Genomic DNA, 57,671 nt, shown 5'->3' with positions numbered 1-57,671 from the left:
ATGACATGTTATATCGCCATCCGTTCCCAGGCCCAGGTCTTGGTGTTCGAGTATTAGGTGAAGTGAAGAAAGAGTATTGTGATTTACTCCGTCGCGCAGATGCTATCTTTATTGAAGAGCTGCACAAAGCTGATTTGTATAATAAAGTTAGCCAAGCTTTCACTGTATTCTTACCAGTTCGTTCTGTCGGTGTAATGGGTGATGGCCGTAAATATGATTGGGTTGTTTCATTGCGTGCAGTAGAAACTGTTGATTTCATGACCGCTCATTGGGCGCATTTACCTTATGATTTCCTTGGTCGTGTCTCTAACCGCATCATCAATGAGGTTACAGGTATTTCAAGGGTAGTCTATGATATTAGTGGCAAGCCACCTGCGACAATTGAGTGGGAATAATCCTCCAATAAGAACTCACTGGCACTGATAGCAAGAGATAGTATAAGCCCATGTAAAAATGGGCTTTTTTATTGGTGCTAAATATGTTTATGACACCTTTATTAATCTATAGGGAAATGTAAGGTATTATTCATGAGTCATATAGCTGATAGTGTAGAATACGATTAATCATGTTGTCATGCATAAATAGGCAAATTCGCGATGAAGAAATACGAAGAACTTGTTCAAGATATCATTAGTAAAATTTGCCAAGGTATTATTACGGTAAAGCTATTACCTGAACGAGAGTTAGCCGAAAAATATGAAATTTCACGGTTTTCAGTTAGAAAAGCATTAGCCAAACTTGAAGCAATTGGCGTTATAAAATCAAAATTAGGTTCTGGTTATTTTGTTAATACGGCAATTATTAATAAACCGCTTATTTATAACTCGGTGACTGAAAATAAATTTGGGGAGATATCCTATAAAAAAATCAAACTCAATAAACGTTTACCGACTCCCCATGAAATACAAGTATTCTCAATTAATAATGATGAATATCTTTGGCATATAAAACGGTTACGTTTAATTCAAGGTAAAGTGACACAAATTGAAGAGACTAAGCTACCCGTTAAAATATTTACCCATATTTCGAATGAAGTCATTGAAAGTTCGTTGCAAAAACATGTTCTTTCATTGGGATTAGAAATTGATAGTTATTTAACAAGCTATCGAGCAATTAATTTATCAAAGGAAGATGCCGTATTACTTGACTGTAAGCGTTCTAGTGCCGCAATGAATATCACCAATAGAGGTTTTCTGAAAACAGGTGAGGTTTTTGTTGTGAGCGATATTATCGATATCAATTATCAATGTACTTATTACACTCAATTTAATACAGAAAGTCTTAACTACAGAGATAAAAATGGCCACTAATTATGTGGCCATTGCATAATTATGGTGTGTGGATTGTTCCGTCAGGAAGGCGGCTTTGGGTCCATTCATGAGGGCGATATTCAACAGGAAAATCCTTCGCTGCATTCACATCCATTTCAACACCTATCCCATTTAGTTCAGTCGCGTAGAGATAACCATTTTTTGGTTCTACAGCATTAGGAAATACGCGTAATGTGTTCGGTTTATAAGTCACATGCTCTTGAATAGCGGCATTATGCAAGTGTACGTTTAGATGAGTATTCACTGCTGCGCCAATAGGCGTCATATCCGGTGGACAATGCCAAGCAACGCGAACACCAAACGTTGCACACAAATGAGCGAGCTTTAAGGCTGGAGTGATACCGCCAATTTGCGAAACATGGCAACGAATAAAATCGACTCTACGGTTAATAATAAGTGCTTTCCACTCTTCTGGATTATTAAATAATTCACCTAAGGCTAGGGATACACTCGATTGACTACGAATATTATCTAGCCATTCGGTTTGGTTTGGTGGCAGGATATCTTCAATAAAATAAGGGCTATATTGCTCAACATTTTTGGCAAATTGTATGGCCTGATTTGGAAATAATCGTTCATGCACATCGTGTAAAATATGAAATGATTTTCCATATTTAGCCCGTAAATTCTTGAACATCTCTAGGGTATTGTCTATGTATTGGTCCTGATCAAAATATGAACCAGCTGTTGATGTTTCTGGGGTGTGCATATCAGTCGGTATACCACCATAAAACCCAAGTTGGCAGCGAATATGTTTATAACCTTGAGCGAGGTATTTATCGACTTGCTGATATAATCCTTCCATCGTATCACTGGTTGCGTGAGTATATACTTGAATAGCATCTCTCGATTTACCCCCCCATAACTGATGTAAAGGCATATTGGCTAATTTTGCTTTTATATCCCAAAGTGCCATATCAACACCTGAAATTGCATTATTGATGACAGGACCGTTACGCCAATAAGAATTAACCATCATCATTTGCCAGAGGTCTTCAATATTATTTGCATTTTTACCGATTAATAATGGTTTTAAATATTCATCTACTATTGTTTTTACGGCGAGGGGTCTCTGTTGAAAGGTTGCACAACCAAATCCAGTTAGTCCAGAATCAGTTTCAACGATCACTGTGATGAGATTATGTCTATCTGGTTTAGTAATTATGCATTTAATATCTGAAATTATATTTATGTTCACTTTTAACATCCTCTGGCTAACTGAATCTGCTTATGTAACAGCGAATAAATATAGATTTCAAGAGGCAAATTTAATTTAAAATTAACTGGTTCGATACGGTATAGGATTAGGCAATAAAAACGTACCAATTGATAAAAATAATCTAATTTTATTATTTCGTAGGGCTTAATGTGATGAAAATCACATATCTACTGATTGGATAATTATCGCTAATGGATAATATGAGCAAATGATAATAAATAAATAGGACAATATAATGTCATTGCCAGGTACCAATAAGCCAATTAAAGAAACATCAGCAGTAAATAAAGATGCTTTTAAGGCAACATTAGAGCAACTTATCGCGACATTAGGCGGTAACGCAAATATTGAAAATATTACCCATTGTATGACGCGTTTGCGTTTTAAATTAATCGATGAATCACTGATAAATAAAGAAAGGCTAGAAAGCATTCAAGGTGTAAAAGGTGTTGTGATTGCTCAAGGGCAAATCCAGGTGGTTATTGGTGTTGAAGTTGAAAAATGGTTTAATGCACTGACTGATGTCAGTTCAGCTACAGATGAAAAAATAGAACATAAGGGCGTACAAAAGAAAGGGCAATTATTTCAAAATGCCATGCAAGTTGTTGCTGGGATTTTTGGCCCCGTAGTTCCTGCGATAGCAGGATCTGGTATGTTAATGGGGCTGTTATCGGGACTGATTGCAACCAAGGTTATTTCTGAGACATCAGACACTGTATTTTTCTTTAGATCTATTTCTGTTGCCGTATTTTTCTTCTTACCTATGTTAGTTTCATTCTCTGCGGCTAAAGTCTTTAAAGTGAATGAATATATTGCATTAGCCGTTGCAGCAGCAATGATGGCTCCGAAATTAGTTGAAAAAGCGGGGCAGCTTTCTGCTGCGGGTAGTTCCCCTGAACTATCTGTATTCGGTTTTGTACCAATTGAATTATTGAATTATGGTGGTGCGATTGTTCCTGCTATTTTAGCCGTTTGGGTGCTTTCAAAAATTACACCATTAGTTGATAAATTAGTTCCTGCATCGGCCAAGCCTGTATTCACGCCGTTATTAGCTTTTACTGTAACATCTACAGTTGTGTTATCTGTTGTTGCACCCGCGGGTATGTGGCTTAGCAACGGCGCAGGTTGGGTAGTGAGCTCTCTACTTGATGTATCACCGACTTTAACTGGTTTTGTATTCGGGTTAACTCGCCCAATTACCATTGTATTTGGTATTCATCACAGTATGACGCCTATCAGCTTAAATAACTTTGCACTATATGGGAAAGATTTACTGATGCCTATCATGTGCTTAGGCAATTTAGCGATTGCTGGCGCGACGATGGCAGTGTGGTACAAACAGCGTAAAATTGCCTCAAAAGAGCAATCGTCAATTACCTTAGGCTCTGGTATCACCGCAATATTAGGGATTACAGAACCCGCATTATTCGGTGTATTGACTAAATATACTAAAGCACTATTCATGGCGAGTTTAGCGACGGGGATATTCGGAGCAATTTCGGTGACTCTTGATACTCATTTAACTAGCTACATTCTTTCGTCCGTCTTTAGTTTACCTGCCTATCTTGCTGGTGGGACTCAGAACTTTATTCAAGCAGTCCTTGGAGTCTGTGGTGTATTTGCGCTGTCTTTTATATTAACAACCATGTTCGTCCGAGTAGATAATAAATAGTTTAAGTGATAGGAAGATAGGGGCTTACTGAGGTAAAACTGGGTAAGCCTATTTGAATCATATCAAAATAATATTTGGTTTTTTATGCGTCAATTTTACGTATTTATTCAAAAAAAATTCAATTATCACTTGTCCAAATCATTCATCTTGTTATTATTCGAAGCCTATATGCATGCTATGTATATATTAACTCTCCAAAATTAAAAAATAATCGATTGGGGAAAGTTATCATTTATGGCTAAGGATAAATAAGTGTCATTTCGTCTGAAATATTTAGCATTATTACCACTACTGGTGGTGACAGCGTGCCAACAACCCGCGAATACCAATATTACTACAACGGCAAATGCACAGGTGCAGCCTGTCATTGTAAATAACGCGTGGATAGAAATTTCCCGTAGTGCGCTGGATTACAACGTCAAAAAGGTTCAGGCCTTGTTAGGCAATAAATCTTCAATGTGCGCAGTATTGAAAGGAGATGCCTATGGTCATGATTTATCTCTTGTTGCACCTGTTATGATTGAAAATAACGTGCAATGTATTGGTTTAACGAATAACCAAGAATTTGAACAAGTCAGAGCATTAGGATTTAAAGGGCGCTTGATGCGGGTACGTAATGCCACTGAACAAGAAATGGCACAAGCTAGCATTTATGATGTTGAAGAGTTAATTGGTAACTTGGATATGGCGCAGCGTCTCAATGCGATTGCACTGAAGCAAAATAAAATAATCCCTATTCATTTAGCGCTTAATTCAGCGGGTATGTCACGTAATGGGTTAGAAGTTAGCAACGCACAAGGGTTAAATGATGCAAAACTAATTTCTGAGTTACCTCAACTAAAGATTGTTGGAATAATGTCTCATTATCCAGAAGAAGATGAAACGCAGATTAGAAAAGATTTAGCTAAATTTAATCAGCAATCTAAACAAGTTTTAGCGGTAACGGGATTAAAACGTGAGGATGTTATTTTGCATGTCGCAAATACTTACGCCACAATTACTGTCCCTGAATCATGGCTTGATATGGTGCGTGTTGGCGGTATTTTTTATGGTGATACGGTGGCGACAAATGACTATAAACGTGTGATGACGTTCAAGTCGAATATTGCAGCTGTGAATCATTATCCAAAAGGGAATACGGTAGGTTATGACAGAACCTATACGTTAAAACGTGACTCAGTATTAGCGAATATCCCTGTTGGTTATGCTGATGGTTACCGACGCGTATTTAGTAATGCAGGACATGTACTGATTAATGGGCAAAAAGTACCTGTATTAGGAAAAACATCAATGAATACCGTTATGGTTGATATCACGGATTTAAAACAAGTTAAACCAGGTGATGAAGTGGTGTTTTTTGGTAAACAAGGTAAAGCTGAAATAACTGCCGAAGAAGTTGAAGATATTAGTGGTGCGCTATTTACTGAAATGTCGATCCTTTGGGGAGCAACTAATCCGCGAGTGCTGGTGGATTAATGATATTTCATGATTAAATTGTTTTTTAAACCCGCCTTATTGGCGGGTTTTTAATAGCAAATATGAGATAAGAAATTATATATTATTCTATAATATGTTGATTATGTGCTGTTTATACGAATAGCTATCGAATCCTATGAGCCGATGTGTTAGCGTGTTGAATCCTTTCATTATCAGGAAGGGTTAGACGCTAAATAGTAGAATTAGAAGGATATTATTTATGTATCAAGTTGATTTACATGCACATACCATTGCAAGTACTCATGCTTATAGTACCGTTAATGAGTATTTTGCAGAAGCGGCCAGCCGCGGTGTGAAATTATTTGCAATTACTGATCATGGACCAGAAATGCAAGATGCTCCCCATGAATGGCATTTTGGTAATATGCCAATTTTGCCACGGATTATGGGCGGTGTCGGATTGTTATATGGTATTGAAGCCAATATAAAAAATAAGCTGGGCGAAACTGATTGTAATGAAAAAATTGAGCGTCACCTTGATATTATATTAGCTGGATTTCATGAGCCTGTATTAGAGCCTAAAAGTTTAGCTGAGAATACTGAGGCAATGATTGCCACTATTCGCAGTGGAAAAGTACAAATTATTACGCATCCTGGGAATCCTAAATATCCAATTGATATTAAAGCAGTCGCGCAAGCCGCTAAAGAATGTAATGTTGCATTAGAGATGAATAATTCATCATTCCTGCATTCAAGAGCAGGTAGCCAGAAAAATTGCCTAGAAATTGCTAAAGCAGTTAAAGAAACGGGTGGCTGGGTCGCATTAGGCTCTGATTCACACCATGCAGGCTATTTAGGTCGTTTTGATCGAGTCGTTGAAATGCTTGATTCTATTGATTTTCCCCAATCACAAATATTAAATGTGTCGCCGCGCCGAGTATTAGATTTTCTTGAATCTCATGGACGTAAACATATTCCTGAATTTGCTGATTTTTAAGTTACTAGATTCGGATGATTGTTCATATTTATTAGATAGTCACATTGTTCTGTGCAATTAGCCGTTCATTTCTGCTGAGCGGCTTTTTTATTTACTTCAATGTGATTTTTATCGAGTTCGACATTAAAGTTCAATAGACATATGAATACAAGGTAGGTTAGCCTGAACTAATGCTGAAAAATAACTATCATAGCGAACAGAGATAAAGCCGTGTCGTTGATAAAATTTTTCTGCATTTAATGTAGAATCTAGGGTTAATTGTTTTATTCCTCGTTGTATCGCTTCAGTTTTAATGGCATTAAGGATCAATCCTGCGGCACCTTGTCCACTATATTCAGGTAGTGTGAATATGGCATCAACGCTATTTTCAGTTAAATTTAAAAAGCCTGTAGAAATTGCTTCGCCGTTTTTATTATCGACAACAAAAAATGGATTGTTTTTAACCATAGTTCGGTAACTTTCGGGCATTGTATTAGGTGTCCAAGCATCAATAATTTCACGAGTCAAACTTGTCTGGCAGCCTGCTCTGATTGCTTGGTTTCGAATAATCCAGAGACGTTCGGCCTCTTGAGGTATCGCTAATCGAGTATGCAATTTATTTCCTATTAAATTTTATTTAGTTTTCTAATTAGATACTAACAATATAGTGAAAAAAATAAAGTAGTAATGAAATATACGAATAACTAATTAAAAATAGATTTAAAGAGATATCAAATTAATTGCTGTTAATCGATGTTTTAAAATGAAAAAATTCATAGCTAATTTTTTATTTGTTAATTCATTGATATTAATAATATTTGTTGTATTTTTTTGACTTTTCTAAAGTAAATAAATAATCAACAAAATGAAAATATAGTTCACTCTAAATAACCTATAAAATGTTTAATAAACTTTAATCTTGTCCTATTGTGGAGCGTTCATGAATTATGGTTAATTAGTGTGGCAAGAACATCCTTGCTTCTAAAATCTTAAGGTACTTAAAATGAAAAAGTTATTAGCAATCGCAACCGTATTGTCTTTAGCTGTTTCTAGTGCTTCATTTGCAAATACAACTGTAAAAACTGAGCCTGCTTCTCCTGTTGCAACTGCACATCAAACCGCTAAAGCACATACTATGAAGGCGAAAGTAGAGAAAAAAGAAAGTAAAGGAAAGAGCGCAAAGGTTGCTAAAACAGCGATTTAATTTTATTTAGGTTATCATCCTGTATCGGTGCCATGGGCGAATAATTCCTATGGCGCTGCTTATTATGATCTATGGTATACTGCGAATTATTTATAAATCAGTGTAACTATATGAATTATCAATGTCCCCTTTGTTTTAAATCCCTTCAATTAATTAATAATAACTACCGTTGTGAAGCAAACCATCAGTTTGATCGGGCTAAAGAAGGTTATGTTAATTTACTTCCGGTACAACATAAAGGTTCGAAAGATCCTGGGGATAGCGCTCAGATGATGCTGTCTCGTCGGCAATTTTTAGATGCGGGACATTATCAATTAATGCGTGATAAAGTCGCTGAAAAATTAGCAGGTTATTTGCCGGAGCACAATCAGTCAGTGCTTGATATTGGTTGTGGAGAAGGCTACTACACTGATTATTTTTTACAGTCATTATTAACGCAGTTTAGTCAGGCTACCGTATTTGGTCTAGATGTCTCTAAAGTCGCAATCCGTTTTGCGGCCAAACGTTATAAATTAGTTAATTTTTGTGTCGCTTCTAGCCACCGATTACCCTTTCCAGAGTCGAGTATCGGTGCCATCGTGCGTATTTACGCACCATGTAAAGCCGAAGAATTAAGCCGAGTACTCATTCCGTTCGGAATATTAATCACAGTAACGCCAGCAGCAGAACATCTGCAAGAATTAAAAGCATTAATCTATGATGAAGTGAAATTGCACCCAGAGAAAAACGAAGATTTACCTAATTTTAATTTACTCGATGAGTGTCGTTTAAACTATAAAATGAATTTATCGGGTGGGGAAGCGTATGAATTGTTAGCGATGACGCCTTTTGCATGGCGGGCTTCTGAAGAGGTTAAGCAAACATTAAAACAATCTAAAGAGAGCTTATATACAGCAGATTTTCTTATTCGGGTTTATCAATATCAGGGTGAGTAAAGGTATTTATGTTGTATCCCTCTCATAATGGGAGGGATACAATTGAATTAGAACTATGCTCCGTACATGAACAATTCTAAATGTTCAAATAATATATTAAAGCCAATACCGATTAATACTAAACCGCCAATGATCTCAGCTTTTTTCCCAAGTATCGGACCAACGTAACGGCCAATCATCATCCCAATTGTTGCCATAATCATGGTCATTAAACCAATTGTCATCGCAGTGTGGACAATATCAACTTGTAAAAATGCTAAACCTAAACCTATTGCCATCGCGTCAAGGCTGGTGGCAATGGCCGATAATATAAGACTTGAAGAGCTATTACTTGAGGGTTTAGTGCAACATTCATCATCTTTCTTTTTATAGCTCTGCCAGATCATTCTGGCACCTAAAACAAATAATAGGCTAAAGGCAATCCAGTGATCCCAACGAATAACATATTGGCTTGCTAAAATACCAATTCCCCAGCCGATAATTGGTGTGATCGCTTCAATTAAGCCGAAGATAAAACCAGTTCGTATTATTTCTTTAAAATGGGGTTTGTGTAGCACGGAACCTTTACAAATAGCAACAGCAAAGGCATCCATCGATAGCGCAAGCGCTAAAATGAGGGTGGCGTAGAAGCTCATAACATAACCTCGGTTGGGTGTTTCCATATACACATAAATTACCCCCAACCAAAAGGCTTATTCATGTGTCTATGGTCTTGCCAACCTATAATTATAGTAATTATGGTGTCCGCACCACGTTTAAAATCAAACGAGCATGTTGATACGGACTTTCTGGAAAGAATATATTTCCAGAACAGGCTACTCCCCAATGACGTGGGATGAAAGATACCATAATTTATTATAAAGGCAACACTTTTCGTTGTTGACTATTAAATCGTATTGAGAATAATTTTCATTTGCGATATTAAGAAAATTAAGGCTAATTAAATATTTAATTAACCTTAGTTTTCTTAAGAATATATATTTGAATTATTTATGATTAATGAAAAAATCATAAATTCTTTGAAAATCATCTAGATGCATTGCTTGTATGTGGATTTTCTTTTGCTCTAATCCGATTATTAATATTCCATCTTCGGATAAATTCATTGTTTTAATTCTATCGTATAAAATAAAAGTATTAGCAAAATAAAAGCCTGTTTGTTTAAAAAATAACTTAGGTCTTCTTATAAATGCTAAGTAAATCGACATTAAAATAGTAATCATTAATAAGTAAGTGGTTAATAAACTACCGTGGCGGATAATATTTGTATAAATAACGATGCAAATTAATACAATAAAAATGATGGCATCAACCCGATGTTTTCGTTTTAGATTAATTTTTAGGAGGGTCTTCCCTTTGAGTAATGGCTGGATGAACTCATCATAAATTGCATACACAAGCATGATCAAAATGATAATAGCGAGGATTGAATCATTTAAGGTCATTGGAGTGCCTTTGGCTAAGTAAACATACTATAGAGCTTAAAATTAAAAAAGGGAGGCTGCAACCTCCCATTTAAATAATTACAGATAATTACGGTGCTAAAAAGTTTAGCCAAGCACCGAGAATACCTAGACCGAAGAAACCAATGATTATCCACAATGCATTGACTTTGCGGCGTAGAAGCCACATACATGCAAATGTGAGCAACAACGGCACTAAGCCTGGCATCAATTGGTCAAGGATCATCTGAACGGTGGTAATATTTTCCACGCCAGTGGTTGGGTTTTTAATCCGTGAAACTTCGAGCGGAATATTAACGTGTGTCCATTTGTTAACGAGCGCCCCCATAACAAACAGGCCGAGTATTGACGCTCCTTCTGTGAGTTTTTGTAGGAAGCCACCACCAATATCTTGAACAATATCAATCCCTTTTTTATAGCCATATGAAACGCCATAATAGAGAGTTAATAAGCGGATTAAGTTGAACAGGACAAAGAACAGAACTGGACCAAGTAAGCTACCAGTCATCGCAATACCTGCGCCTAAGGCTGCAAATACTGGGCGAACAGTTCCCCAGAAAATAGGGTCACCGACACCAGCTAATGGGCCCATGAGACCGACTTTGATACCATTGATAGCACCATCATCAATATCCGCACCATTGGCACGTTGTTCTTCCATCGCCATCGTGACGCCGAGGATAGGGGCTGCGACATACGGATGTGTATTAAAGAACTCGAGATGACGTTTGATTGCTTGCTTACGATCGTCGTTATTTTCAGGGTAAAGGCGACGAATAACAGGAACCATTGAGTAGCAAAAACCGAGTGCTTGCATACGCTCGAAGTTCCAAGAACCTTGTAATAGGTTAGAACGTAAGAATACACCTCGAATATCGCTTTGTGTCAGCTTTTTCGCTGCCGGTTTTGTGATATCTACCATTGTGTTTCTCCTAGTCTAATTCATTGTCAAGATTGTTATTACTGCTATTCCCTTGTGTCACAACAACTTGTGACTTGTTGTATTTTGGACTGAGTTGGATATAAAGAATCGCCATTACAGTACCAATTACCCCAAGGGCAACAAGGTTAAAGTCAGTAAACGCAGCGGTGACAAAGCCTAAGTAGAAGAATGGCATTAGGTAGCCTGCACGCATCATATTGATAACCATTGCATAACCTACAACCACAATCATACCACCAGCAATATTCAGACCATCAGTTACAACTTGAGGGATTGAATCTAACATCTGTTGAACTTCAGAAGTACCCACTGAAACCGCAACAATTAGCGCTGGGATTGCAATTCGCATTGCTTGAAGGAGTAACGCCGAAATATGGATGAAACCAATTGCTGATAAGTTACCATTGAGCGCAGCCCGGTCAGCGGCATGTTGGAATGCAACGGTGACGGTACGAACAATAATCGTCAGAACTTGGCCAGCAGCAGCTAATGGGATTGCTATTGCAATACCAGCACCGATACTTTGTCCACCAGCAATAACAAGGATAGTTGAAATAATCGATGCTAAAGCAGCGTCAGGTGCGACCGCAGCGCCGATATTCATCCAACCTAATGCTATCATTTCAAGCGTACCACCAATGATGATACCGGTTTTCATATCACCTAATACGATACCAATGAGCGTACAGGCAATAAGAGGGCGGTGGAACTGGAATTCATCGAGGATTGAACCCATACCTGCGATACAAGCAACGACGAAGACCAGTACTATTTGAACAACGGTAAGTTCCATTGTTTAATCTCCTGTAACCAAACAAGTTTATAAATCTGTTATTGAGTAATGGTGCAAAATCAATATAAATTGATGCCCAAAAAAGTATTATTTTTTAAGTTTATTAATCAAATCCATCATCCGAACTTTACTGTCTGAAGACACTTTACGGACTTCTAGCTCAATATTTTTATCGTTCAGATAATTAAATGCATCGATATCCTCTTGGTTAATTGAAACTGCATTTGTCACCATGGTTTTACCTTCGTGATATGCCATGCCGCCAATATTAACCGATTTAATATCAACGCCTTCTTCGACAAGCCGTTTTACATCAGTTGGGTTAGTAAACAGTAGCATTACACGTTCGCCTGAGTATTTAGGATTGTTATAAACACGAATACATTTAGCAACATCGACAACATGAGCAGTAACACCAGGAGGTGCGACTTGTTTTAGTAATGTGGAACGGACGTGGTCATTAGCAACTTCATCACTCACGACAATAATACGCTTAACGCCTGTCTCTTTAGTCCAACGTGTCGCGACTTGACCATGTATCAGACGGTCATCAACACGGGCTAATGCTATCACCATATGCTCTCCCGGGCCTGCAATAACCGGTTGTGCGACAGGTGCTTTAACTGGTGCAGAAACGACTGGCGCTTCAGTTTCTTTAAACTTGAATGGACGAATGCCACCACGGCCTGTTTCTAATGCAGTATTGATTAGTTCACTCATCGATGGATTATCATCACGACACATGAATGTTTCCACAAGCATGGGCACATTTACACCAGTGATAATCTCATAGTTTTCATGTTCATTGACAATACGGCTAGCGGCATTGAACGGACTTCCCCCCCATGTATCAACAAGAAATAACACCCCTGCGGTGGTATCTAATTCAGTTAATTTCTGATTGTACTTATCGAACAGGGTGTCAGCATTTTCACCAGGGACAAAATCAATAAACGAAACGTTATCTTGTTCGCCTATTAACATTTCCGTGGTTCGAAGTAACTGCTCAGCAGCGACTCCGTGGGTACCAATCATAATAGCTATACTCACTATTTTTTCCTCTCAACAGATAAAAACGGAATAAATATGTGGATAAAATTGAAGCTAAAAAAAGCGGCTCCTTTTTATCAATTTCCCCTGCTACATAATAGTAGCTGAATAATGACGATCTATGTTATCAGCTAATTATTATATAAATATATTATAAGTAACTAAATCGGCAACAGCATATCATTTTGCTTTATCCTAAAAACTTGTTTCGTGTCAGAAAAATAAGAATATACCTAAAATTACTTAATAATTAATGATATTGTATTTGAAATATGCAAATAGTTATTATTTTAACGCTAAAGTTGTGTTGTTTTTAGTTTGTTACGCTGTTATCGGTAACAAATACTAGTCAAAAATTGAATAAAAGAACCAAAATTTACACTTACTAAGCTAAATTAACTGATTTCGTACATAATCTATACGCACTAAAACTACGGTTTTTAGAATAAAATAATATTGAGTAATATTTTCAAGTTAATCAAAATGTTGTATTTAAGGTTAAAAATCAACCGATGACATGCGTGAAATTGATAAATATAGCTTGTGAATTAAACTATTTTTAAATGACGAGATGATTTGAGAATTCTTTTTTATCGAATCTAAAAAAGAGTTTTTAATGATTAGAATAAAAAACCTCCTCAACTATGTTTTTCTTGTATGAAAATAGTTGAGAAGGTTTATGTATTGGAAAATAAGTCTAGCTTAAGTTAATGTTGCTTTGATCATACCAGTAGCAAAAATCATTAAGAAACTTAGTCACATTGAACTTTGATTGCCAAACCACCGCGAGATGTTTCACGATATTTAGCATTCATGTCTTTGCCTGTTTCATACATAGTTTCAATAACTTTATCGAGTGAAACGCGGGGCTCACTGGTTCTGCGCAATGCCATACGCGAAGCGTTGACGGCTTTTACAGAGGCAATGGCATTACGTTCGATACAAGGAACTTGAACTTGTCCAGCTACTGGGTCGCAAGTTAATCCTAAATTATGCTCCATACCAATTTCAGCGGCAATACAGACTTGTTCTGGGCTACCGCCAAACAATTCTGTCAAGCCTGCTGCTGCCATAGAGCATGCAACACCAACTTCGCCTTGGCAGCCAACTTCAGCGCCAGAGATAGAGGCATTCATTTTATACAAAATACCAATCGCCCCTGATGCAAGGAAATAGCGTAGATATAATTCAGGGGTAACAGGCTCAATACAGTGATTATAATAAGCTAATACTGCTGGAACGATACCACAAGCACCATTAGTTGGGGCTGTGACAACACGACCACCAGCAGCGTTTTCTTCGTTAACGGCTAAAGCGAACATATTGATCAAGTCGATCACATTCATCGGATCATTTGAAAGATTGCTCGACGATGTAACGAGTCGGTTAAGCGCAGGGGCACGACGTGGAACTCTTAGAGGTCCAGGTAAAATACCTTCAGTATTTAAACCGCGTTCGATACAAGATTGCATGGTGTGCCACACATCGCCAAAATAGGCATATATCTCATCTTTAGCATGCAAATCCAGCTCATTTTTCATCATTAAGCTAGAAATCGATAAACCTGATTTTTTGCAGTTAAGTAATAACTCTTCCGCTGATTTAAAAGGATAAGATACGGGTTTGCTATCTGTAGTCGATTGACCGAAATGTTCTTCGTCAACGATAAAACCACCACCGATAGAATAGTAAGTTTTGGTGTAAATTTCTTTATCGCCAGCAAAAGCATGAATAGTCATGCCATTTTCATGTAATGAAAGATTATCTTGGCGAAAATTCATACCGCCTTCATGAGGAAAATCGACAGAGTGTGTGCCATTTGCCAGCAACAGTTTCTGAGTATTTTCTACATTAGCAATAAAGGCAGGGATAGATTCAATATCGACAGTGGCAGGTAAATTACCCGCTAGCCCCATAATAATTGCGATGTCAGTATGGTGCCCTTTTCCAGTAAGCGATAATGAGCCATACACATCAACAGAGATGCGAGTGACGGCTGATAATAGTTTTTTGCTTACTAAATCATCGACAAATTCTTTCCCAGCTTTCATTGGACCAACAGTATGAGAGCTTGAAGGGCCTATGCCCACTTTAAACATGTCGAAAACGCTTATCACGCAGGACTCCTTAAAAAAAAGATGAATATATAGTGATTTATTTTAAAAGGCGCTACTTTACTGTTATTTAGTAGTGTTAACCAGTAAGTTTAAAGTATTTTTTAAAATAAGGTAGTTTCGTTAGGTGAATTGGTCATTAATAGCACAAATTGTATTTTATTAAGTTTAAAAAGCGTTGAAACAAGAATTATTGTCTATGAAAAAATAATTTAGATAAAAATGCCACCCAGACGTTTATGCTAAATATTCCTGATTATTATGGTAAATATATCAGAACAGTAAAGCGAGGGTGTTTAGTTAAGTTGTAATGCTAATTGATGGATAATTGCGGCGGTGAGACCCCAAACGAGGTGTCCATTGTACCAATAGAAGAATATTCGGTTTGGACGACCAGCGCGTTTGATATCTATGTACTTATATCGTTGGATAGATAACGCATCAAATAAAGGAACTTCAAAGATAGAAGATACTTCGCTAGGGTTAGCTTGATAAGTGAGATTATCCGGTAATAAACCAATAACCGGAGTGACTTGATATCCACCATAACTTTGCATTGGCGCGAGTTGACCAAGAACTTGTACCTTTTCTGGTGGAATAGCAACCTCTTCATAGGCCTCTCGTAGGGCTGTTGCTATTATAGTGCTATCTTCTGGATCACTCATCCCACCAGGAAAGGCAACTTGTCCGGCATGTGAGCGTAGTAGAGGGGAGCGTTGCGTTAGTAGCAACGTTGGATTGACTTTGTTAATAATTGGCAATAAAACGGCAGCAGACTTACCCGTCTGTTTAATTGGTTGACGGGCAAGTGGTAATGTAAACTGAAAGCGATTAATAAAATCATTCAGTTCAGTCATCGAGGTTTAGTTCTCCCAGTAAAGGCAAAATAAGAGACAGTTTATCAAACGTTTCTTGATACTCTTTATCCGCTTGGCTATCTGCAACAATACCACCACCCGCCCAACAAAAAATGTGTTTTTTATAAGTCAATAATGTGCGGATAGTGATGTTGGTATCCATATTGCCACAGAAACTAATATAGCCTATAGCGCCACAATAGCCATGGCGGCGATGAGGTTCAAGCTCTTCTATGATTTGCATCGCTCGGATTTTAGGGGCGCCTGTAATCGAACCGCCCGGGAAACAAACGCGTAATAAATCCGTTGCTGTGTATTGGGGACTCAGTGTTGCGGTAATGGTACTGACTAAATGATGCACCGCAGGGAATGCTTCAACGACAAATAATTCAGGAACTTTGACTGTACCTGGAGTGGCAACACGGCCAATATCATTGCGTAGTAAGTCTACTATCATCAAGTTTTCAGCGCGATCTTTCGGCGAGTTAGCCAGTTTCTCAGCTTGAGCGATATCAGCCTCTGCATCATCTAATCGGGGTAATGTCCCTTTGATAGGGCGAGTTTGAATTTCACCGTTTTTTAATAAAATGAAACGCTCGGGTGAAATGCTGATGACAGCATTGTCGGGGAGTCGTATAAAAGAAGAAAAAGGTGCACGATTACTTTCTATTAAAGTTAAAAATGCATCCCATTCGTTACCTTTATATTTAGCTTTAAATCTTTGAGCTAAATTGATTTGGTAGCAATCACCATTACGTAAATATTCATGGATCTGCATAATATTATGATGATAAAGCGCTTTTGGCATATTCGATTGCCAATCTGTACTCAATTTGAAGGTGTTTTTACGCGGTGCTTTTTGCTTTTTTAACCAAGTTAATCGGGAGTCTGCATCATCATAACTAATTAATGTCACCGTTTTATTGTGGTGATCAATGATTACTGTCCATAAATAAATACCAACGGCCATATCAGGAAATTGTATATCAGTGCCTGCACTTTCTGGAATTTTTTCAATATAACGGCCTAAATCATAACTCCAAATTCCCATGGCACCGCCATTAAAAGGAAGTGTTGTATCAATTAATTTGGGTACTTTATATTTATCAATAAGTTGTTGAAGGACTTCAAACGGTGCATCATCAGGGATATAAGCGTTTTCGTTTCTTTCATTTACTGTTGTTTGTCCGCCACTTGTTATAATGGTAGCTATAGGGTCGGCAACAATAATATCGTATTGATTATGTGAATGTTGCGCATTACCTGAATGTAAGAGCATAGCCCAGGGCTGGTGCGCTAAGGGAGTAAATAAATCGATTGCCACATCAGGGCTGTAGGGTAATTGAATTTTATTGATGACCATTATGGTGAACTAAAATTAGGTTTCGTAAGTGGATAGTGTGAGATTAACATATAATCTTATCTTAATAAGGCAAGAACTGTTAAAATTTAATTAAAAATTTGCACAATTCACTTCTGTACAATTAATTTTAATCTTTAATTAATGAGGTTTTAACATGCTTTCAGGCATCCCAGTACTAAACCATGAAGAACAGCAAGAAGCCGTCGACAAAATTCATCAACTCATAGCCGATGGAATGAGTAGTGGTGAAGCCATCGCAATTATTGCACAGGAAATTAGAGAGAGCCATAAAGGAAGAGAACAAGTTCACGCTATCTTTGAAGAACAAGATGCAAACGAAGATAATAATGCGAACGAATATGAAAATACAGATGAAAACGACGATTCAGATGAAGATGACGGTGAATACGAAAATTAATACAAAATAAACATCCTATTAACATTTATGTGTAAATCTGATAAGTTTAAGATTAGTTAACGCATTCTGCTCATAAGAAATACTTTAAAGAATAAATTAAAGGTGTCTTAAAAATAGGGATATAAAAATATCACTAATCCATAAATGAGTAGTAAAACTAATTAAACTTTAGCCTATGTAGCATGGGTGTCGGAGAATAGTATGGAAGTTAATAGAAAAATAGCTGTTATTTTAGGTGGTTGTGCTCTGATTTTTAGTTCTGTTGCTATGAGTGTTAATAAGGACGAAGGTAAAGCGGCTGCGTTTGTCAGTTGTCAAAATCTAACCGAACCACAAATTGCGGCACAGGTAAAAAAAGATTTTATTAATAACCGGTTACCGCGTTGGGCTGATGAGAAAGCGATATTAGGTAAAAAAGCGATCGCGTGGGTTAATGATAATGACGTCACTAAAACTGACTCGGGTTACACAATACCGCTAACGGTAAGAGGTTCAAAATCAGATTTACAATATCGAGTTGTAGTTGATTGTGAGCAAGATACCATTACTTATAATACCCTTAATTAGAGTTTTACAATGCATTAATAAAAAGGAGAATCATTAGGTTCTCCTTTTTTATGCACATTTATAACGTTAATCTGTAAATATAATGTGTAATTCTAGCGATTTCTTGGCTCATAGGGAAGACGAGCAAAATGCTGAGATAATTGACGATAATAAACTAAACGTTCTCTAAAATACTCTCTAAGATGCTCTGGCTGTTCACGTTCAACGGCCTCAGGAATGATCGGTACATTATAGCGTTCTTTAAATGCGACTCCTGAAGCTAATAGATCGGTATTGATTTTGTCCATTTCATCTTTAGGTAGCAAAGCTAGGTTATGGCTCATGTCGGATCTCTGCAATTAAATATAATCTCAGGAGAGTTTAGCAATTAAATGAGAAAAAATCTCAATACATTTATTTTAAATAATAGATTAAATCGCCTATATTTAACCTATTATTACGTTGATTATATAGATTAAAAAATGATGAAAGATAATGAGATTGATTATTATTTTTCTTACTAAATGTTATTAATAATCAGTAATTTGTATTTTTTTGTTTTAATATTGTTTTGGGGTTTTAATTATTTTAATACTGTGCATAATAGCACCATGAGTTATTAACCAATAAGGTATAAATATGTTAACTACTGACATGATTAAAAAATTAAATGAGCAATTAAATCTTGAGTTTTATTCTGCAAATCTTTATTTGCAAATGAGTGCATGGTGTAGTGATAAAGGCTACGAAGGCGCAGCTGCATTTTTGAAAGCACACTCTCAAGAAGAAATGGAGCATATGCAACGCTTATTTGATTACCTTAGTGATACCGGTGCTTTGCCACGCCTAGGTCAAATTAATGAGCCGCCAGTTGATTTTAAATCAATTGGTGATGTATTTGCCCAAACTTATGAGCATGAAAAGCTTATTACGGCTGAGATCAACAAATTAGCGCATTTGGCGATGAGTACTCAAGATTACTCAACATTTAACTTCTTGCAGTGGTATGTTTCAGAACAGCACGAAGAAGAAAAATTGTTTAAATCTGTTCTTGATAAACTGGACATGGTGGGAGAATCAGGTAAATCACTATTCTTGCTGGATAAAGATCTCAAGAACATGTCAACAGCTGCGCATATCTAGTTACTATAGATAAAGTCGGTTAACACTCAATTAGTTTCCTATCATTGCTAGGGAACCTGAGTGATAAGATAAATTAACTCGGGGCACATAGTTATTTATGTGCCCCGAGTTGTTATATAAATCTGTAGTTAAGCCGCTTGAGGTATGAAGGATAAGCTTTTTTATTTTCATTTTGTGTTAAAACTCACATGCTAGGTCTTTAAATCTCTCTTTTAAGCGGTAAAACTGCTTTTTTTCCGTATAATGATTGGCAATAAATCTAAATTCACCTGCAAATTAAGGGGTTATAATGCCAATTAACCATATTAAATCTTCATGGCGTCAACTGAGTGCTATTGCTGTTCTATTCTTAGGCATGTCATTCCAACAAGCTTTTGCCCATGCTCATCTAAAAGATCAGCTACCGGCAGAAGGCGCCGCGGTAGAGCAAGTACCTGAATCCATTACTCTGAATTTCTCTGAAGGAATAGAAATTAACTTTACTAAGGTGGATATTGTTGGCCCTGAAAGTCAAAATATTAAAACCGGTAAAGCTACTCTTGATCCAGCTAATGATACGAAAGTGATTGTTCCTATTGAAGATAAGCTTGCGATCGGTAAATACGATGTCAACTGGAGTGTTGTTTCTGTGGATGGTCATAAAACTAAAGGAACATATAGTTTCACTGTGAAATAATATGTCACTGGAAGCTTTTTATACGCTCATTCGCTTTGTTCATTTTATAGCTGCAATGTTGATGTGTGGAATGTCAATTTTTGCGGCTATACTTAGTTATGGCCAGTTTAGTTACTTGTTAAGCCGCTATCTAAATAAAAGTATTATATTTAGTGCGGCACTTTCATCAATAACCGCATTTGCTTGGATGTTTGCACAAGCGGGATTAATGGGTGATGGATGGCAAGATACCCTCGATTGGAGCGTTTGGCAGGGTGTACTGGGTACAAATTTCGGCCAGGTTTGGCGCTGGGAATTATTGTGTTCAGTTATTTTATTTGGCGTAATATTTATTCGTCCAATGAAAATTCGATTACACCTCGTTCTTATGCTTTCTATTGTGATGTTAGGTTTGCATGCATTTATTGGTCATGCGGCAATGTACGATGGCCTAACTGGAACACTTCATCGATTTAATCAATTTATTCATCTTATTAGTGCTGCATATTGGTTTGGTGGCTTATGGCCATTTTTAATCTGTATACAATTTTTACGCCATAAAAAAGAATTGGTGGCAGGAATTGATAAACAAATCATATGCACTATGACGCGTTTTTCGCGAATAGGGCACATTGCGGTTGGGTTAGTACTGATCACTGGCGTAATTAGTTCAATGACGTTGTTACCTGATTGGCCTTTTGTTTATTCAGCTACTGAGTATCAATCATTACTATGGTTAAAAATAGTTTTAGTCAGCGTGATGGTGTTACTTGCTTTGGTCAATCGATATATCGTCGTACCAAGTATCAAACAGAAGGGACGTGTAAATTATTTGATTATTAATAGCTGGGTTGAATTATTGCTTGGTACAATGGCTATATTAGTCGTTTCTATATTTGCAACGTATCAGCCTGCTTAATTTGTTATTTAAATCGAGTATAACAGGCTGATAATAGCTGCTTTATCATTTTTACAAGGTCATTTTAATGAAATATAAATTAATTATTTGTTCGTTATTACTCAGCGGAATAATGATGGGTTCTGCTATTGCTGCACCGCTGACAACTGTGAGTAAAAAACAGTTTGGTGATGAATGGCCGTTTACACGAGAAGAAGTGATGTTGGAATGTCGCAGTAATGGTGCCATGGTTGTTATTAATCCAGCAACTTTGATGCAGTATCCTTTGAATGATATTGCAACATCCCTCATGGAGAAAAAAGAAATAAAAGCACAACCGATTGATATCTTATTGGCACCAAAGGATACAGATAAGACAACGGCAGAGCGAATTAAGCCATTGCAAATTGAAGCTCAAAAGCTGTGTGATAATAAATAGTAGTTATAAATCCATTTCAAATTATTTTAAATACAACTTAATTGGATTTTTTCTGTTATTTATTAATTGGTTATAAGGTTGAAAGGTTTGAGTAATTAAACATATAGGTATAACCTATTAAACAAATAGTTCAATCTTAGAAAATTAAGCAATAAATTGTGTTAATAATATGTAAAATAATGGCTAATTAAAGTGGTAAGAACGTGAGTTGAAGGCTAGTATTAAATTGTACTTTGTTACGTCTCAATGGCAATTTTAGCGCACGGCTCTGCCAGAGCCATTTCCCAAGGCCAGGTAATCGGAATCTACCAGGCCTCTTTTTTTGCCTATTAGTTTGCTGCTCATCATATCTTGCATAAAAATAACTCATCATTATGACATGGTGTCATTAAGCTAACTTCATTATCCAATGGTGGTTATCTTTATCGTAGTGATGGCGATAGAGTAGTACAGGCTTCTCATCGATAGTTGCGGGAATACTGGTATGTTCATCCCAACCATCTAATTGCATACAAAAATCCGTATCGGAATCACAAGGAATACTTATCGTGTCGCTTTTTTGACTCGACATGATGGCATCATTTATTTCATAGGATGATATTTTCAATGTCACTATGCTCATAGCTATACCTCTATCGTCAATTTTAAGGTTGAAAAACTCAGGCCAACAGAATTAAGCATAGTATAATTGGAAGTGATTTCCAAAATATTTTTTTACTTGAAAAGTAAGGGAGGTGCAATGCATTGCAAGCATGCACCTCGATAGGGATTATTTCTTAGGAATAGCGGTTCCCCAGTCTAACCAATCTGCAGGTGGCTCTAATTTTAGAATGAAATGTTGTTCACCTTTAGCTTTAGGTGCAAGTGGTATAGTAGGCGGTGTTGCTAAAGAAATACCACCACGGACAAATTGCTTGAATGTCCCACTTCTCACTACGCCGCCCGTTAGGCCGAAGGTCAGGTTATACCCTGAAGATAACCAGAATTGGGTATTGTCGCGGATCAAATATTGATACTCTTTGCCAATACGCGTTACCACATAAACACGATCGGAAAGCTCTCCCAAATATAAACTGGTGACAGTTCCTATTTCTAAGCCTCTAAATAAGATTGGAGTGCCAACTTGTACTGAACCTGCTTCACTAGCATCAAGATAGATAGTCAGACCATCCAAATAACGAGAGTCAGTAATATTGGCAGTCTGTAATTCAAATTGGTAACGATTTCTATTATCTCTACCCGGCTCAGCACTAATATAAGGCTGTAGCAGGGAGTCTAAATTATTAAATCCAGCAGGTGATAACTCAGGGGTTACTATCGCAAAGCGGCTGCCGAGTTTAGTAAACGCTTGCACATATTCGGGGTAGAGGATGGCCTTAGCTCTGACCTCATGATTATCAGCAGATAGTTTGAGCGATTCAATCTGACCAATATTGATCCCTAAGTAACGTATTGGCATACCTTCAGATAATTTTGATGCATCATATGTGGTTAATGTGACAGCACTTCCAATTGCTCTTGCCGCAGTTTCTGTCGAATAAAGTGTATGCTGGCGAACGGAGTCGAGTGAGCCCGTTTGTATATTATCAAAACTGATCGCTCCGCTTATTGCGCGGCTAAGAGGGGCTGCTTGAACGGTTAAACCATTTGCATTGAGCTGAACCTTTGCACCGCCTTCAGCCCAAAATACACTTTTATCTGTTAATAAATGCCGATATTGACTTGATATGTGAATTTTGACATCAAAGCTGCTATCGGTCGGTTTAATGGCAATAATTTTTCCGACCGCAAACTGACGATATAGTACGACAGAACCTGTTTGAATATCAGGAAGGCTCGATGCATTCAATGTTATTGTGGTTGGAGGTGCAGACCCGAGGATACCCGCTTTGGCATTGTCGTCACTGCGGTATAATGGGAACTCATCAGGAAGTGGTTCTTTCCCCTTGCCGGGAAGTAAATGAATACCACCTTCAATCCATTCTTGAGGTGCAGCGCCTTGGAATTGTATGCCATTAAGGCCTAATTGCATATCAATGCGGCTGTTAGCCACAAATTTGCTGTCATTTTTTACAAGATGACGATACTCATCAAAAATAGTGATATTAAAACTCACTTTTTCATCAGATAAGTGACGTTGTAACACTTCGCCTATCTTGATACCGCGATAAACAATGGGTTGCCCATCATTGACGCCATAGGTATCTTGAGCCCATAAAGAAAGGCGAAGGTTATCTTTCTCTTGTTGTTGGTGCTGTTTTACATCTTGTTTATTGGCTTGCAATACAAATTGTTGGCCTTCTTGTGCAGGTTTACTCCCTGATGGCGAATCAAATGAAACCGCGCCGTTAATTACAGCGGAAAGGCTTTCCATTTTTACATTTACACCGGAGTTTAAATTAATCTCACCCTCAACACCGGATACATTCCAAAATTGGCTATTTTCTCGAACTAAATTGGCATAGCGTTTCTCAATGACGGCGGCAATAGAAACGCCTTTATCATCCGGTAAAATAGAGTAATCAGAGATATAACCGACAGGGACTTTGCGGAAATAAATAGCCGAATTTTCATTGAGTGAACCAAGATCTTTAGCTGTCAAATAAATGAGCAATTCACCGTCATCAATATTGAGCTGAGGGGGACTATCTTGCGCAACAAATTGATATTGTTCATCTCCTGCATTGGGTAACATACCAATATAGTTCCCCCCCACTAAAGCATCCAATCCTGAAACGCCTGCAAGGGAGGCTTTCGGTGTGACCAACCAAAACTTCGTCCCTGATGTGAGTGCTGAACGCATATCTTTATTGACGCTTGCCGTCACGATAATGCTTTTCATGTCTTTACTGATAGTCACGGACTGGACAAGGCCAACTTCGACACCTTGGTATCGGATGGGTGTTCTATTTGCAACAACACCGGGAGCAGATGAGAACTCTATAGTGATTTCAGTTCCTTTCTCTACCCAATGCTGAAATAAAAGCCAACCCGCAATAAATACTGCAACAAGAGGGAGTAGCCAAAATGGTGAGATACTGACTCTTTTGCGTAAGATGACATCTTCTACGGGTTCAGAAGGGTCATTTTGTTGATTTTGATTTTCCATAAGAATCCCAAATAAGACGACTATCTAACCATTCAACGGCCAGTATGGTCAAAATAACAGCTGTACCAAAGTATAAGGCCGCAGGCCCCATAGTAAATGACATTAACTGGTCACGATTGACGAGTGTCATCATTAATGCAATCACGAATAGATCAAGCATGGACCAGCGGCCTATCCATGAAACAATTTTAAGCAGTTTCATGCGTAACACAGGATCAGTTTTACTGTTGAACTGAATTGAAAATAGTAGCAATATCATGATGATAATTTTAATAAATGGCACCAGAATACTGGCAATGAATACAATAATGGCAATAGGCCAATTTCCTGAGTCGATTAATGAAACAACGCCTGAGTAAATGGTATCTTCTATACGTTTTCCGTTAAGATAAAAAATTGATATAGGTAATAAGTTTGCAGGAACGAGTAATACTATTGCGGCAAGTAAAGCTGCCCACGTTTTTTGGAGGCTGAGTGGTTCTCTGTAATGTAAAGGGCGATGGCAACGTTGGCATTTCCCCTGTGAATTAGGAACCCCAGTATAATGGCAAGCAGTACAAGTCAACGTGTTTTCAGTTTTAGGTGCATCTTCTACTACATAAAAATATTGCCAAAGCCGATCAATATTCATGTGAATGATGATTAATAAACTGACAATTGACATTGTAATAAAAGCAATTAAGCCGTTATTGATATATACCGTGGCATAGTCTTGCATTTTTATGGACGCAATTCCAAGTGCAATAAGATATACGTCGAGCATCACCCACTCTTTTAGGTGGCGAAGAATTAATAAAATCGGACGTAGATTTAAATTTAAGCGTTGACCAATAAATAGATAAATAATGCAGGTCGGTAATAATAATGGTGCAACGATCGCACAAAAAGCCACAATACTAGCGGTAAAAGGGTCGCCTTGTTGATTTATTAACCTTATTCCTTCGATAACATTGGCGTTAATCTGTGCTCCCAGCAAATTAATCGATATCAATGGCTGCCAAAAAGCGATAGGAGCAAGCATTAATAGGGTGATTGCAAGTATCAATAAGCGATTTAATGACCACGAGCGGCCATCATCAAGTTGAGTTAAACATTGTGGACAAACAATGACTTGTCGTACACTAAAGTTAGGTAAATGTATTTTTTGGTTGCAGTAGCAACAGCGTTGCAAAATCATGTCAGTATGATTACTTTGATTCATATGCGCTTATTGTATGGGTTAACTATGATGTAATCTAGTGTAAAAAAATTTACGACAAAGTCACAAATTGGTAACCTTAACGCTACTCTTATTGATGATTTTTTTAATTACTTGATAAATACAAGAAATAACTATGGATAAAAAGAAGTATTATCTCGAACTTTCAGCTAATCTATCTAGCTTACTGGCAGGAGAATATGATTTAATTGCAAGTTTGGCGAATACCAGTGCGTTGCTATTTGAACGTCTAGATGGTGTGAACTGGGTTGGGTTTTATTTGAGTAATGAACAAGAGTTGGTGCTAGGGCCATTTCAAGGAAAGGTGGCTTGTGTCAGGATAGCGTTTGGCAAAGGTGTTTGCGGAACCGCTTTTAGTCACAATCTAGTTCAACGTGTGGCAGATGTTCATGCTTTCCCAGGTCACATAGCTTGTGATGCGGCAAGTAACGCTGAAATAGTCTTTCCTTTAGCGGTAAATGGGCGAATTATCGGTGTTTTAGATATTGATAGCCCAAATTTCGACCAGTTCGACCAAGAAGATGAGGATGGGTTGCAACACATTGTAAACCAGTTGTGTCAACACCTGGGAATGTGTTCTACGCCAAAATATTACTAAATATTGGTATGTTAAATTAATAGTAACGTGGCAATTGTCAGCAACACGATTATAATGTCGGCTTGTTCATGCCCGTGAGGTTGGCAAAATTGTTGTTATCAGGAAATTTCATGGAAAATCAACCTAAGTTGAAAAGTAGTAAAGAAGTAATCGCATTTTTAGCGCAGCGTTTTCCACGTTGTTTTATCGCTGAAGGCGAAGCTCGTCCGTTAAAAGTCGGAATTTTTCAAGATATCGTAGGATGTCTGACCGAAGAAGATGGTATTAGTAAAACGCAGCTACGTTCTGCGTTGCGCATGTATACCTCTAGCTGGCGTTATCTTTACGGTGTTAAAGAGGGAGCTAAACGTGTTGATTTGAATGGCGATGACTGTGGCGAATTAGACGCAGAGCACATTGCACATGCACGTCAGCAATTAACTGAAGCGAAAGCAAGAGTTCAAGCACAACGTGCTGAGCAAAAAGCGCAAAAACGTCCTGCCGCTAAAAAGCCGAGTGAAAAAACCGCTCGTAGCCCTGAAGCTGCAAAAGAAAATGCGCCTCGACGCCGTCCGTCAGACAATAAAGAACGCCCGCAAAACACGCCTGCAAAAACCCCACGTCGTAATAACGTTGCACCAGAACAAACATTGAAATCAGTAACTGATATCAATGCATTACAAATTGGCCAATCTTTAAAAGTTAAAGTTGGGTCGAGTGTAATGGATGCCTCTGTAATGGAAATTGCTAAAGACGGTGTTAGGGTTCAATTGCCAAGTGGACTGGCAATGATTGTGCGCGCGGAACATTTAAAGTTCTGATACGGAGGTCCATCAGGTCATGAACAAGCTTCTTAAAATAGCACTTGTTGTTAGTTTAGCGACTTTCGGCAGTGCAATTGCTAATACTCAAGCAGTGACGCCAGTCACTGCTTCCCAGTTACCTGTTTTAAAACAGAATGTACAACATGGCACAGTGAGTGAAAGAGTGAGTTCAAGATTCACTCGTTCCCATTATCGTCAGTTTGATTTAGATGAAGAGTTTTCTGGGAAAATATTTGACCGCTATCTGAATATGTTAGATTTCGGACATAATGTTTTACTTCAATCCGATGTAGACCAATATGCTAAAGATAAAGCAAAAGTTGGCCAGTGGCTTGAAGATGGCAAGTTAGATAAATTTTATGACCTGTATAACCTTTCGCAACAAAGGCGTTTTGAACGATTTAAATATGCCCTTGCTCGTCTCGATCAGCCAATGAATCTTGATGCACATGATTCAATAGAAGTTGATCGTTCGAAAGCGCCTTGGCCTAAAGATAATCAAGAACTTGATAAGCTTTGGGATCAAAAAGTACGATATGATTGGCTAAATCTAAAACTCGCTGGCAAAGATGACAAAGAGATAAAAGAAAAGCTGACTAAACGTTATAATTTTGCGTTAAGACGTTTGGCTCAGGCGCAAAGTGAAGATGTATTTCAACTCATTATTAATTCTTTTGCTCGTGAAATAGACCCTCACACCAGTTATCTTTCTCCGCGTAATACTGAGCAATTTAATTCTGAGATGAGCTTATCACTCGAAGGGATTGGCGCAGTATTACAGCAAGATGACGAAAACACAGTCATTAACTCCTTAGTTGCGGGCGGTCCTGCATCTAAAAGTAAAGAGCTGAAAGTAGGCGATAAAATTATTGGGGTCGGCCAAACTGGTAAGCCAATTGTTGATGTCGTTGGTTGGCGTCTTGATGATGTTGTCGCGCTAATTAAAGGCCCTAAAGGTAGTCAAGTACGGCTAGAGGTTGTTTCTGATACTAAAGGGGCTAAGCCACATATAGTCACTATAGTAAGGGAGCAGATCCGACTGGAAGATCGAGCTGTAAAACTGACAATTAAGCAACAAGGTAAAGATAAAGTTGCTGTATTAGACATTCCAGGTTTTTATGTTGGGTTAACTAATGATGTTAAAACTCAACTGCAAAATATGGCAAAAGATAATGTATCAGCCTTGATTATTGATCTTCGAGGTAATGGTGGTGGTGCATTAACAGAAGCGGTTTCTTTATCTGGTTTGTTTATTCCTAAAGGTCCAGTTGTCCAAGTTAGAGATAACAACGGACAAGTTCGCCAAGACATAGATGATGACGATGTTGTTTATTACAAAGGCCCATTAGTCGTGCTTGTTGATCGTTTTAGCGCATCTGCATCAGAAATTTTTGCAGCAGCAATGCAAGATTATGGCAGAGCGTTAATTGTAGGTGAGCCAACTTTTGGTAAAGGTACCGTTCAGCAACACAGAAGCTTGAGCCGTGTTTATGATCAAATGTTAAAACCAGAATGGCCGTCGTTAGGCTCAGTACAATATACCATTCAGAAGTTTTATCGTGTTAACGGGGGTAGTACACAACGTGAAGGTGTAACACCTGATGTTGTCATGCCAACAGGGCAAGATCCTGCGGAAACAGGTGAGAGCTTTGAGGATAACGCGCTTCCTTGGGATAGTATTCCGCCTGCAAACTATACTAAGGCCGGTAATGTTGCTGGGGATTTATCTGTCATAAAAACCAAGCATTTAGATCGTATTAGCAAAGACCCTGAATTTAATTATATTGATGAAGATATTGCACGTTATAAGGTGAATAAAGAGAGTAAGAATCTGATATCACTTAATTATGCGGAGCGAGAAAAAGAAGATAATGAAATTGAAGCGACTAAGCTAAAACGCATAAATGAACGTAATTCCAAAGCAGGTAAACCATTACTTAAGTCACTTGAGGACTTACCTAAGGATTACGAAGGTCCAGATCCGTATTTGGATGAAACGGTTAAAATGGCAATAGATCTGGCTAAGCAGAATACCAAGATGCTATCTAACCAAAAATAAATTTATTCGGCTATAGATTATTCAATAAGCCAGCGAAAGCTGGCTTTTTTGTGTGTATTACATTTACATTATTAGTTCACTGGCAATATTTAAAACTCTCAACTTCAATTAGTTATAGATTTCTTTACCTTTGCTTAATTTATCCTAAACTTTTAGGGTATGTTCCTTATTAATGAGGTAATGCCAATGAATAAATTATTTTTAGGATTGATTGCGGTTATCGTTATAGTGATTTCATCATTAGGTACCGCTAATGCAAGGAATTATCCTTGTTCAGGCAGTAAGGGTGGAATTGATCGTTGTGATGGCGGCCAATTTATTTGTAATGATGGCTCAACGAGCCGCTCTGAACAGGTCTGTACTGTAGACTTAAAAAATTCAATTAACAGTAAAGCGGGTGTAGCTGGCGCGAGTGTTTCAAAGCCATCAAGCAAGCCTTCTGTAACAGAATCAATTAAAACGACGAGTGAAAAAGCAAATAAGAAGACCAGTGAAAAAATTGGCAAAGCATCAGATGACACTGCTGATAAAATTAAAGACGTAAAAAGTACGACCACGAAGAAAGTAGATAAAGAGCCACTAAAAGCGACAAAGGAAAAAATACCTAAGGATATTGATAAAGAATCGACTAAAGCAACAAAAGAAAAAGCGACCAAAGATACTGATAAAGACACGACTAAAGTGGTAAAGGATAAAGCTGCTAAGGCGACTGGTACAGATACGACTAAAGCCACAAAAGAAAAAGTGACCAAAGCCGCTGATAAAGAAAAAACTAAAGTTGCAAAAGAGAAAACCGTAAAAGATACCAAAGAAAAAGCGCCAAAAAATACGACTAATTAACTTTAACCTATCGACATTTATCATTATTTTGAATAGATGCCATCTCATTTGACGTGAGATGGTATTTTATTGTCATCATTGCATACTAATAGAGATAGTAAGAATGAATTAAATTTGATAAATAAAAAGTTAAATATGTGTCTCTAGTCTCATGTTGTGTATAAGATTGCGGAAACTAGAGGGTTACTCATATGTATGCTGTTGATATCAAGCCTTGAATTTTAAAAGTTAATAATCTAGAAAATGAATGATAATTTTTGTACTTTTAAAAACAGTGAGTTATCAGTATCATTTTATATAATATTGCAAGAAAACAATCTTTTTTGAGGCATCTATTCATATTATATGTAAAGTTATGTCGTTTTTTGCTTTTTTCATGTTAATTGACTTGAAATAGTGTGAAAAAACCTTATTTATAAAGTAAATTCTACGTGATATCTGTTTTTACCAAGGAATACATAAAAATGATGAGAATTGTTTTATTCTTGCTCACAAACTTAGCGGTTATGTTTGTGTTTGGGATAATCTTAAGTTTAACGGGCATTCAAGGCAGTAGTGCTCAAGGTTTGTTGATCATGGCTGGGCTGTTTGGTTTTGGCGGTGCATTCATTTCTCTATTGATGTCTAAATGGATGGCACTTAAATCCGTTGGTGGTGAAGTTATTGAGTCACCTCGTAATGATGTAGAGAGATGGCTAATAAACACTGTAGGGCGTCAAGCACAACAGGTAGGTATTCAAATGCCTCAGGTTGCGATTTATCATGCGCCTGATATAAATGCATTTGCAACGGGAGCTCGCCGTGACGCATCTCTTGTTGCTGTTAGCACGGGCTTGTTAGAAAACATGAGCCGAGATGAGGCAGAAGCGGTTATTGCGCATGAGATTAGTCATATTGCTAATGGTGATATGGTGACAATGACGTTGCTTCAAGGTGTTGTGAATACCTTTGTTATCTTTATTTCTCGTATTATTGCACAGCTTGTTGCTGGATTTATGTCAAACAATAATAATGAAAATGAAAGTAGCAACGGCAATCCCATGGTTTATTTTGCAGTTTCAATGGTATTAGAAATTGTATTTGGGATACTTGCTAGCATTATTACGATGTGGTTCTCTCGTCACCGCGAGTTTCATGCCGATGCGGGTTCTGCTCAGTTAGTGGGTAGAGAAAAAATGATAGCTGCGCTTCAACGATTAAAAACTAGCTATGAGCCACAAGAAGAAGGGCGCTTAATGGCATTTTGTATTAATGGTCGCGGTAAAGCATTTAGTGAGTTATTTTTATCACATCCACCGTTAGACAAGCGTATTGAAGCGCTGCGCTCAGGACAGTATTTAAAATAGTATTTGCATAGATCAAATGACAAGTTAAATAATAATTTGAATGAAGTAAAAGCCACTCAAAATTTATTGAGTGGCTTTTTTATGTTCAAAGGTATTTAATTTTTGGTATAGAAGCTTTTATTCAAAGGTTATGGTCTAGAAATACTAACTTTTAGTACTGAATTATAAATATATATGAAATGTCTGTTTTAATTAGAAAATAGAGCTAAGTATATTTATCTAGTGATGAACGTGGAGTGCTAGCTAAATAGAGCGATATTGATCAGCTGACTTTAATTTTTTGATAAAAAAAGCCCCCTTCATAGGGTTCTGAAGGGGGAGCTAAATGAATAAAGAATGGTTTAATTCATGAACAAAGATAGGCTATTTAGATAAATGAAACTTAGTTATTTGTGCAGTATAAACCGCTTTTATACGGTTATATGCTATAAATAGCATTTATCGCTAAATGTTCTATTGGCGATAGCCTGCTTTAATCTGCTCTAGTGTATTTTTATATGTTTCTGCTTGTTTTTCATCTTCAATTAATGCGACTTCTCTTTGCATTTTAATTAAAATTTTACCTGCATCTGCTTGGCCAATCGCTTTAAGCATATGTGTGACTAAATTTTTTAAACAAGTGATCTCATCCGCAAGGGTATTAACATCAGGCTCGGTAGGGAAATGGGTTTTCATTTAGAGATTCCTTTAATAATAAACAGTAATTCGCAGATTGTAGCACAGAAAAAATCCCGATGTGTTCTAACATAAGTGGTATTAATGATAATGTGGTAGAAATGGCTGTGCATGAGGATAGTATCAACAAGATTGTCTTATTTTTGTTATTAAAAGCATAAGTGGGCAATTTAATCTGAATGTTCAGCTGTATTTATTGAAAAGTAATAAGATTGAATATTGATTGTCTTGTATTGACATTCTTAGTTAGAGCATCTTTAAAAAATGCCTCATAGTGTGATATGATTCACATAATTCTCTATAGCATACACAAGGCGAAAATAAACATGTAGCGACGGCAACACGTAAAATTGTGCCTCGATACATTTTAGTCATCGTTAAAGTTGCTTTTATCTTAATCTCCCTTTTTGTTGTTTTGCGCAATGGTATTGTATTTTTTGTGCAGATTAACGCATGGAAAAATAAGGCTTGGTATTAGACAATGACTCAGGTTTCTAGAAAAACAGCATGGATAAGAGTTGTGATATTAGCAGTAGCTGCTTTTGTCTTTAATACAACAGAATTTGTGCCTGTGGCATTGTTAAGTGATATTGCTGAAGGTTTTGATATGACAGTGGCCCATACGGGGCTGATGATCACGATTTATGCTTGGGTAGTGGCAATAATGTCATTACCGTTGATGCTATTAACCAGTAAGATTGAACGGCGTAAGTTGTTAGTATTCTTGTTTATTGTCTTTATTATTAGCCATATTATTTCGGGCTTTGCATGGAGTTTTGACGCGCTTATAGGCGCTCGAGTTGGTGTCGCATTATCACATGCTGTATTTTGGTCAATTACAGCATCGCTTGCTATCCGAGTTGCACCAGCAGGTAAAAAAGCGCAGGCGTTAGGATTATTGGCAACGGGCACAGCATTAGCAACAGTATTGGGTTTACCTATTGGTCGAGTAATTGGACAATTTTTAGGTTGGCGCATGACGTTCTTATCTATAGGTGCGATCGCTGCTGTCACAATGATTGCACTTATACGCTTTTTGCCTCACTTACCAAGTGAGCATTCGGGATCTTTAAAAAGTTTGCCTATCATATTCAAGCGCCCCGCACTGGTGGGTATATTCGTATTGACGGTTGTCGTTGTTACTGCACATTTTGCTGCATATAGCTATATTGAACCATTTGTACGAGATGTTGCTTTACAAAGTCAAAATTTTGCCACGATATTGCTGCTTATTTTCGGTGCCGCAGGTATTGTTGGCAGTGTTATTTTTAGTCGTTATAGTAGCAAATATGCATTAACTTTTTTACCTACTGCAATTGGTGTATTAACTGTCTGCTTACTATTATTGATGCCGCTAGGCGGAGATATAGGGTCCCTTATTCCTCTGTCGATATTTTGGGGAATAGCGATTATGTGTATTGGCTTAGGAATGCAGGTCAAAGTCATTGACTTATCGCCCGACGCGACCGATCTATCTATGGCAATTTATTCTGGCATTTTTAATCTTGGGATTGGTGGTGGGGCATTACTTGGTAATCAAGTTATCATCCATATGGGTATGACGTATATTGGCTATGTTGGTGCAGCATTTGGTATTATCTCATTGATTTGGTGTATTTATATTTTTAAACGCTATAAAGAATCATTTAAGGATAAATTACCTCAATCAAGCATTCACTAATTAATTTTATTGTCATGAAAGTATTATTTTATAGGCAGCATATTTTGACTATATAATTAAATAACACGCGTATATTGTCTATTCAATATGGTTGTAGCTAAGCATAGTGTAGCTAACTATGGCGATGATTAATATTTACAACCAAAAGCTCGATTTATCCACAATTATTGGTATGCTGCTTAATAGATAGTTAATATGTTGCCATTAATCTGTTTTCAAGAAGCAGTACCACTGATTAGAGGGAACAGAAGCTGATATTATTGGAGAATGTGATGAAGTGTAAAATCAGTGCTCTGTTAAAACCGGTTATTTCAATAAGTTTAATTAGTACTTTTTCTTTCATGCTTACTGCTTGCAGTAATTCTGAATCAAGTAAGATGACACGAGCGGAAAATTCGGATGCACAGTATGCCCAACAAGTTGTTAATTTAGGCTATGGGGCGCAAGAGGCTTGTGTCTCTGCTGGTGGATTACCTGCGATGACATTAGAATTGAATGGCAACCGAACAGCAGTTTGCCAATTTGCTAATGGAAAGCGTTGTGCGGCTGATATCATTCAAAGTGGTAGCTGTATTTAATAAGCAATTTCCCACGCATTATTTCATGTATATCGTGATGTATATTACTGCGAAAAATATTTTAATAAACTAACCCCCATATTTATTTAAAAATATAGGGGTTAGTTAAATAAATATCATTATTATTAACATTACGCCGTTAAGTGTTTAATTAATCACTAGTCCTCTTTTAAATTTAAACTATACTCTTTCTTAAATGTAAAAGCGCCATAACATACTGTTTTTACGGAAATATATTTATTTGGTTTATTTTGCCATTAAAGCGTTTATTGTTTTTTTATATTACGATAATAAGGTGTAGGATAATTATATTATTGTACGTAATAGATTATCTTATTTAGACTGGCAGTTTTTTATTCTAAATAAATAATTGATCTTCATTTGAAAAGTTATTAACCTTCATTGTAAGGTCATAATTAAAATTATAAAAAAGTATATTAACAATTATAACTATTTATTTTCAATTCAATGAAGAGTAATGAAAAATGAAAAAGAAAATTGAGGAGTATACTGGCCCAGCTGCAGGTTGGGGTGCCGTTAAAGGTGTTGCTCAAGCGTTGCGTGGCCAAATGGAAATAGGCCATGATGTGATTGCAATGTTTGATATGAATAAAGTCGATGGTTTTGATTGCCCCGGTTGCGCATGGCCAGATCCTAAGCATACTGCATCATTTGATATCTGTGAAAATGGCGCTAAAGCTATTGCGTGGGAAGCTACATCAAAACGTACTACACCTGAATTTTTTGCTAAGCATACAGTGACGGAATTACTCAGTTGGGATGATTTTCATTTGGAAGACGAAGGGCGCTTAACACATCCGATGAAATATAATCCGCAAATAGATAAATATGAGCCAATTGAGTGGGATGAGGCATTTAAGCAGATAGGTGAAAAACTGCAAAACTATTCAGACCCTAATACTGTTGAGTTTTATACTTCTGGCCGTACATCCAATGAAGCTGCTTTTTTGTATCAGTTATTGGCTCGTGAATATGGAACTAATAACTTTCCTGACTGTTCTAACATGTGTCACGAACCTACGAGTGTTGGGCTAGCTGCATCCATTGGAGTAGGTAAAGCAACGGTATTATTGGAAGATTTTGATAAAGCGGATTTAGTGATTTGTATTGGGCATAATCCGGGTACCAACCACCCTCGTATGTTGAGTTCATTGCGTGAGGTTTCTAAACGCGGCGCTAAAATAATTGCTATTAATCCGTTGCGAGAGCGAGGTCTTGAGCGTTTTGCATATCCACAAGATGTCGTTGAAATGCTTACATTAGAATCAACACCTTTGGCTGGGCATTATTATAAAGTACGAATTGGTGGTGATACTGCTTTGATTAAAGGCGTGATGAAAGTACTCATTGAGCGTCATCAAACTGCGCTTGAAACAGGTCAGCCACCTATTCTTGATACCGATTTTATTTCAACCCACACTCACGGTTATGATGCCTTAAAAAATGATGTGTTAACCACAGGGTGGAAAGATATTTTACGCGTTTCAGGACTATCCCGTGAAGCGATTGAGGAAATTGCCGACCTTTATAGTGAAGCAAAAAATACCATTATTTGTTATGGCATGGGAATAACTCAGCACCAGCATGGTACGCAAAATGTTCAGCAACTGGTTAATTTGTTGCTATTAAAAGGTAATATCGGTCGTGAAGGTGCTGGAATTTGCCCGTTGCGTGGTCATTCTAATGTGCAAGGGGATCGTACTGTTGGGATCACAGAAAAACCAAGTAAGCATTTTTTGGATAAGATAGCACAACGTTTTGGTTTTCAGCCTCCAAGTGAATTTGGTCATGCTGCAGTGGCAAGTATGCAAGCTATCTCTGTGGGTAGTGCTAACGCATTAATCTGTATGGGTGGAAATTTAGCAGTTGCTATGCCAGATAAAGAAGCTTGTTACGCAGGTATGAAAAAACTCGATTTAGCTGTACATACTGCAACTAAACTCAATCGTTCCCATTTACTGACAGCTAAAAATACTTTTTTATTGCCGGTGTTAGGACGTAGTGAAATTGATAGGCAGGCGAGTGGCGCACAGTGCATCACAGTGGAAGACTCTATGTCTATGGTGCACGCTTCTAAAGGATTATTAAAACCCGTCAGTCCGTATTTAAAATCGGAATGTGCAATTGTAGCGGGTATTGCTAAAGCTACAATACCCGCAACTAAAGTTGAATGGGATAACTTCATTGATAACTATGATCTTATCCGCGATGCGATGGAAGTCATTTTACCTGATTTTGATAATTACAATGCACGAATTAAAATTCCTGGCGGTTTTCATCTTACCAATGCAGCTTCAGAGCGTCGTTGGTTAACTCAATCAGGTAAAGCTAACTTTGTGCCTACAGAAGGTGTAATTGAAGATCCAAAATCTGCGGTTAATAGTGAGTTGATACTTGCGACACTACGTAGTCATGATCAATATAACACCACCATTTATGGAATGAATGATCGTTATCGCGGCGTATTTGGTCAGCGAGATGTCGTCTTTATCAGTGAAGGTGAAGCGAAAAAACAGAAATTGAAAGCGGGTGATAAGGTTAATATTATTGCATTAGATAGCAATCAAAAACCGACAAAACGTCGCTTAGATAATTTGACGGTTGTGATTTACGATATGGCAGATCGTTCAGTTGCGACTTATTTTCCAGAAGCAAACAATTTGATTACGTTAGATAATTTTGACCCACAATGTGGTATTCCGGCATACAAAAATATTCCTGTAAAATTGGAAATTGTTATGTAATTGCTGATTCGGATTTGAGACAGTTAATCTTCGCTGGCTGACTCATTAAAAATACCCCATATGTTTAATCATTAACTATGGGGTATTTTTTAAGACTATTTTTTGGATGGGAAAAATTGGCTTATTAAAACAATGATAGCAATAAGTAAATAAGCAGCAAAAATACCAATTAGCCATTGTGGCATATCCAAACCTAAAAATGCCCATTGTCTTACTGCACAGTCACCCGAAGCTTCAAATACAGCAGGGACCCATTCTTGTAATGGCAGCCAATCTGGGAAATTGACAAAGAAATCACAAGATGCGAAAGGTGATGGGTAGAGCTGTAGCATGGTATGTTCCCATGCAAGTTCTAAGCCTCGCCATGCAGCATAAATCCAAATGATGATGGCAATCCAGCGGATTACTATGTTTCTTGGCGCAATGGCTCCCATTAAGCCTGCGGCTATAACACCGAGCAAAGCGACACGTTCATAAATGCACATAACGCAAGGTTGTAGCTTCATTACGTGCTGAAAATACAGCGCAGCACATTCCAGCATAAACGCCGTAAAGGCCATTAATAGCCATGCGCCTCGTCCTTGTGAGCAGTAGTTAAAAAATCTGAACATACTTAGATTCCCTAAATTAGTGATGTGCCATTTTGCCTCTAACCGACTGATAAAAAAAGCGTCAAAAATCAAATTAAAGGTTTTTTGAGTAGGCTTTACCTAACATTACAAAATAAGCCGCATAAAATCGCGGCTTATAAAGATTGATATCGTTAAGTTAATGCGCATTATATCCGAAAACTAAGGTAGTGAAACCCAACCAATGCTTTCCATCCAGTGAGTTATAGGGATTAACCATAATTCGACACCAAGTAAGCCTACAATAGTCATTACGATAGTATAAGGCAATGCCATCCATACCATACGACCATATGACAAACGAATCAGTGGTGATAATGCGGAGGTTAACAGGAACAAGAAAGCAGCTTGACCATTTGGTGTTGCAACGGAAGGTAAGTTGGTTCCCGTGTTAATTGCCACCGCGAGTAATTCATATTGGTGTTGTGAAACAAGCCCTTCATTAGCGGCTTTTAATGCTTCCGTAATATATACCGTACCAACAAATACATTATCTGAAACTGCGGAGAGTAATCCGTTAAATAAATAAAATAGTGATAATTGAGAGGATTCGGAGGATTGCAGAACATACTGAATAAATGGTGTAAATAATTGTTGATCAATAATAACGGCGACAACACTGAAAAAAACAGTTAATAGTGCAGTAAAGGGAAGAGCTTCTTCAAATGCTTTACCTAATGCATGCTCTTCTGTGATCCCGCAAAAAGTGGTCGTTAAAATAATGACAGAAAGGCCGATAAGTCCTACTTCAGCAAGGTGAAATGCGAGAGCTAGAATAAGCCATACACCGATTAAGCCTTGAACAATTAACTGAGCCAACTCTTTTTTAGTACGCTTGGCACTCATTTTTTTATCATGTTCAGTTAATATCTGGCGCACTGTTGAGGGTAATTCTGTTCCGTAACCAAATAATTTGAATTTCTCGACAAGATAACAAACTAATAAACCACAAATAAAAACAGGAACAGTGACTGGCGCCATACGTAGATAGAAGGTAATGAAATCCCAATTAACATGTTTGGCAATAATGAGGTTTTGTGGTTCACCAACCATCGTCATTACACCCCCTAAGGCAGTACCAATGCCAGCATGCATCATTATGCTACGTAAAAAAGCACGGAACTGTTCAAGGGTTTGTTTTTTCTCTACGGTATCAATGAAATTATCATTTTGTAGATCGGTATTATTGTGATGACTGGATGCGTATTGATGATAAATAGAATAAAAACCAATAGAGACACTAATAACGACGGCTATCACAGTAAGTGCATCTAAAAAGGCAGATAAAAACGCACTTGCTAAGCAAAATGATAACGATAGAATTCGTTTAGAACGGACGTTTATTAGTAGTTTCGTGAAAACAAACAGCAATAGCTGTTTCATGAAATAGATACCTGCCACCATAAAAATTAGTAAAAGAACAACCTCTAGGTTATTACTAATTTCATGGGAAATTTGTGCGGGTGTTGTCATTCCCATGATAACGGCTTCAATGGCGAGTAGGCCACCAGGCTGTAGTGGGTAACACTTTAATGCCATTGCTAATGTGAATATAAACTCAATAACTAAAAGCCAACCAGCAACGAAAGGGCTAACATAATAAAAAATAATTGGGTTAATAATTAAAAATAAAATAATTGCTAACTTGTACCAATCCGGTGAATTGCCTAGAAAATTTTTCAAAAAGGCTCTTTTTAAACTAAAATCCATTATGATTTGTTATCCTCTTTTGGGGATGTTGTGTGATGTTGCCCTACATAGTACGCTTATTTAAGTCCTTTTGCTAATAGATAATATATGAATTATATGGAATTTTTATGATTAACCGCATTGTTTATTGTGAGTCTAACTATCTCATTTTGTGGCAATCTGATATGCTTTCGTCTAAATCCGTCTAAAAATGTTTGGAATAATAAAAATATGGTAATTCGAGCTCAAAGTCCGGCAGGCTTCGCGGAAGAATATATAATTGAAAGTATTTGGAACAATCGATTCGCACCGGGAACAATTCTACCCGCCGAGCGCGAGCTTTCTGAACTTATTGGCGTGACAAGAACAACACTTCGCGAAGTATTACAACGATTAGCGCGTGATGGCTGGTTAACCATTCAGCATGGTAAACCAACAAAAGTGAATAATTATTGGGAAACGTCAGGTTTAAATATTCTTGAAACTCTCGCAAGATTAGACCATGACCGAGTTCCGCAACTGGTTGATAATTTGCTAGCGGTAAGAACAAACATTGCGGCTATTTTTATTCGTACCGCTTTTCGTAATAATCCAGAAAAATCTCTTGAAGTTTTATCTGGAAAAGACAAAGTTGAAGATAATTCCGATGCTTTTAGTGATTTAGACTACAATATTTTCCGTGGCCTCGCTTTTGCATCCGGTAATCCAATTTATGGATTAATTATTAATGGCTTGAGAGGGCTGTATACCCGAGTGGGACGCTATTATTTCTCGAACCCAGAAGCTAGACGCCTTGCTTTGAATTTTTACCAGCAATTATCTAATTTATGTCGCGAACAAGCGTATGACCGTATTATGGAATGTGTCAGAAATTATGGTAAGGAAAGTGGACTAATTTGGCATAGTATGCAAGGTAATATGCCCTCAGATTTAGCACTTATTCGTTAGAAATATTGAGTAAAGAAAATCCTATAATTAACCAGTTCAATATTTGTAACTGGTTTTTTTATCTCCGCTGTATCTTCGCAATATCCTCATATAGTTATTCCAAATAGGTTGAGCTTACTTTTCATCTTCATGTTTTGCTGATAACACAGTAATAAAACGACTTAATGAGTGTTAAATTCCATTAAATTAAAAAATATAAGCACAATAAACCATAGGTATTCGACGTCTAGAATTTAACGATAAATAGTATATCAATATAAAATCTCGCTTGATAAGTATAAAAGTCTGTATCTTTCTATTCATATTATAAGAATTAATTTAATTAATACTATATGATATTGATATATTTACATAATTTTTTTCATGTGATTAATGTCGTTAGCAGAATATATGATTGAATCGAGGGAATCTGATTTTTAATGGAATATTCGACTTTATTGTTAAAAATGTTAATCAACTGTATTGGAAAATGAAAACTAGAATATTATTCTATTGAGTAAATTATAGTCATGCGTAAGGTGGGTATATGAAAGTTATGGTCTTAGGCGCAGGTGTTATCGGTGTTACAACCGCATGGTATTTAGCCAAGCAAGGGCATGAAGTGATCGTTGTTGATAGACAACTCGATGTTGCAGAAGAAACGAGCGCAGCGAATGCAGGACAAATTTCACCTGGCTATGCAACGCCTTGGGGGGCACCAGGTATTCCAATAAAAGCAATAAAATGGATGTTTGAAAAGCATGCACCTTTAGCCATTAAACCTGATGGATCATTATTCCAATTACGTTGGATGTGGCAGATGTTAAAAAATTGCGATATTCAACATTACTCCATGAATAAAAGTCGTATGGTGCGCATCGCGGAGTATAGCCGTGATTGTATCCGGCAATTAAGAACGGATACTGGTATTAATTATGAAGGTCGTCAAGCGGGCACTTTGCAGTTGTTTAGAACAGAAAAACAATTTGATAATGCGGCTAATGATATCGCTGTTCTAAAGCAAGAGGGCGTTGCTTACGAATTGTTAACAGCAAATGAGCTAATCAAAGTTGAGCCTGCTCTTGAATATGTGAAAGATAAGCTTACTGGCGGATTGCGATTGCCCAATGATGAGACTGGTGATTGTCAGCAATTTACTAAAAAGCTGGCTAAAATGGCTCAAGCCGCAGGTGTGATATTTAAATTTGGCGCTAAAGTTGAACAAATTTTAACGGATGGTAATAAAATCAGTGGTGTAAAAATTGATGGTGAAGTGGTTAAGGCTGATCAATATGTTGTCGCTATGGGGTCTTATTCAACCGCGATACTACAGCAATTAGTTAAAATACCCGTGTATCCATTAAAAGGTTATTCATTGACGATGCCTATTTTAGATACACAACGAGCTCCTGTATCGACAGTGCTTGATGAGACTTATAAAATAGCGGTGACTCGTTTTGATGACCGCATTCGCGTCGGTGGTATGGCTGAAGTTGTGGGATTTAATTTAGATGTCTTGAAAAAGCGTTGTGAAACATTAAAGATGGTTGTGCAAGATCTGTATCAAGGTGGCGGTGATATAAATCAAGCTCAATTCTGGGCGGGGTTGCGTCCGATGACGCCAGATGGTACGCCAATTGTGGGTGCAACTGTTTACAGTAATCTTTATCTTAATACTGGCCACGGTACATTGGGTTGGACCATGGCTTGCGGTTCTGCAAAACTACTTGCAGATTTGATTTCTGGCAATAAGCCGGATATCAAATTCGATGATTTGTCAGTATTTCGATATGTAGATGGCTTTAATACAAAATTGGTATCTAGTGGACATTTATCGCCAGTACGTTAAATGGGCGGCTAAAAAACAGTGAGGATGATTATCCTCGATAATAAAGGAATTAATATGCCACGCCCAATCAGTGCGGTTATTCATTTACAAAATTTAACGCATAACTTATCCGTCGTGCGCAAACACATTGGGCAAGCCAAAATTTGGTCAGTGATGAAGGCTGATGGTTATGGTCATGGTATAAAACAAATTTGGCGTGCTTTACAAGAAACGGATGGTTTTGCTGTTTTAGATCTTAATGAAGCTATTTTATTACGAGAGGAAGGCTGGAAAGGCCCAATATTATTGCTTGAAGGCTTTTTTCAAGCACAAGATTTACTTGTGATTGAGCAATATCAGCTTGCGACAAGTATTCATAGTCAATGGCAGCTAGCCGCGATAGCAAAAGCACCATTGAAAACGCCAATATCGGTGTATATTAAGCTAAACAGTGGAATGAACCGATTAGGTTTTTCCCAAGATGAATATATGAATGTCATTAGTCAGTTAAATGCGATGGCAAATGTGGGTGAAATTACGCTAATGAGCCACTTTGCAAATTCTGACATTAAAACGGGTATAAAGACTCCGTTGCAACAAATTAGGCAATTTGACCATTTGTCTTTACCAACTTGCATAGCTAATTCAGGTGCTGCACTTTGGCACAGTGGGACACATTATGATTGGGTTCGTACAGGAATAATACTTTATGGCGCTTCGCCTAGTGGTAAATGGGCTGATGTGGTTGATCTAAATCTTAAAGCTGCGATGACGTTAAAATCAGAAATCATTGCTATTCATCAGATCAAAGCCGGGCAATCTATTGGTTATGGTAGTAAGTTCACTGCAACAAAATCGATGCGTATTGCAACAGTGGCTTGTGGCTACGCAGATGGCTATCCACGACATGCGCCAACGGGTACGCCTGTCTGGTGCCATGGCGCTAAACATGCGCTGTTAGGTGCGGTGTCGATGGATATGCTAACGATTGATGTTACTGATTGTCCTGATGCGAATATTGGCTCATCTGTGGAGCTTTGGGGAGAAAATATCCCTATCGATGATGTTGCTCAGATGGCTGGAACGATTGGTTATCAATTAATGTGTGCACTAGCCAAAAGAGTTCCTGTGAGCTATTAATATATTTGTATATAATACAGGTAATCATTCAATATAGATAAGTTTACCAATTTAGCTTTAAATGTGATTTATTAGGCTAATATTGGGAAATGTTCTATATTGCGTTAACATATCCTCTAATTCATTTTCATTTACTCTTGGATTTTGTATGTCTAAAACAATTAAATTAACAACACTAGCTGTCGCATTAGGTATGTTATCAAGTGCTGCAGTTGCAGGAACGTGGTCAGTAGGTGCGTCAGTTTTGGCTCAATCTACTCCCTATAAAGGCATCAAATCACGAGACTATGTAACGCCAGTCCCTGTCATTAACTATGAAGGTGAGAATTTCTATTTTCATACTTTAGCAGCAGGTTACTACCTGTGGAATGATGGTGTTGACCAACTGTCACTGGATGCTTATTACTATCCTCAGTTTTTCAAGCCTAAAGATAATGACGATAACGCGATGCGTGAGTTAGATCGTCGCCGTGATACCGTAATGGGCGGTTTTACTTATAAACATAAAGCTGATTGGGGTACATTAAGATTTATTGGTTCTGGTGATATGTTGGGGATTAGTAATGGTTTACGTGCTGAAACGGCATATCTCTATAGTTTCCAAGCTGACAAATGGACATTGACACCAGGTATCGGTATTAAGTGGGACAGTGAAAACCAAAATAGATACGAATATGGTATCTCTTCAAAAGAGTCTCGCAATAGTGGATTAAAACGTTACCAGCCAGGCTCTAGCTGGACGCCATTCTTAGAATTATCAGGTAATTATCGCTTTGATGAAAACTGGACAGCATTCGCTGCGGGTCGTGTTGACCATATGTCTAGTGAAGTCAAAGATAGTCCGATGGTGAATAAATCAGTGTCGGCTATTGTATGGACGGGCTTCACTTATACTTTCTAAGTGATGAACCTCGGATAAGTGTTCTATTACAGACTTATCAAAGTTAATATAAAAAACCCCAAAGGTAGATACTTTTGGGGTTTTGTTTTTTCTATTATTTTATCTATATTTTTATGCACTAGGCTTGAGGTTTGTTATCTCGACAAACCATGACTAATGATAAACGAGCAGGGTGCTGGGCTTCACTTATCATCGGTTTATTAATTCGGGCTGTTTCGACGCAGACCATCTGCTTATAACCATTATTTGGCATATCTTTCATACTGCAAGATAATTCAGCCCATGGATTCCAGCAAACGACATCACTATGATGATAATGGTGGATTTCAATGGTACGAGCCCAACCATCATCGCGTAATAAACTGTATTCTTCAGGTTCGGTATAAACACGGTCAGTCAATTTATTAAATTTGAGCGGTTCTGAAATATAAACTTCTTTATCAGCAACGGTATCTAAATAGTGATCGCCAAGGCCATAAACTGTCGCTTTTTGAATGTCACTTATATTGAAATAGGAATGTAAAGCGGCAGTCGCTTCAAAATCACCATAACTTTCTAATTCAAGCTCACAAGTTTCACCTAATTTCATTCGTAAGATTAATGTGAATTCATGAGGCCACAATTTACGACTGTATTCTGTATCCGTTAACGTGAAAGTGAGAATTACGCCGTCTTCATGTTCGTTATGAGCAGTAAATTTCCAAGGCAAAATACGAGCGAAACCGTGGCTAGGGCTGTTTACAGGACCAAACCAAGGCCAACAGATAGGAATACCCCCACGGATTGCAGTTCCTTCTTTAAATGCGCTCTCTGCGCTGAGCCATAAACAGGGTTTTTGTCCTGCTGGTTGCCAATCAATTAACTGAGCCCCTTGAAGGCTTACAACGCCTCGAACTTTTGGGTGAGAAACCACAATAAGAGGAAGTTCATCCAATTGGCGTTGAGTAATGTATGCAGAGACCTGTTTAATGACTGGTAATGCAAATAATTTATCGTGCATGATATTCCGCCTGTTTTGATGGGACAGAGACAGCAGTTTATTAGGTGGTGAAAGTATTATAGCGCTTCAAATGAATAAAGAATGATAAGACAAGAGATTGAAAAAAAGAAGTGATATATAACCATTTGATGCGATACAAAAGAGCCGCCATAAGGCGGCTCCGTAAACACTAATAACGTAATAGCTCTTATTTAGAGATATGTGAAATTAGGTCTAATACTTTGTTTGAATAACCAGTTTCGTTGTCATACCAAGCAACTAGTTTTACAAAGTTGTCGCTCAGAGCGATACCAGCTTTAGCATCAAATACTGAAGTCAGTTTTTCGCCGTTGAAGTCAGTTGATACAACTTCATCTTCGGTATAACCCAGAACGCCTTTCAGTTCGCCTTCAGATGCATCTTTGATAGCTTTGCAAATTTGAGCGTAAGTAGCAGGCTTTTCAATACGAGCAGTCAAGTCAACAACAGAAACGTTAGGTGTTGGTACACGGAATGCCATACCAGTCAGTTTGCCGTTTAACTCAGGGATAACTTTACCAACAGCTTTTGCAGCACCAGTTGAAGATGGGATGATGTTTTGAGAAGCACCACGACCACCACGCCAGTCTTTATGTGAAGGACCATCAACTGTTTTTTGTGTTGCAGTTGTTGCGTGAACTGTTGTCATCAACGCTTCAACGATACCGAAGTTATCATTGATAACTTTAGCCAAAGGCGCCAAGCAGTTAGTTGTACAAGAAGCATTAGAAACGATTTCTTGACCTGCATAGTTCTTATGGTTAACACCCATAACGAACATTGGAGTGTCATCTTTAGAAGGGCCAGTCAGAACAACTTTTTTCGCGCCAGCTTGGATGTGTTTGCGAGCAGTTTCGTCAGTCAGGAATAGACCTGTAGCTTCTGCAACAACATCAACACCCACTTCTTGCCATTTCAGGTTCGCAGGATCTCTTTCTGCAGTAACACGGATTTTTTTACCGTTAACGACTAAGTGACCATCTTTAACTTCAACAGTACCGTTGAAACGGCCATGAGTTGAGTCATATTTCAACATGTACGCCATGTAGTCTGCATCAAGCAAATCGTTGATAGCAACGATTTCGATATCTGAACGCTCTTGTGCAGCACGGAAAACGATACGGCCAATACGACCAAAACCATTAATACCTACTTTGATAGTCATAGTATTTCCACCAGCTATTTATTCGTGAATTAAGTTACAGTTAAAGTTACCAAAACCTTGCCAGTCGTCAAGCGGAATCGTGTCAATTATTGAAAAAAATCAATTCTGATACCACTAACTGCTTATTTGTTAGCCACTTTAGAGGCAAATATCGCCGCACGTATTATCGGGGTTGTGAGGCATAATGAAACCATCCATCAGTGATATATGTGATGCTGCTCACAAATCAAATGGGAAAGTGTGCTGCTTATTAGTCTAGAATAGTTTTACAAAAAATGTTGTTAAATTTTTGTTGTTTTAGAATTAGTGTATGATTGTGTTAATACCATCTTTTAATTTAAATACATGGGTAATACATGTCAAATAAAATCAAACAACCTATTGATTTATCTGATTTAAATGAAATGCAGCTCTATGTTACGCAGCAGGCAGGAACAGAGCCTCCTTTTAGCGGTCAATTATTACATAACCGTAAAGATGGTGTGTATGAATGCTTGTGCTGCGGTACGCCACTTTTCCTTTCTGAGACTAAATTTGATGCCGGATGTGGTTGGCCAAGTTTCTATGAACCAATCAAGGAAGGGGCGATAAAATATATTGAAGATGTCTCTCATGGTATGCATCGAATTGAAGTTCGTTGCCAAAACTGTAATGCGCATTTAGGGCATGTTTTTCCTGATGGACCACAGCCAACAGGGCAACGTTACTGTATAAATTCAGCATCGTTAAGTTTTTTGGATGATGATAATGGTGAAAAAACCTTAGGTTAGTGTATTTCATGATGCTGAAGCTTGCTGAACACCATAAAGATAAAATAGCAATATCGATTCAGCAAAATAAATGGAAAAAGAATTATTTAAACACTCAGTTTTGTAAGATTTATTTAAGGAGCACTCTTGTGAGCGTAGAAATAGATGCAGAACATATTGAACAGTTGCTTGCGGTGATGACACCTGAAATATACCAGCGTTTGGTAACAGCGGTAGAGCTTGGTAAATGGCCAGATGGGGTAGTATTAACGCCTGATCAAAAAGAACATAGCTTACAAATGGTATTATTATGGCAATCTCGCAATAACCATAATCCAGATCACATGACTGTCGGGACTGATGGACAAATTACCATGAAAAGTAAACAAGAATTAAAATCCATTTTTCAAGGTGATATGTTAGCAACACTGAAACCACAAAATCGTGATTGATTTTAAACTAAAAATGGCGCTTAACGCTGAGAAATGCTTTGCTTCTTAAGATTAAGATAATAAAAAGTGACGTTGTCACTGAGCGTGAGTGATGCGCATTCTGATTTATTGAGATAGTAAATAAGCGCTAAATGCGCTGCGCATGAAAGCAAGGCGCAGTTTGAATTTAACTTAACGCATTGAGAGCAATTAATTTAGCACCTGATTTTTGCATTTCGAGTAAGGCATTCTGGCTATCTTGCGCTGATAAATTCACACCACGACAGCCATCGGTTAGCACATCAACCTGATAACCCAATGTTAGGGCATCAAGCACTGTAAATTTAACACAATAATCTGTCGCAATGCCCATTACGATTAAGTGTGTGATTTGCTGCTGTTGTAGCCATTGATGTAAACGGGTTTGAGTGACTTGGTCATTATCAAAAAAGGCACTATAGCTATCAACTTGATGGTTTTCACCTTTAGTAAAAATTTCGTCAATGGCTTGTATGTTTAACTCAGGATGAAAGTCTGAACCTATTTCGCCTTGCACACAATGAACCGGCCACCAAACTTGTGGAATACCATTTAAGTCACCAATATCGCCAATTTGAGTACCTGAATTATCGGCAAAACTTAAATGTGTCGCGGGGTGCCAATCTTGGCTTGCAATAATTTTGATATTATTTTTTAGGCAGATATCAATCGCCTTATTGGCGGTATCGATGACTTTTTCGCTCTCTTGAACAGCTAATGCGCCGCCTGAACAAAAATCATTCTGTAAATCGACTAATAATAAGGCTGATTTCATTACGCTCTCAGTTCCTATATTGATTTATAGTGCTATTCATCTGCATAGCTTAGCTCACCGCGTAAATTATTTTGCATTAATTCACGGATATGTGATGAGGTATAATCTTGGCTAAGTAAATAATGTAATTTACTTAATGCGGCCTCGAATGTCATGTCATAGCCGCTAATTACACCAGCTTCTGCAAGGGCATGACCAGTTGCGTAGCCTTCCATATTAACTCTGCCAGAAATACACTGGGTCAAATTCACCACGATAATACCGCGATTAGTGGCTTCACGTAAGATGCGTAATAGCTCAGGCTGTTGTGGTGCATTACCGATACCATATGAGCGCAAAATCAATGCTTTTACTGGCTGTTGTAATATGTTTCGGACGATATCTATCGATAAGCCTGGGTAAAGTGTAACAACGCCTATCGGTTGTGGGGTGATGCGGTGCGTTTTCAATTCACCGATACCAATAGGTGCCGGGCACGTATTGTATGAGCGAATATGAATACCTGCTTCCATTAGTGGTGTGCAGTTAGGAGAACTAAATGCATCGAAACCATCCGCATGCGCTTTTACGGTTCGGTTTCCACGATAAAGCTTATTATTAAAAAATAATCCGACTTCATTGACTGGATAATTCGCGGCTAAATATAGCGCATTTAATAGGTTAGTTTGACCGTCGGAGCGTAATGCTTCTAATGGTATTTGTGACCCTGTCACAATAATCGGCTTCTTTAAGTTTTCAAACATAAAAGACAGAGCAGAAGCCGTAAATGCCATAGTATCAGTACCGTGTAGGATCACGAAGCCATCATATTGGTGATAGTTATGACTAATATCATCAGCAATATATTGCCAATCTTCAGGGGTAATATCGGATGAATCGATTAGTGGCTGAAGTTCTCGGATCGTAAACTCAGGCATTTCACTGCGATGGAATTCAGGCATTTTAGCTAATTGGGCTTGTAAATGGCCAGAAACGGGGATGTAGCCTTGAGCTGAGTGGCTCATTCCGATGGTGCCGCCAGTGTAGACAACATAAATCGATTTCTTCTGCATCTTTTTACCTAATCTTTTACCTAAGTCATGTACAGATAAGTTCAAATAAATCATGAACTGGATGTCAGGGATTTTGACTTATTTAATTGGGATTATCTACGGATAAAATAATATTTTATAGATTGATATACAGATACGGTGCTGTAACTCTAGATAAATCCCCCTCATTTGATTGAGGGGGCAATATTTAGTTAATGTCAGCGCAGTTCAGGCAAAATGCATATCGATTTTGTGGATCATTCATTTTTAAAAAGAATTGTGCTTGTTGGCGGATATCAGTTGCAACGGCAGGAGGCAAGAACGCTTGCAACATATCGGGCATCACGGCCTGTACATTTGTGGTTAGCTCAAGGAGGAGTTGATCCATAAATGAAAGCTCAGGTGACATCCAATCGAGTTCAACGGAATCAAGTTTGGCAAGCTCAGCGGCTTTTGATACAGCATCATCAAAGTCTCCGAGTTCATCAACTAAACCATTTTTTAAGGCATCTTGACCAACCCATACACGACCTTGTGCAATTTTATCTATTTCCGCTGGTGTTTTATGACGAGATTTAGCCACTAAGCCAATAAATGTTTCATAGCCATTTTCGATAGTTAATTGCATCATGTCTGAAAACTGAGGAGTGATACCTTTTGTTAGTGAAAGGTCTGCGAGTGGTGAAGTTGATACACCATCAGTATAGACACCGATAGTTTCTAAGGTATTTTCGAATGTGTTGATCACACCAAAGATCCCAATAGAGCCGGTAAGTGTGCTTGGGCTAGCAATAATGTAATTGGCAGGGGTTGATACCCAATAGCCTCCAGATGCAGCCATTCCTCCCATAGACACAACTATAGGTTTACCTGCTGCGCGGACAGAGGCTAATTCACTGCGGATTAAATCTGAGGCACTGACACTTCCGCCAGGGCTATTTACACGTAAAATAATGGCTTTAATGTTGTCATCAAGTCGAGCATCACGAATTTGTGAAGCAATAGTATCGCCGCCTGCGATCCCAGCTGTTTGCGGTCCATCCATAATGGCACCTTGTACAACAATAACGGCAATATTACCCGTTTTATTTGTTGAGGTATCAGCTGTTTGAACCGAATAATCATAGATACTAATGCTGTTAAATTGCTTATCCTCTTTATTCCAACCAAAGTGTTTAGTCAAAATATTTTCAGATTCTTCATGGGTGTAAATTTTATCTACTAATTTTTGTTTTAGTGCATATTGTGCACTACTACCTTTATTGGCACGTAACTGATTCAGTATCTCATCGGCACCCGGAAAAATTTGTTTATCCGTTGTATTCCTGTTGGTTGCTAAGGCCGAAAGATAATTGTTCCATAATGCATTTAACCACTGTTGGTTTGCTTCACGTGCTTCAGGTGACATATTGTCACGCATCATAGGCTCAACGGCTGATTTATATGTGCCAACACGAAAAATATGACTGCTAACTTTTAAGGTTTCTAGTAGCGATTTATAATAAATACTGTTGGTAGAAAAGCCCAAGACACTCACAGAACCTTGAGGTGATAGATAAATATCATCAGCAAAACTGGCTAAATAATATTGAGGTTGGCTAAAATTATCACCGATGGCGTAAACAGGTTTACCCGAGGCTTTGAATTCTTTAATCGCTTTGCCAATATAAGCAAGAGATGGTTGATCTGCACCGACTAAGTTATCTAAACGCAGTACCATACCGGTGATCCGGTCATCATTCTCTGCGTTACGTATGGCATCAACAATATCAAATAGTGAATTTTCCTGCATACGACTATTTGATGTGCCAAGAAGCTCTCTGCTCATTCGCCCAAAAGGGTCGGGCGCTGAAACTTGATCAACAATAACACCTTGAAGATCGACATAAAGTGCACCAAAATAATTTTTTTCGGGTTTAGAATCAGATTGATATAATACAACTGAACCTATTACCACAAAGAACAACACAATAAAAATAGTGTTGAATACGAGTTCCCTAATAAAATTCAGTATTCGCCAGCTAAATTTAAAGACGGTGGCGATAATTTCCCATATTTGGCGCATAACTTCTCCAGAACGTAATCGATACAGTTTTGTATGTTTAATAATACAGTTGTACGTAAATCAAACACATTATTATTCATAACAAAACGGTTATGAGAGAGGTACAATGTGATGATTATATTTTTCAATACATACAAATGATACAATTCAATGAATTAATAAAGTAATTGGTACACACTTTTGCTGATACGAGCCACTTAGTCAATGATATCAGATGGATTAAGTTTCACGGACAGCAACAAATAACAAATATATAAAGTGAGTATGATTCCTCGTTTAAACGACTATCATATCAGTTTACGCTTAATCGGAGACGAAAATGGATGCTTTAACCCTTTTGTTGAATCGCCGTTCAGCTTCAAGGCTGACAACACCAGCCCCACAAGGTGAAGAATTAGAAAATATACTCGCGGCGGGGATGAGAGCCCCTGATCATGGTTCATTGCGACCGTGGCATTTTATAGTGATGCAAAATGAAGGGATCGCAAAATTTAGTCAACTCCTTGAAAAAGCTGCAATAGACGGGAAATTAGGTGCTGAAGTGGAAGAAAAAGCACGTAATGCACCTTTTCGTGCACCGCTAATTATAACAGTTATTGCTAAAGTTCAAGATCATCCTAAAGTACCGCAATGGGAACAAATAGTGGCAGCAAGCTGCGCGGTACAAGCTATGCAAATGGCTGCTGTTGCTCAAGGATTTGGTGGTATTTGGCGTTCTGGCTCATGGACTGAGCATACTGTTGTTCGCGAAGGTTTGGGTTGTGAAGAAAATGACCATATTGTGGGTTTTCTGTATTTAGGAACACCTGAACTAAAAGCACCAGTTAAAGTTCAACGTCCTGATATGACAGGTTTTGTAACGCATTTTTAAAGAGATTAAAATGACTGAAAAAATTAGATTAACGCAATACAGCCATGGTGCTGGTTGTGGATGTAAAATTGCGCCAAAAGTGCTTGAACAAATTCTACATACAGAGTAAGCCAAATTTCATGATCCACATTTGTTAGTGGGCAATGAAACAAAAGATGATGCTGCAGTTTATGATTTAGGTAATGGGATTGGTATCATCAGTACGACTGACTTTTTTATGCCGATTGTTGATTCACCTTTTGAATTTGGTCGTATTGCGGCAACAAATGCAATTAGTGATATTTTTGCAATGGGCGGTAAGCCGATTATGGCGATTGCCATTTTAGGTTGGCCAATTGCGAAGTTACCACCTGAAGTTGCCCGCGAAGTGATTGAGGGTGGTCGCGCAGCTTGTGCTGATGCAGGGATCTCATTGGCGGGTGGACATTCGATTGATGCACCAGAACCTATTTTTGGTTTAGCTGTGACTGGCGTGGTGAATACTGCTTATGTGAAGAAAAATAGTGCGGCTACAGCCGATTGCGAGCTATTTTTAACCAAACCACTCGGGATTGGTATTCTGACCACCGCTGAGAAAAAAGGCGTTTTATCACCTGAACATCAAAACCTTGCATCTGAAACAATGTGCCAATTAAACAAATTAGGTGCAGTGATTGCTCCGCTTGATGGTGTTACTGCGATGACTGACGTGACGGGATTTGGACTATTAGGTCATTTAAGTGAAATTTGTGAAGGCTCTGGTGTTCGTGCACAAATTTCATTTAGTAAAGTACCTAAACTTGCGGATGTAGAAAAATATATTGAAGCGGGTTGTGTGCCAGGCGGAACTCAACGTAATTTTGATAGTTATGGTCATCTTATTGCACCAATGACCGATTTACAGCGTAAATTACTTTGTGACCCACAAACTTCAGGTGGATTACTGATTGCAGTGAAACCTACAGAAATAGCTAAAATTAAAGACATTGCACAGCAGCAGGGTGTTTTGTTACAGTCTATCGGTAAATTATTACCCCATAGGGACAATGGACCTTTAATTGAAGTGATAGATTAATTCATGCGTTTGTTTATTGCGGAAAAGCCCAGCCTTGCTAGGGCAATTGCGGATGTATTACCAAAACCTCATAAACGGGGCGATGGTTTTATTCAATGTGGTGATGGTCAAACAGTGACATGGTGTATTGGCCATCTATTAGAGCAAGCTGAGCCGGACGCTTATGAGCCGCGCTACGCCCGTTGGAATTTACAAGATTTGCCAATTATCCCGGATAAATGGCTATTAAAACCGCGGCCCTCAGTAACCAAACAACTGAAAACAATTGAAGTGCTATTAAAGCAAGCAACTGTCATTATCCACGCAGGAGACCCTGATAGAGAAGGACAGTTGCTGGTAGATGAAGTTCTCGATTTTTTAAAGCTACCCGATGAAAAAAGAAAGACAGTTAAACGTTGTCTGATTAATGACCTTAATCCACAGGCCGTAGAAAGAGCAATAGAGCGATTAAGAGAAAACCGTGACTTTATCCCTTTGTGTGTATCAGCATTAGCTAGAGCACGTGCTGATTGGCTTTACGGTATTAATATGACTCGAGCCTATACATTATTAGGCCAACGAGGTGGCTATCAAGGTGTTCTGTCAGTTGGGCGTGTCCAAACTCCGATTTTGGGGCTGGTCGTTCGACGTGACGAAGAAATAGAAAATTTTATTTCCAAAGATTATTTTGAAGTTAAAGCGCATATAGTGACACCACTGGATGAACGCTTTGTGGCAACATGGCAGCCAAGTGAATCTTGTCTCGACTATCAAGATGAAGAAGGTCGCTTATTTCATCGTCCATTAGCTGAGCATGTTATTGCACGCATTGAAGGTAAACCTGCGATTGTCACGCAATATCAAGATAAACGTGAATCTGAAATCGCGCCGTTACCATTTTCTCTTTCTGCGTTGCAGATTGAAGCGGCTAAAAAATTTGGCTTAAGCGCTCAGGAAGTCCTCGATATTTGTCAGCGCCTATATGAAACCCATAAGCTTATTACCTATCCGCGTTCTGATAGTCGATATTTACCCGATGAGCATTTTGCTGGGCGTCATTCTGTGCTTAATGCCATTGCAGTGCATCAACCTGAGCTTACTGAGTTTGAATTACCTGAATTAGACAAAAAAAATCGTTGTTGGGACGACAAAAAGGTCGATGCCCACCATGCGATTATTCCTACGGCTAAAACATCTGCTACGAAGCTAACAGAATATGAAGCTAATATTTATCAGTTAGTCGCTCGTCAATATATTATTCAATTTATGTCTGATGCCGTTTATCGAAAATGCACAATCGATTTAGAAATCGAAAACGGTAAATTTAATGCTAAAGCACGGTTTCTTGCAGAGGCGGGTTGGCGAGTCGTACTTGGTGGTAAAGAGCGCGATGCAGAAAATGATGGGATGCCATTACCTGTTGTGAGTAAAGGTGATGAGCTATTGTGTGAGAAGGGGGAAGTGATTGAGAGACAAACTCAGCCACCTAGACCTTTTACTGATGCAACATTGCTGTCGGCTATGACTGGTATTGCTCGATTTGTTCAAGACAAAGCATTAAAAAAAGTATTGCGTGAAACGGATGGTTTGGGAACGGAAGCGACTCGAGCGGGTATTATTGATTTACTATTCAAAAGACAGTTTTTGTTTAAAAAAGGTCGAAATATTCACTCATCTCCTGCTGGTAGAGCGTTAATTCATGTGCTACCCGATATGGCGACATTGCCAGATATGACTGCTCAGTGGGAATCTCGACTAACTCAAATTAGTGAGAAACAAACCCGTTACGATGATTTTATGCAACCACTAAGCCAAACACTGATTCAACTGATACATCAGGCCCGTCAATATACAAATTTGCGTGCTTTTAGAGAGTTACCACCGGTTGCAGCAAGCAAAGGCACTAAAAAAGTCACTAAAGTCAAAAGTGATAAAAAAAGTAAAAAGAAAAGTGATTAAAATTGAATAATTAAATTTAAAAAGGAGCCAATGGCTCCTTTTTTGTATTTCTACAAGCATGAACTTATTTTGTTAAATTAAACTCAGCCCAAACTGGTGCATGATCAGACGGTTTTTCCATTCCTCGAATTTCATAATCAATACCGGTTTCAGTGCACTGTTCGGCAAGCTTTTTAGACGCTAGAAGTAAATCTATTCGTAAGCCACGGTTATCGTCAAAACCTTTAGAGCGGTAATCAAACCATGAATAACAATCTGATACATTAGGGTTTTTAGCGCGATAAGTATCGACTAATCCCCAATTCATGAGTCTATCAAGCCATTCCCGCTCTTCTGGCAGAAATGAACATTTCCCTGTTTTTAACCAGCGTTTACGATTGACTTCACCAATACCAATATCTAGGTCGGTATGGCTAATATTCAAATCACCCATAATAAGAAGTTGAGAGTCTTCAGTTTGTGTAGTGGTAATGTAGTCTTGTAAGTCGCGATAGAATTTTTCTTTTGCTGGAAATTTAGTCGGGTGGTCGCGACTTTCACCTTGAGGGAAGTAACCGTTAACAATTGTCAATAAGCCTTGGTTTGTTTCGATATCTGCCATGATGATACGACGCTGAGCATCTTCATCATCGGTAGGAAAGCCTTTCCTTACGGCAATAGGTTCATTTTTTAATAGTAATGCGACTCCATAATGGCCTTTTTGTCCGTGATGGTAAACATGGTAGCCAAGTTTACCGACTTCTTCATGAGGAAACATATCATCATGGACTTTAATCTCTTGTAGGCCTATCACTTCAGGTTGATGTTTTTCAATGATAGCAGCAAGTTGGTGGGGGCGAGCTCTTAGGCCATTAATGTTAAAGGAGATGAATTTCATGATCATTGTACCTATTATTTTTTAGTTATCACTTTAGCTGATTCTACCAGAGGATAAGAATAGTGTAACTATCAAATATATTTTTATAGAGTAATTTATAATTTATTAGACAAATTTAAATTTGATTAAATATAAAATGTTTATTCTTAATTAAAAAATAATTATTAATATTATGATTAATAATTATTTTTTTCATTTAAAGTCAATTGGTTATTTGTATTTTAATGTGATTTAATAGTGGAGTCATAAAAAATAATCAAATGAAACAATATTATATATTGCTTTGCTATGTTGGAAAATATAAAAATACTTTTAAGAAATATTGTTATTCATTTAATGAAAATTTAAATTTAATTTTTAATTAGATGTTTAAGATTATGGACTGACTTACAAATGATTGTTTTAAAAATAATCATGTTAGTTAATATTTTAATAAATAGTGGGGTCATAGATATGTTCTTTTCAAGAAAATTAGAGGCGTTTATGGCAGTTGTCGAAAATGGCTCGCTAAGCAAGGCGGCAAGGGTGATGAACCGCACGACGCCACCTATCGCTAAATCAATAAAAGATTTTGAAACTAGCCTAGGTAAGCGACTTTTTAAACGAGAAAAATTTGGAATGACATTAACTAAGGATGGCCAGGAGCTTTATAACGATCTTAGGGATTTATACTTACAAGAAAAAGAAATAACAAAAAAACATTTTTCTGGATATGTTGTCAATGAAGCTAATATTTATTATGACTGGGGTAAGGAAAATCATTTAATTAATCTTTATCAGGCTGCTCATCAAAATAATGTTCAAGTTAACATTCTAAGGTTTAATTATGATGAGGTGGATGAAATTATTGATTATGATGGTAACACCCTAATTTTAAGCTCAGAGCTCGTTATTAGCGAACGTTTTTCTTTACAGCGGAAAATAGAAAACTCACCACTAGGAATATATTGTAGAAAAGAACTGTATGAAAAATTTAATTCTAACGTGACTGAATTACTACAAAAAAGTACATGGTTATGTGACCCTGCTTTTTATAAAAGCGCCTTGATGGCAGATTTGCTTGCAAAAGTCGAAACGACAGATAGTAAATCAAGTATTAGGCAAATGGATAATATTGGGTGTTGTCAGAGTTTTATACAGGATGGTGATTTTATTGGGATTATTGATCATTACCCTGAAGATGAGCTAAATGATAAATCTTTAATTTACTTATCATTGAATCGCATGTTAGAGCTAAGTAACTGCTATATCTATAAATCTAAGGCACATTCAAGTGTTTTAAATCGTTTTATGGGAGTTGTTGACAGTTTAGGTAAAAAACAATCTTAGATGGTGGTGGGAGAAGGATTCGAACCTTCGAAGTCGATGACGGCAGATTTACAGTCTGCTCCCTTTGGCCGCTTGGGTATCCCACC

Annotated in this window: 53 protein-coding genes, 1 tRNA gene, 1 pseudogene and 1 riboswitch (1 of these 56 running past the window's edge); of the genes and pseudogenes, 31 read left to right on the top strand and 24 right to left on the bottom strand. The window is 37.8% G+C overall.

Annotated features, from left to right (window positions below; translation table 11 throughout):
- Both guaA and ACTH6U_RS09335 read left to right on the top strand, forming a co-directional pair.
- Positions 1–395, top strand: the 3' end of a protein-coding gene (gene guaA / locus ACTH6U_RS09340; RefSeq protein WP_441832066.1) for a glutamine-hydrolyzing GMP synthase. It extends 1,183 nt beyond the left edge of the window; only the last 395 of its 1,578 coding nucleotides appear in the window; its start codon lies beyond the left edge, outside the window; it ends in the stop codon at positions 393–395.
- A gap of 201 nt (positions 396–596) precedes the next feature.
- A complete protein-coding gene (locus tag ACTH6U_RS09335) occupies positions 597–1,310 on the top strand; it encodes a GntR family transcriptional regulator (protein WP_294105891.1) in 714 nt (237 codons plus the stop codon).
- Between the two features lie 19 nt (positions 1,311–1,329).
- Here the strand turns inward: ACTH6U_RS09335 and ACTH6U_RS09330 are convergent, their stop codons facing one another.
- A complete protein-coding gene (locus tag ACTH6U_RS09330; RefSeq protein WP_441832065.1) occupies positions 1,330–2,538 on the bottom strand; it encodes an enolase C-terminal domain-like protein in 1,209 nt (402 codons plus the stop codon).
- A 247-nt stretch (positions 2,539–2,785) separates the two neighbouring features.
- Here ACTH6U_RS09330 and ACTH6U_RS09325 point away from each other — a divergent pair, with 247 nt between their 5' ends.
- The 3 genes from ACTH6U_RS09325 (at position 2,786) to ACTH6U_RS09315 (ending at position 6,656) form a co-directional block, all read left to right on the top strand.
- On the top strand, positions 2,786–4,222 hold the full coding sequence (locus ACTH6U_RS09325) for a PTS transporter subunit EIIC (RefSeq protein WP_441832064.1): 1,437 nt from the start codon (positions 2,786–2,788) through the stop codon (positions 4,220–4,222).
- Between the two features lie 252 nt (positions 4,223–4,474).
- Positions 4,475–5,698, top strand: coding sequence for an alanine racemase (alr, locus tag ACTH6U_RS09320; RefSeq protein ID WP_441832063.1), 1,224 nt, complete (start codon positions 4,475–4,477; stop codon positions 5,696–5,698).
- 220 nt (positions 5,699–5,918) lie between these two features.
- Complete coding sequence (locus ACTH6U_RS09315; RefSeq protein WP_294105902.1) at positions 5,919–6,656, top strand: phosphatase; 738 nt, start codon at positions 5,919–5,921, stop codon at positions 6,654–6,656.
- 123 nt (positions 6,657–6,779) lie between these two features.
- Here the strand turns inward: ACTH6U_RS09315 and ACTH6U_RS09310 are convergent, their stop codons facing one another.
- Complete coding sequence (locus ACTH6U_RS09310; RefSeq protein ID WP_434719040.1) at positions 6,780–7,250, bottom strand: GNAT family N-acetyltransferase; 471 nt, start codon at positions 7,248–7,250, stop codon at positions 6,780–6,782.
- A 388-nt stretch (positions 7,251–7,638) separates the two neighbouring features.
- On the opposite strand from ACTH6U_RS09310, the gene ACTH6U_RS09305 reads away from it, so the two are divergent.
- Together ACTH6U_RS09305 and rlmA are read left to right on the top strand one after the other, a co-directional pair.
- Positions 7,639–7,839: an acid-shock protein gene (locus tag ACTH6U_RS09305; protein ID WP_294105904.1), complete on the top strand. Its 201-nt coding sequence runs from the start codon at positions 7,639–7,641 to the stop codon at positions 7,837–7,839.
- 110 nt (positions 7,840–7,949) lie between these two features.
- Entirely contained in the window at positions 7,950–8,774 is an 825-nt protein-coding gene (gene rlmA, locus ACTH6U_RS09300; protein WP_441832062.1) for a 23S rRNA (guanine(745)-N(1))-methyltransferase, read from the top strand.
- 53 nt (positions 8,775–8,827) lie between these two features.
- Here rlmA and mntP read toward each other — a convergent pair whose 3' ends face one another.
- The 8 genes from mntP to pabB form a co-directional block, all read right to left on the bottom strand.
- The gene (gene mntP, locus ACTH6U_RS09295) at positions 8,828–9,409 is read right to left on the bottom strand and encodes a manganese efflux pump MntP (RefSeq protein WP_434719630.1); all 582 of its coding nucleotides are present in this window, start codon (positions 9,407–9,409) and stop codon (positions 8,828–8,830) included.
- A gap of 82 nt (positions 9,410–9,491) precedes the next feature.
- A riboswitch (yybP-ykoY riboswitch) is annotated at positions 9,492–9,610 on the bottom strand.
- Positions 9,611–9,760: 150 nt separating this feature from the next.
- Complete coding sequence (locus ACTH6U_RS09290; RefSeq protein ID WP_294105911.1) at positions 9,761–10,219, bottom strand: DUF986 family protein; 459 nt, start codon at positions 10,217–10,219, stop codon at positions 9,761–9,763.
- Positions 10,220–10,307: 88 nt separating this feature from the next.
- The gene (locus ACTH6U_RS09285) at positions 10,308–11,159 is read right to left on the bottom strand and encodes a PTS mannose transporter subunit IID (RefSeq protein WP_294105914.1); all 852 of its coding nucleotides are present in this window, start codon (positions 11,157–11,159) and stop codon (positions 10,308–10,310) included.
- A gap of 10 nt (positions 11,160–11,169) precedes the next feature.
- Positions 11,170–11,973, bottom strand: coding sequence for a PTS mannose/fructose/sorbose transporter subunit IIC (locus tag ACTH6U_RS09280; protein ID WP_294105917.1), 804 nt, complete (start codon positions 11,971–11,973; stop codon positions 11,170–11,172).
- An 87-nt stretch (positions 11,974–12,060) separates the two neighbouring features.
- The gene (gene manX, locus ACTH6U_RS09275) at positions 12,061–13,023 is read right to left on the bottom strand and encodes a PTS mannose transporter subunit IIAB (protein WP_294105919.1); all 963 of its coding nucleotides are present in this window, start codon (positions 13,021–13,023) and stop codon (positions 12,061–12,063) included.
- Between the two features lie 752 nt (positions 13,024–13,775).
- Entirely contained in the window at positions 13,776–15,140 is a 1,365-nt protein-coding gene (locus ACTH6U_RS09270; protein ID WP_294105922.1) for an L-serine ammonia-lyase, read from the bottom strand.
- Between the two features lie 293 nt (positions 15,141–15,433).
- Positions 15,434–15,994 (bottom strand): CoA pyrophosphatase, encoded by a 561-nt coding sequence (locus ACTH6U_RS09265; protein WP_441832061.1) that lies wholly within the window; start codon positions 15,992–15,994, stop codon positions 15,434–15,436.
- A complete protein-coding gene (gene pabB / locus ACTH6U_RS09260) occupies positions 15,987–17,357 on the bottom strand; it encodes an aminodeoxychorismate synthase component 1 (protein ID WP_441832060.1) in 1,371 nt (456 codons plus the stop codon). Before pabB ends, ACTH6U_RS09265 begins: the two co-directional genes overlap by 8 nt.
- 154 nt (positions 17,358–17,511) lie before the next feature.
- Here pabB and ACTH6U_RS09255 point away from each other — a divergent pair, with 154 nt between their 5' ends.
- Together ACTH6U_RS09255 and yebF are read left to right on the top strand one after the other, a co-directional pair.
- On the top strand, positions 17,512–17,775 hold the full coding sequence (locus ACTH6U_RS09255; RefSeq protein WP_294105931.1) for a YoaH family protein: 264 nt from the start codon (positions 17,512–17,514) through the stop codon (positions 17,773–17,775).
- Positions 17,776–17,976: 201 nt separating this feature from the next.
- Positions 17,977–18,342: a protein YebF gene (gene yebF / locus ACTH6U_RS09250; RefSeq protein WP_294105933.1), complete on the top strand. Its 366-nt coding sequence runs from the start codon at positions 17,977–17,979 to the stop codon at positions 18,340–18,342.
- A 92-nt stretch (positions 18,343–18,434) separates the two neighbouring features.
- Here yebF and ACTH6U_RS09245 read toward each other — a convergent pair whose 3' ends face one another.
- The gene (locus tag ACTH6U_RS09245; protein ID WP_294105935.1) at positions 18,435–18,665 is read right to left on the bottom strand and encodes a DNA polymerase III subunit theta; all 231 of its coding nucleotides are present in this window, start codon (positions 18,663–18,665) and stop codon (positions 18,435–18,437) included.
- A gap of 295 nt (positions 18,666–18,960) precedes the next feature.
- Between ACTH6U_RS09245 and ftnA the strand changes: the two genes are divergently transcribed.
- From ftnA to ACTH6U_RS09225, 4 genes are all read left to right on the top strand, one after another.
- Positions 18,961–19,464: a non-heme ferritin gene (gene ftnA / locus ACTH6U_RS09240; RefSeq protein WP_294105937.1), complete on the top strand. Its 504-nt coding sequence runs from the start codon at positions 18,961–18,963 to the stop codon at positions 19,462–19,464.
- Positions 19,465–19,753: 289 nt separating this feature from the next.
- Positions 19,754–20,140, top strand: a complete 387-nt coding sequence (gene copC / locus ACTH6U_RS09235) for a copper homeostasis periplasmic binding protein CopC (protein WP_294105939.1) — start codon at positions 19,754–19,756, stop codon at positions 20,138–20,140.
- 1 nt (position 20,141) lies between these two features.
- On the top strand, positions 20,142–21,038 hold the full coding sequence (gene copD / locus ACTH6U_RS09230) for a copper homeostasis membrane protein CopD (protein WP_434719035.1): 897 nt from the start codon (positions 20,142–20,144) through the stop codon (positions 21,036–21,038).
- Between the two features lie 67 nt (positions 21,039–21,105).
- A complete protein-coding gene (locus tag ACTH6U_RS09225) occupies positions 21,106–21,456 on the top strand; it encodes a YebY family protein (protein ID WP_294105944.1) in 351 nt (116 codons plus the stop codon).
- A 388-nt stretch (positions 21,457–21,844) separates the two neighbouring features.
- On the opposite strand, the gene ACTH6U_RS09220 is transcribed toward ACTH6U_RS09225, so the two are convergent.
- From ACTH6U_RS09220 to yebS, 3 genes are all read right to left on the bottom strand, one after another.
- The gene (locus ACTH6U_RS09220) at positions 21,845–22,078 is read right to left on the bottom strand and encodes a DUF1480 family protein (RefSeq protein WP_294105946.1); all 234 of its coding nucleotides are present in this window, start codon (positions 22,076–22,078) and stop codon (positions 21,845–21,847) included.
- A gap of 147 nt (positions 22,079–22,225) precedes the next feature.
- Positions 22,226–24,565, bottom strand: a complete 2,340-nt coding sequence (locus ACTH6U_RS09215; protein ID WP_294349871.1) for a PqiB family protein — start codon at positions 24,563–24,565, stop codon at positions 22,226–22,228.
- Positions 24,540–25,766, bottom strand: a complete 1,227-nt coding sequence (gene yebS / locus ACTH6U_RS09210) for a membrane integrity lipid transport subunit YebS (protein ID WP_336429951.1) — start codon at positions 25,764–25,766, stop codon at positions 24,540–24,542. Before yebS ends, ACTH6U_RS09215 begins: the two co-directional genes overlap by 26 nt.
- Before the next feature lie 133 nt (positions 25,767–25,899).
- Between yebS and ACTH6U_RS09205 the strand changes: the two genes are divergently transcribed.
- The 5 genes from ACTH6U_RS09205 (at position 25,900) to htpX (ending at position 31,430) form a co-directional block, all read left to right on the top strand.
- Positions 25,900–26,382, top strand: coding sequence for a GAF domain-containing protein (locus ACTH6U_RS09205; protein ID WP_294105951.1), 483 nt, complete (start codon positions 25,900–25,902; stop codon positions 26,380–26,382).
- Between the two features lie 110 nt (positions 26,383–26,492).
- Complete coding sequence (gene proQ / locus ACTH6U_RS09200; protein WP_336429955.1) at positions 26,493–27,182, top strand: RNA chaperone ProQ; 690 nt, start codon at positions 26,493–26,495, stop codon at positions 27,180–27,182.
- A gap of 19 nt (positions 27,183–27,201) precedes the next feature.
- Positions 27,202–29,244: a carboxy terminal-processing peptidase gene (gene prc / locus ACTH6U_RS09195; RefSeq protein ID WP_294105956.1), complete on the top strand. Its 2,043-nt coding sequence runs from the start codon at positions 27,202–27,204 to the stop codon at positions 29,242–29,244.
- 186 nt (positions 29,245–29,430) lie between these two features.
- Positions 29,431–30,084 carry a cell envelope biogenesis protein TolA gene (locus tag ACTH6U_RS09190; protein WP_294105959.1) on the top strand — a complete coding sequence of 218 codons (654 nt, stop codon included), beginning with the start codon at positions 29,431–29,433 and terminating at the stop codon, positions 30,082–30,084.
- Positions 30,085–30,548: 464 nt separating this feature from the next.
- Entirely contained in the window at positions 30,549–31,430 is an 882-nt protein-coding gene (gene htpX, locus ACTH6U_RS09185; protein WP_294105962.1) for a protease HtpX, read from the top strand.
- A 453-nt stretch (positions 31,431–31,883) separates the two neighbouring features.
- Here htpX and ACTH6U_RS09180 read toward each other — a convergent pair whose 3' ends face one another.
- Positions 31,884–32,105, bottom strand: a complete 222-nt coding sequence (locus ACTH6U_RS09180; protein WP_294105965.1) for a DUF2594 family protein — start codon at positions 32,103–32,105, stop codon at positions 31,884–31,886.
- 481 nt (positions 32,106–32,586) lie between these two features.
- On the opposite strand from ACTH6U_RS09180, the gene ACTH6U_RS09175 reads away from it, so the two are divergent.
- From ACTH6U_RS09175 to ACTH6U_RS09165, 3 genes are all read left to right on the top strand, one after another.
- Entirely contained in the window at positions 32,587–33,786 is a 1,200-nt protein-coding gene (locus ACTH6U_RS09175; RefSeq protein WP_294105968.1) for a sugar transporter, read from the top strand.
- Between the two features lie 272 nt (positions 33,787–34,058).
- Complete coding sequence (locus ACTH6U_RS09170; RefSeq protein ID WP_441832059.1) at positions 34,059–34,364, top strand: DUF333 domain-containing protein; 306 nt, start codon at positions 34,059–34,061, stop codon at positions 34,362–34,364.
- 485 nt (positions 34,365–34,849) lie between these two features.
- Complete coding sequence (locus tag ACTH6U_RS09165) at positions 34,850–37,129, top strand: FdhF/YdeP family oxidoreductase (protein WP_441832058.1); 2,280 nt, start codon at positions 34,850–34,852, stop codon at positions 37,127–37,129.
- Positions 37,130–37,224: 95 nt separating this feature from the next.
- Here ACTH6U_RS09165 and dsbB read toward each other — a convergent pair whose 3' ends face one another.
- Positions 37,225–37,740 carry a disulfide bond formation protein DsbB gene (dsbB, locus tag ACTH6U_RS09160; RefSeq protein WP_294105977.1) on the bottom strand — a complete coding sequence of 172 codons (516 nt, stop codon included), beginning with the start codon at positions 37,738–37,740 and terminating at the stop codon, positions 37,225–37,227.
- Positions 37,741–37,920: 180 nt separating this feature from the next.
- Positions 37,921–39,468 carry a sodium/proton antiporter NhaB gene (nhaB, locus tag ACTH6U_RS09155; protein WP_441829177.1) on the bottom strand — a complete coding sequence of 516 codons (1,548 nt, stop codon included), beginning with the start codon at positions 39,466–39,468 and terminating at the stop codon, positions 37,921–37,923.
- Between the two features lie 210 nt (positions 39,469–39,678).
- On the opposite strand from nhaB, the gene fadR reads away from it, so the two are divergent.
- From fadR to ACTH6U_RS09135, 4 genes are all read left to right on the top strand, one after another.
- Positions 39,679–40,395, top strand: coding sequence for a fatty acid metabolism transcriptional regulator FadR (gene fadR / locus ACTH6U_RS09150; RefSeq protein WP_294105983.1), 717 nt, complete (start codon positions 39,679–39,681; stop codon positions 40,393–40,395).
- Between the two features lie 526 nt (positions 40,396–40,921).
- On the top strand, positions 40,922–42,223 hold the full coding sequence (locus ACTH6U_RS09145; RefSeq protein WP_434719029.1) for a D-amino acid dehydrogenase: 1,302 nt from the start codon (positions 40,922–40,924) through the stop codon (positions 42,221–42,223).
- 54 nt (positions 42,224–42,277) lie between these two features.
- On the top strand, positions 42,278–43,342 hold the full coding sequence (alr, locus tag ACTH6U_RS09140) for an alanine racemase (RefSeq protein ID WP_434719028.1): 1,065 nt from the start codon (positions 42,278–42,280) through the stop codon (positions 43,340–43,342).
- 148 nt (positions 43,343–43,490) lie between these two features.
- The gene (locus ACTH6U_RS09135) at positions 43,491–44,243 is read left to right on the top strand and encodes a MipA/OmpV family protein (protein WP_294105992.1); all 753 of its coding nucleotides are present in this window, start codon (positions 43,491–43,493) and stop codon (positions 44,241–44,243) included.
- A gap of 118 nt (positions 44,244–44,361) precedes the next feature.
- On the opposite strand, the gene ACTH6U_RS09130 is transcribed toward ACTH6U_RS09135, so the two are convergent.
- Entirely contained in the window at positions 44,362–45,243 is an 882-nt protein-coding gene (locus ACTH6U_RS09130) for a D-hexose-6-phosphate mutarotase (protein ID WP_294105996.1), read from the bottom strand.
- A gap of 187 nt (positions 45,244–45,430) precedes the next feature.
- Positions 45,431–46,426 (bottom strand): glyceraldehyde-3-phosphate dehydrogenase, encoded by a 996-nt coding sequence (gapA, locus tag ACTH6U_RS09125; protein ID WP_294105998.1) that lies wholly within the window; start codon positions 46,424–46,426, stop codon positions 45,431–45,433.
- A 356-nt stretch (positions 46,427–46,782) separates the two neighbouring features.
- On the opposite strand from gapA, the gene msrB reads away from it, so the two are divergent.
- Together msrB and ACTH6U_RS09115 are read left to right on the top strand one after the other, a co-directional pair.
- Positions 46,783–47,196 (top strand): peptide-methionine (R)-S-oxide reductase MsrB, encoded by a 414-nt coding sequence (gene msrB / locus ACTH6U_RS09120; RefSeq protein ID WP_441832057.1) that lies wholly within the window; start codon positions 46,783–46,785, stop codon positions 47,194–47,196.
- 128 nt (positions 47,197–47,324) lie between these two features.
- Complete coding sequence (locus ACTH6U_RS09115; protein ID WP_441832056.1) at positions 47,325–47,627, top strand: YeaC family protein; 303 nt, start codon at positions 47,325–47,327, stop codon at positions 47,625–47,627.
- A gap of 166 nt (positions 47,628–47,793) precedes the next feature.
- Here ACTH6U_RS09115 and pncA read toward each other — a convergent pair whose 3' ends face one another.
- The 3 genes from pncA to sppA all read right to left on the bottom strand — a co-directional run bounded on the left by pncA (position 47,794) and on the right by sppA (position 51,516).
- Positions 47,794–48,420, bottom strand: a complete 627-nt coding sequence (pncA, locus tag ACTH6U_RS09110) for a bifunctional nicotinamidase/pyrazinamidase (RefSeq protein ID WP_441832055.1) — start codon at positions 48,418–48,420, stop codon at positions 47,794–47,796.
- A 32-nt stretch (positions 48,421–48,452) separates the two neighbouring features.
- Entirely contained in the window at positions 48,453–49,472 is a 1,020-nt protein-coding gene (gene ansA, locus ACTH6U_RS09105; protein ID WP_294106009.1) for an asparaginase, read from the bottom strand.
- Between the two features lie 187 nt (positions 49,473–49,659).
- Positions 49,660–51,516 (bottom strand): signal peptide peptidase SppA, encoded by a 1,857-nt coding sequence (gene sppA, locus ACTH6U_RS09100; RefSeq protein ID WP_441832054.1) that lies wholly within the window; start codon positions 51,514–51,516, stop codon positions 49,660–49,662.
- A gap of 319 nt (positions 51,517–51,835) precedes the next feature.
- Here sppA and ACTH6U_RS09095 point away from each other — a divergent pair, with 319 nt between their 5' ends.
- From ACTH6U_RS09095 to ACTH6U_RS09085, 3 genes and pseudogenes are all read left to right on the top strand, one after another.
- Entirely contained in the window at positions 51,836–52,387 is a 552-nt protein-coding gene (locus tag ACTH6U_RS09095) for an NAD(P)H nitroreductase (RefSeq protein WP_441832053.1), read from the top strand.
- A gap of 10 nt (positions 52,388–52,397) precedes the next feature.
- A pseudogene (selD, locus tag ACTH6U_RS09090) lies at positions 52,398–53,441 on the top strand (selenide, water dikinase SelD).
- Positions 53,442–53,444: 3 nt separating this feature from the next.
- Positions 53,445–55,379 (top strand): DNA topoisomerase III, encoded by a 1,935-nt coding sequence (locus ACTH6U_RS09085; protein WP_441832052.1) that lies wholly within the window; start codon positions 53,445–53,447, stop codon positions 55,377–55,379.
- 64 nt (positions 55,380–55,443) lie between these two features.
- On the opposite strand, the gene xthA is transcribed toward ACTH6U_RS09085, so the two are convergent.
- Entirely contained in the window at positions 55,444–56,256 is an 813-nt protein-coding gene (gene xthA, locus ACTH6U_RS09080) for an exodeoxyribonuclease III (protein ID WP_294106021.1), read from the bottom strand.
- Between the two features lie 453 nt (positions 56,257–56,709).
- On the opposite strand from xthA, the gene ACTH6U_RS09075 reads away from it, so the two are divergent.
- Positions 56,710–57,585 carry a LysR family transcriptional regulator gene (locus ACTH6U_RS09075; protein WP_294106192.1) on the top strand — a complete coding sequence of 292 codons (876 nt, stop codon included), beginning with the start codon at positions 56,710–56,712 and terminating at the stop codon, positions 57,583–57,585.
- A gap of 1 nt (position 57,586) precedes the next feature.
- On the opposite strand, the gene ACTH6U_RS09070 is transcribed toward ACTH6U_RS09075, so the two are convergent.
- Positions 57,587–57,671 (bottom strand) — tRNA-Tyr (locus ACTH6U_RS09070).

It is taken from the genome of Providencia sp. (genome assembly GCF_052096715.1).
In the GTDB taxonomy this organism is placed as follows: Bacteria; Pseudomonadota; Gammaproteobacteria; order Enterobacterales; family Enterobacteriaceae; genus Providencia.
The sequence above is the reverse complement of the archived record's forward strand: the minus strand, read 5'-3'. Positions and strand labels throughout refer to the sequence as shown.

Excerpts from the sequence above, each read along its gene's own strand:
- ftnA (WP_294105937.1), top strand. The coding sequence starts at position 18,961 with ATGTTAACTACTGACATGATTAAAAAATTAAATGAGCAATTAAATCTT.
- ACTH6U_RS09245 (WP_294105935.1), bottom strand. The coding sequence starts at position 18,665 with ATGAGCCATAACCTAGCTTTGCTACCTAAAGATGAAATGGACAAAATC.
- mntP (WP_434719630.1), bottom strand. The coding sequence starts at position 9,409 with ATGAGCTTCTACGCCACCCTCATTTTAGCGCTTGCGCTATCGATGGAT.
- ACTH6U_RS09265 (WP_441832061.1), bottom strand. The coding sequence starts at position 15,994 with ATGACTGAACTGAATGATTTTATTAATCGCTTTCAGTTTACATTACCA.
- ACTH6U_RS09220 (WP_294105946.1), bottom strand. The coding sequence starts at position 22,078 with ATGAGCATAGTGACATTGAAAATATCATCCTATGAAATAAATGATGCC.
- ACTH6U_RS09285 (WP_294105914.1), bottom strand. The coding sequence starts at position 11,159 with ATGGTAGATATCACAAAACCGGCAGCGAAAAAGCTGACACAAAGCGAT.
- proQ (WP_336429955.1), top strand. The coding sequence starts at position 26,493 with ATGGAAAATCAACCTAAGTTGAAAAGTAGTAAAGAAGTAATCGCATTT.
- ACTH6U_RS09095 (WP_441832053.1), top strand. The coding sequence starts at position 51,836 with ATGGATGCTTTAACCCTTTTGTTGAATCGCCGTTCAGCTTCAAGGCTG.
- ACTH6U_RS09135 (WP_294105992.1), top strand. The coding sequence starts at position 43,491 with ATGTCTAAAACAATTAAATTAACAACACTAGCTGTCGCATTAGGTATG.
- yebF (WP_294105933.1), top strand. The coding sequence starts at position 17,977 with ATGGAAGTTAATAGAAAAATAGCTGTTATTTTAGGTGGTTGTGCTCTG.
- ACTH6U_RS09255 (WP_294105931.1), top strand. The coding sequence starts at position 17,512 with ATGCTTTCAGGCATCCCAGTACTAAACCATGAAGAACAGCAAGAAGCC.
- xthA (WP_294106021.1), bottom strand. The coding sequence starts at position 56,256 with ATGAAATTCATCTCCTTTAACATTAATGGCCTAAGAGCTCGCCCCCAC.
- pncA (WP_441832055.1), bottom strand. The coding sequence starts at position 48,420 with ATGAAATCAGCCTTATTATTAGTCGATTTACAGAATGATTTTTGTTCA.
- ACTH6U_RS09280 (WP_294105917.1), bottom strand. The coding sequence starts at position 11,973 with ATGGAACTTACCGTTGTTCAAATAGTACTGGTCTTCGTCGTTGCTTGT.
- fadR (WP_294105983.1), top strand. The coding sequence starts at position 39,679 with ATGGTAATTCGAGCTCAAAGTCCGGCAGGCTTCGCGGAAGAATATATA.
- copC (WP_294105939.1), top strand. The coding sequence starts at position 19,754 with ATGCCAATTAACCATATTAAATCTTCATGGCGTCAACTGAGTGCTATT.
- ACTH6U_RS09290 (WP_294105911.1), bottom strand. The coding sequence starts at position 10,219 with ATGACCTTAAATGATTCAATCCTCGCTATTATCATTTTGATCATGCTT.
- ACTH6U_RS09075 (WP_294106192.1), top strand. The coding sequence starts at position 56,710 with ATGTTCTTTTCAAGAAAATTAGAGGCGTTTATGGCAGTTGTCGAAAAT.
- ACTH6U_RS09180 (WP_294105965.1), bottom strand. The coding sequence starts at position 32,105 with ATGAAAACCCATTTCCCTACCGAGCCTGATGTTAATACCCTTGCGGAT.
- ACTH6U_RS09165 (WP_441832058.1), top strand. The coding sequence starts at position 34,850 with ATGAAAAAGAAAATTGAGGAGTATACTGGCCCAGCTGCAGGTTGGGGT.
- yebS (WP_336429951.1), bottom strand. The coding sequence starts at position 25,766 with ATGAATCAAAGTAATCATACTGACATGATTTTGCAACGCTGTTGCTAC.
- pabB (WP_441832060.1), bottom strand. The coding sequence starts at position 17,357 with ATGGTCATCAATAAAATTCAATTACCCTACAGCCCTGATGTGGCAATC.
- ACTH6U_RS09130 (WP_294105996.1), bottom strand. The coding sequence starts at position 45,243 with ATGCACGATAAATTATTTGCATTACCAGTCATTAAACAGGTCTCTGCA.
- ACTH6U_RS09335 (WP_294105891.1), top strand. The coding sequence starts at position 597 with ATGAAGAAATACGAAGAACTTGTTCAAGATATCATTAGTAAAATTTGC.
- ansA (WP_294106009.1), bottom strand. The coding sequence starts at position 49,472 with ATGCAGAAGAAATCGATTTATGTTGTCTACACTGGCGGCACCATCGGA.
- ACTH6U_RS09215 (WP_294349871.1), bottom strand. The coding sequence starts at position 24,565 with ATGGAAAATCAAAATCAACAAAATGACCCTTCTGAACCCGTAGAAGAT.
- gapA (WP_294105998.1), bottom strand. The coding sequence starts at position 46,426 with ATGACTATCAAAGTAGGTATTAATGGTTTTGGTCGTATTGGCCGTATC.
- ACTH6U_RS09205 (WP_294105951.1), top strand. The coding sequence starts at position 25,900 with ATGGATAAAAAGAAGTATTATCTCGAACTTTCAGCTAATCTATCTAGC.
- htpX (WP_294105962.1), top strand. The coding sequence starts at position 30,549 with ATGATGAGAATTGTTTTATTCTTGCTCACAAACTTAGCGGTTATGTTT.
- ACTH6U_RS09305 (WP_294105904.1), top strand. The coding sequence starts at position 7,639 with ATGAAAAAGTTATTAGCAATCGCAACCGTATTGTCTTTAGCTGTTTCT.
- prc (WP_294105956.1), top strand. The coding sequence starts at position 27,202 with ATGAACAAGCTTCTTAAAATAGCACTTGTTGTTAGTTTAGCGACTTTC.
- nhaB (WP_441829177.1), bottom strand. The coding sequence starts at position 39,468 with ATGGATTTTAGTTTAAAAAGAGCCTTTTTGAAAAATTTTCTAGGCAAT.
- msrB (WP_441832057.1), top strand. The coding sequence starts at position 46,783 with ATGTCAAATAAAATCAAACAACCTATTGATTTATCTGATTTAAATGAA.
- alr (WP_434719028.1), top strand. The coding sequence starts at position 42,278 with ATGCCACGCCCAATCAGTGCGGTTATTCATTTACAAAATTTAACGCAT.
- ACTH6U_RS09145 (WP_434719029.1), top strand. The coding sequence starts at position 40,922 with ATGAAAGTTATGGTCTTAGGCGCAGGTGTTATCGGTGTTACAACCGCA.
- sppA (WP_441832054.1), bottom strand. The coding sequence starts at position 51,516 with ATGCGCCAAATATGGGAAATTATCGCCACCGTCTTTAAATTTAGCTGG.
- copD (WP_434719035.1), top strand. The coding sequence starts at position 20,142 with ATGTCACTGGAAGCTTTTTATACGCTCATTCGCTTTGTTCATTTTATA.
- ACTH6U_RS09190 (WP_294105959.1), top strand. The coding sequence starts at position 29,431 with ATGAATAAATTATTTTTAGGATTGATTGCGGTTATCGTTATAGTGATT.
- ACTH6U_RS09170 (WP_441832059.1), top strand. The coding sequence starts at position 34,059 with ATGAAGTGTAAAATCAGTGCTCTGTTAAAACCGGTTATTTCAATAAGT.
- rlmA (WP_441832062.1), top strand. The coding sequence starts at position 7,950 with ATGAATTATCAATGTCCCCTTTGTTTTAAATCCCTTCAATTAATTAAT.
- ACTH6U_RS09225 (WP_294105944.1), top strand. The coding sequence starts at position 21,106 with ATGAAATATAAATTAATTATTTGTTCGTTATTACTCAGCGGAATAATG.
- ACTH6U_RS09330 (WP_441832065.1), bottom strand. The coding sequence starts at position 2,538 with ATGTTAAAAGTGAACATAAATATAATTTCAGATATTAAATGCATAATT.
- ACTH6U_RS09315 (WP_294105902.1), top strand. The coding sequence starts at position 5,919 with ATGTATCAAGTTGATTTACATGCACATACCATTGCAAGTACTCATGCT.
- ACTH6U_RS09085 (WP_441832052.1), top strand. The coding sequence starts at position 53,445 with ATGCGTTTGTTTATTGCGGAAAAGCCCAGCCTTGCTAGGGCAATTGCG.
- ACTH6U_RS09325 (WP_441832064.1), top strand. The coding sequence starts at position 2,786 with ATGTCATTGCCAGGTACCAATAAGCCAATTAAAGAAACATCAGCAGTA.
- ACTH6U_RS09175 (WP_294105968.1), top strand. The coding sequence starts at position 32,587 with ATGACTCAGGTTTCTAGAAAAACAGCATGGATAAGAGTTGTGATATTA.
- dsbB (WP_294105977.1), bottom strand. The coding sequence starts at position 37,740 with ATGTTCAGATTTTTTAACTACTGCTCACAAGGACGAGGCGCATGGCTA.